53 protein-coding genes and 1 riboswitch (2 of these 54 only partly in view) are annotated in these 57,671 nt (G+C 30.9%); of the genes, 12 read left to right on the top strand and 41 right to left on the bottom strand.

Annotated elements, in window-relative coordinates:
* A protein-coding gene (locus KDK92_RS13265) for a spore coat protein (protein ID WP_250859790.1) crosses the window boundary here: on the top strand, positions 1-242 show its 3' end. 268 nt of this gene lie to the left of the window's left edge; 242 of the gene's 510 nt are visible here — the last part of the coding sequence; its start codon lies off the left edge, out of view; it ends in the stop codon at positions 240-242.
* A 266-nt stretch (positions 243-508) separates the two neighbouring features.
* Here KDK92_RS13265 and KDK92_RS13260 read toward each other — a convergent pair whose 3' ends face one another.
* Positions 509-712, bottom strand: a complete 204-nt coding sequence (locus tag KDK92_RS13260; protein WP_250859789.1) for a cold-shock protein — start codon at positions 710-712, stop codon at positions 509-511.
* Positions 713-1,183: 471 nt separating this feature from the next.
* On the opposite strand from KDK92_RS13260, the gene KDK92_RS13255 reads away from it, so the two are divergent.
* The 4 genes from KDK92_RS13255 (at position 1,184) to KDK92_RS13240 (ending at position 6,042) form a co-directional block, all read left to right on the top strand.
* Positions 1,184-2,557 carry a TldD/PmbA family protein gene (locus tag KDK92_RS13255; RefSeq protein ID WP_250859788.1) on the top strand — a complete coding sequence of 458 codons (1,374 nt, stop codon included), beginning with the start codon at positions 1,184-1,186 and terminating at the stop codon, positions 2,555-2,557.
* Positions 2,557-3,894: a TldD/PmbA family protein gene (locus KDK92_RS13250; RefSeq protein ID WP_250859787.1), complete on the top strand. Its 1,338-nt coding sequence runs from the start codon at positions 2,557-2,559 to the stop codon at positions 3,892-3,894. The genes KDK92_RS13255 and KDK92_RS13250 overlap by 1 nt, the downstream gene beginning before the upstream one ends.
* Before the next feature lie 180 nt (positions 3,895-4,074).
* Positions 4,075-4,638: a bifunctional phosphopantothenoylcysteine decarboxylase/phosphopantothenate--cysteine ligase CoaBC gene (gene coaBC, locus KDK92_RS13245; RefSeq protein WP_276575953.1), complete on the top strand. Its 564-nt coding sequence runs from the start codon at positions 4,075-4,077 to the stop codon at positions 4,636-4,638.
* A 159-nt stretch (positions 4,639-4,797) separates the two neighbouring features.
* The gene (locus KDK92_RS13240) at positions 4,798-6,042 is read left to right on the top strand and encodes a DUF401 family protein (RefSeq protein WP_250859785.1); all 1,245 of its coding nucleotides are present in this window, start codon (positions 4,798-4,800) and stop codon (positions 6,040-6,042) included.
* Between the two features lie 270 nt (positions 6,043-6,312).
* Here KDK92_RS13240 and KDK92_RS13235 read toward each other — a convergent pair whose 3' ends face one another.
* The 9 genes from KDK92_RS13235 to KDK92_RS13195 all read right to left on the bottom strand — a co-directional run bounded on the left by KDK92_RS13235 (position 6,313) and on the right by KDK92_RS13195 (position 14,871).
* The gene (locus tag KDK92_RS13235) at positions 6,313-7,605 is read right to left on the bottom strand and encodes a PTS ascorbate transporter subunit IIC (protein ID WP_250859784.1); all 1,293 of its coding nucleotides are present in this window, start codon (positions 7,603-7,605) and stop codon (positions 6,313-6,315) included.
* Between the two features lie 31 nt (positions 7,606-7,636).
* The gene (locus tag KDK92_RS13230; RefSeq protein ID WP_250859783.1) at positions 7,637-7,912 is read right to left on the bottom strand and encodes a PTS sugar transporter subunit IIB; all 276 of its coding nucleotides are present in this window, start codon (positions 7,910-7,912) and stop codon (positions 7,637-7,639) included.
* 155 nt (positions 7,913-8,067) lie between these two features.
* Complete coding sequence (locus KDK92_RS13225) at positions 8,068-8,886, bottom strand: GNAT family N-acetyltransferase (protein ID WP_250859782.1); 819 nt, start codon at positions 8,884-8,886, stop codon at positions 8,068-8,070.
* Positions 8,887-9,066: 180 nt separating this feature from the next.
* Entirely contained in the window at positions 9,067-10,587 is a 1,521-nt protein-coding gene (locus tag KDK92_RS13220; protein ID WP_250859781.1) for a polyamine aminopropyltransferase, read from the bottom strand.
* Positions 10,588-10,638: 51 nt separating this feature from the next.
* Complete coding sequence (locus tag KDK92_RS13215) at positions 10,639-10,839, bottom strand: DUF350 domain-containing protein (protein ID WP_250859780.1); 201 nt, start codon at positions 10,837-10,839, stop codon at positions 10,639-10,641.
* 20 nt (positions 10,840-10,859) lie between these two features.
* Positions 10,860-11,060 (bottom strand): DUF350 domain-containing protein, encoded by a 201-nt coding sequence (locus KDK92_RS13210; RefSeq protein ID WP_250859779.1) that lies wholly within the window; start codon positions 11,058-11,060, stop codon positions 10,860-10,862.
* Between the two features lie 19 nt (positions 11,061-11,079).
* On the bottom strand, positions 11,080-12,423 hold the full coding sequence (locus KDK92_RS13205) for a DUF4178 domain-containing protein (RefSeq protein WP_250859778.1): 1,344 nt from the start codon (positions 12,421-12,423) through the stop codon (positions 11,080-11,082).
* A gap of 52 nt (positions 12,424-12,475) precedes the next feature.
* Entirely contained in the window at positions 12,476-13,678 is a 1,203-nt protein-coding gene (locus KDK92_RS13200; RefSeq protein ID WP_250859777.1) for a transporter permease, read from the bottom strand.
* A complete protein-coding gene (locus KDK92_RS13195; protein WP_250859776.1) occupies positions 13,678-14,871 on the bottom strand; it encodes a hypothetical protein in 1,194 nt (397 codons plus the stop codon). The genes KDK92_RS13200 and KDK92_RS13195 overlap by 1 nt, the downstream gene beginning before the upstream one ends.
* A 226-nt stretch (positions 14,872-15,097) precedes the next feature.
* On the opposite strand from KDK92_RS13195, the gene KDK92_RS13190 reads away from it, so the two are divergent.
* Positions 15,098-16,549 carry a catalase gene (locus KDK92_RS13190; protein ID WP_250859775.1) on the top strand — a complete coding sequence of 484 codons (1,452 nt, stop codon included), beginning with the start codon at positions 15,098-15,100 and terminating at the stop codon, positions 16,547-16,549.
* A gap of 102 nt (positions 16,550-16,651) precedes the next feature.
* Here KDK92_RS13190 and KDK92_RS13185 read toward each other — a convergent pair whose 3' ends face one another.
* The 10 genes from KDK92_RS13185 to KDK92_RS13140 form a co-directional block, all read right to left on the bottom strand.
* Positions 16,652-17,800 (bottom strand): double-cubane-cluster-containing anaerobic reductase, encoded by a 1,149-nt coding sequence (locus KDK92_RS13185; protein ID WP_250859774.1) that lies wholly within the window; start codon positions 17,798-17,800, stop codon positions 16,652-16,654.
* A gap of 249 nt (positions 17,801-18,049) precedes the next feature.
* A complete protein-coding gene (locus KDK92_RS13180; protein ID WP_250859773.1) occupies positions 18,050-18,262 on the bottom strand; it encodes a hypothetical protein in 213 nt (70 codons plus the stop codon).
* Between the two features lie 10 nt (positions 18,263-18,272).
* On the bottom strand, positions 18,273-18,812 hold the full coding sequence (rbr, locus tag KDK92_RS13175) for a rubrerythrin (protein WP_250859772.1): 540 nt from the start codon (positions 18,810-18,812) through the stop codon (positions 18,273-18,275).
* A 155-nt stretch (positions 18,813-18,967) separates the two neighbouring features.
* Positions 18,968-19,843 carry a uroporphyrinogen decarboxylase family protein gene (locus KDK92_RS13170; RefSeq protein ID WP_250859771.1) on the bottom strand — a complete coding sequence of 292 codons (876 nt, stop codon included), beginning with the start codon at positions 19,841-19,843 and terminating at the stop codon, positions 18,968-18,970.
* Between the two features lies 1 nt (position 19,844).
* Positions 19,845-20,783 (bottom strand): CobW family GTP-binding protein, encoded by a 939-nt coding sequence (locus tag KDK92_RS13165; protein ID WP_250859770.1) that lies wholly within the window; start codon positions 20,781-20,783, stop codon positions 19,845-19,847.
* Between the two features lie 91 nt (positions 20,784-20,874).
* Positions 20,875-22,686, bottom strand: coding sequence for an ASKHA domain-containing protein (locus tag KDK92_RS13160; RefSeq protein ID WP_250859769.1), 1,812 nt, complete (start codon positions 22,684-22,686; stop codon positions 20,875-20,877).
* Between the two features lie 4 nt (positions 22,687-22,690).
* Entirely contained in the window at positions 22,691-23,731 is a 1,041-nt protein-coding gene (locus KDK92_RS13155) for a methylcobamide:CoM methyltransferase MtbA (protein WP_250859768.1), read from the bottom strand.
* Positions 23,732-23,754: 23 nt separating this feature from the next.
* Positions 23,755-24,417 (bottom strand): corrinoid protein, encoded by a 663-nt coding sequence (locus tag KDK92_RS13150; protein WP_250859767.1) that lies wholly within the window; start codon positions 24,415-24,417, stop codon positions 23,755-23,757.
* Between the two features lie 53 nt (positions 24,418-24,470).
* On the bottom strand, positions 24,471-25,547 hold the full coding sequence (locus KDK92_RS13145; protein ID WP_250859766.1) for a uroporphyrinogen decarboxylase family protein: 1,077 nt from the start codon (positions 25,545-25,547) through the stop codon (positions 24,471-24,473).
* A gap of 271 nt (positions 25,548-25,818) precedes the next feature.
* Positions 25,819-26,244, bottom strand: coding sequence for a putative ABC transporter permease (locus KDK92_RS13140; protein ID WP_250859765.1), 426 nt, complete (start codon positions 26,242-26,244; stop codon positions 25,819-25,821).
* Positions 26,245-26,558: 314 nt separating this feature from the next.
* Here KDK92_RS13140 and KDK92_RS13135 point away from each other — a divergent pair, with 314 nt between their 5' ends.
* Positions 26,559-27,425: a class I SAM-dependent methyltransferase gene (locus KDK92_RS13135; RefSeq protein ID WP_250859764.1), complete on the top strand. Its 867-nt coding sequence runs from the start codon at positions 26,559-26,561 to the stop codon at positions 27,423-27,425.
* Between the two features lie 102 nt (positions 27,426-27,527).
* Here KDK92_RS13135 and KDK92_RS13130 read toward each other — a convergent pair whose 3' ends face one another.
* From KDK92_RS13130 to KDK92_RS13120, 3 genes are all read right to left on the bottom strand, one after another.
* Positions 27,528-27,665, bottom strand: a complete 138-nt coding sequence (locus tag KDK92_RS13130; RefSeq protein ID WP_250859763.1) for a FeoB-associated Cys-rich membrane protein — start codon at positions 27,663-27,665, stop codon at positions 27,528-27,530.
* Positions 27,659-29,620, bottom strand: coding sequence for a ferrous iron transport protein B (feoB, locus tag KDK92_RS13125; RefSeq protein WP_250859762.1), 1,962 nt, complete (start codon positions 29,618-29,620; stop codon positions 27,659-27,661). Before feoB ends, KDK92_RS13130 begins: the two co-directional genes overlap by 7 nt.
* Positions 29,621-29,754: 134 nt before the next feature.
* A complete protein-coding gene (locus KDK92_RS13120) occupies positions 29,755-30,003 on the bottom strand; it encodes a FeoA family protein (protein ID WP_250859761.1) in 249 nt (82 codons plus the stop codon).
* A 255-nt stretch (positions 30,004-30,258) separates the two neighbouring features.
* Here KDK92_RS13120 and KDK92_RS13115 point away from each other — a divergent pair, with 255 nt between their 5' ends.
* Both KDK92_RS13115 and KDK92_RS13110 read left to right on the top strand, forming a co-directional pair.
* Positions 30,259-31,122, top strand: a complete 864-nt coding sequence (locus KDK92_RS13115) for a tRNA 2-thiocytidine biosynthesis TtcA family protein (RefSeq protein ID WP_250859760.1) — start codon at positions 30,259-30,261, stop codon at positions 31,120-31,122.
* 252 nt (positions 31,123-31,374) lie between these two features.
* Positions 31,375-32,109: an HAD-IB family hydrolase gene (locus KDK92_RS13110; protein WP_250859759.1), complete on the top strand. Its 735-nt coding sequence runs from the start codon at positions 31,375-31,377 to the stop codon at positions 32,107-32,109.
* Between the two features lie 51 nt (positions 32,110-32,160).
* Here KDK92_RS13110 and bioB read toward each other — a convergent pair whose 3' ends face one another.
* The 8 genes from bioB to KDK92_RS13070 form a co-directional block, all read right to left on the bottom strand.
* Positions 32,161-33,141 carry a biotin synthase BioB gene (bioB, locus tag KDK92_RS13105; RefSeq protein WP_250859758.1) on the bottom strand — a complete coding sequence of 327 codons (981 nt, stop codon included), beginning with the start codon at positions 33,139-33,141 and terminating at the stop codon, positions 32,161-32,163.
* 253 nt (positions 33,142-33,394) lie between these two features.
* Positions 33,395-35,773 (bottom strand): ATP-dependent Clp protease ATP-binding subunit, encoded by a 2,379-nt coding sequence (locus tag KDK92_RS13100; protein WP_250859757.1) that lies wholly within the window; start codon positions 35,771-35,773, stop codon positions 33,395-33,397.
* Between the two features lie 698 nt (positions 35,774-36,471).
* Positions 36,472-37,884, bottom strand: a complete 1,413-nt coding sequence (locus tag KDK92_RS13095) for a serine protease (protein ID WP_250859756.1) — start codon at positions 37,882-37,884, stop codon at positions 36,472-36,474.
* Positions 37,885-38,101: 217 nt separating this feature from the next.
* Positions 38,102-38,563 (bottom strand): 6,7-dimethyl-8-ribityllumazine synthase, encoded by a 462-nt coding sequence (gene ribH, locus KDK92_RS13090; RefSeq protein ID WP_250859755.1) that lies wholly within the window; start codon positions 38,561-38,563, stop codon positions 38,102-38,104.
* Between the two features lie 127 nt (positions 38,564-38,690).
* Positions 38,691-39,896, bottom strand: coding sequence for a bifunctional 3,4-dihydroxy-2-butanone-4-phosphate synthase/GTP cyclohydrolase II (locus tag KDK92_RS13085; protein ID WP_250859754.1), 1,206 nt, complete (start codon positions 39,894-39,896; stop codon positions 38,691-38,693).
* Positions 39,897-39,911: 15 nt separating this feature from the next.
* Complete coding sequence (locus tag KDK92_RS13080; protein ID WP_250859753.1) at positions 39,912-40,550, bottom strand: riboflavin synthase; 639 nt, start codon at positions 40,548-40,550, stop codon at positions 39,912-39,914.
* A 29-nt stretch (positions 40,551-40,579) separates the two neighbouring features.
* On the bottom strand, positions 40,580-41,686 hold the full coding sequence (gene ribD, locus KDK92_RS13075; protein WP_250859752.1) for a bifunctional diaminohydroxyphosphoribosylaminopyrimidine deaminase/5-amino-6-(5-phosphoribosylamino)uracil reductase RibD: 1,107 nt from the start codon (positions 41,684-41,686) through the stop codon (positions 40,580-40,582).
* A gap of 193 nt (positions 41,687-41,879) precedes the next feature.
* Positions 41,880-42,008: riboswitch (FMN riboswitch) on the bottom strand.
* Between the two features lie 130 nt (positions 42,009-42,138).
* Positions 42,139-42,840 carry an RDD family protein gene (locus tag KDK92_RS13070; protein ID WP_250859751.1) on the bottom strand — a complete coding sequence of 234 codons (702 nt, stop codon included), beginning with the start codon at positions 42,838-42,840 and terminating at the stop codon, positions 42,139-42,141.
* Positions 42,841-42,947: 107 nt separating this feature from the next.
* Between KDK92_RS13070 and KDK92_RS13065 the strand changes: the two genes are divergently transcribed.
* Complete coding sequence (locus tag KDK92_RS13065) at positions 42,948-43,916, top strand: stage II sporulation protein M (RefSeq protein WP_250859750.1); 969 nt, start codon at positions 42,948-42,950, stop codon at positions 43,914-43,916.
* 71 nt (positions 43,917-43,987) lie between these two features.
* Here KDK92_RS13065 and KDK92_RS13060 read toward each other — a convergent pair whose 3' ends face one another.
* From KDK92_RS13060 to KDK92_RS13015, 10 genes are all read right to left on the bottom strand, one after another.
* Positions 43,988-44,545 carry a hypothetical protein gene (locus tag KDK92_RS13060; RefSeq protein WP_250859749.1) on the bottom strand — a complete coding sequence of 186 codons (558 nt, stop codon included), beginning with the start codon at positions 44,543-44,545 and terminating at the stop codon, positions 43,988-43,990.
* A 145-nt stretch (positions 44,546-44,690) separates the two neighbouring features.
* Entirely contained in the window at positions 44,691-46,004 is a 1,314-nt protein-coding gene (locus KDK92_RS13055) for a DUF58 domain-containing protein (protein ID WP_250859748.1), read from the bottom strand.
* 14 nt (positions 46,005-46,018) lie between these two features.
* Positions 46,019-46,975: an AAA family ATPase gene (locus KDK92_RS13050; RefSeq protein WP_250859747.1), complete on the bottom strand. Its 957-nt coding sequence runs from the start codon at positions 46,973-46,975 to the stop codon at positions 46,019-46,021.
* Positions 46,963-48,036, bottom strand: coding sequence for a hypothetical protein (locus KDK92_RS13045; protein ID WP_250859746.1), 1,074 nt, complete (start codon positions 48,034-48,036; stop codon positions 46,963-46,965). The genes KDK92_RS13050 and KDK92_RS13045 overlap by 13 nt, the downstream gene beginning before the upstream one ends.
* Positions 48,017-48,691, bottom strand: a complete 675-nt coding sequence (locus KDK92_RS13040; protein WP_250859745.1) for a hypothetical protein — start codon at positions 48,689-48,691, stop codon at positions 48,017-48,019. The genes KDK92_RS13045 and KDK92_RS13040 overlap by 20 nt, the downstream gene beginning before the upstream one ends.
* A complete protein-coding gene (locus tag KDK92_RS13035; RefSeq protein WP_250859744.1) occupies positions 48,681-49,697 on the bottom strand; it encodes a hypothetical protein in 1,017 nt (338 codons plus the stop codon). Before KDK92_RS13035 ends, KDK92_RS13040 begins: the two co-directional genes overlap by 11 nt.
* Before the next feature lie 150 nt (positions 49,698-49,847).
* A complete protein-coding gene (locus tag KDK92_RS13030) occupies positions 49,848-50,693 on the bottom strand; it encodes a DegV family protein (RefSeq protein ID WP_250859743.1) in 846 nt (281 codons plus the stop codon).
* An 86-nt stretch (positions 50,694-50,779) separates the two neighbouring features.
* The gene (locus tag KDK92_RS13025) at positions 50,780-52,066 is read right to left on the bottom strand and encodes an MFS transporter (RefSeq protein WP_250859742.1); all 1,287 of its coding nucleotides are present in this window, start codon (positions 52,064-52,066) and stop codon (positions 50,780-50,782) included.
* Between the two features lie 227 nt (positions 52,067-52,293).
* A complete protein-coding gene (locus tag KDK92_RS13020; protein WP_250859741.1) occupies positions 52,294-52,797 on the bottom strand; it encodes a hypothetical protein in 504 nt (167 codons plus the stop codon).
* A 93-nt stretch (positions 52,798-52,890) separates the two neighbouring features.
* Positions 52,891-54,072 carry an Ig-like domain-containing protein gene (locus tag KDK92_RS13015; protein WP_250859740.1) on the bottom strand — a complete coding sequence of 394 codons (1,182 nt, stop codon included), beginning with the start codon at positions 54,070-54,072 and terminating at the stop codon, positions 52,891-52,893.
* 203 nt (positions 54,073-54,275) lie between these two features.
* Between KDK92_RS13015 and KDK92_RS13010 the strand changes: the two genes are divergently transcribed.
* Both KDK92_RS13010 and KDK92_RS13005 read left to right on the top strand, forming a co-directional pair.
* Positions 54,276-54,779, top strand: coding sequence for a DUF4883 family protein (locus KDK92_RS13010; protein ID WP_250859739.1), 504 nt, complete (start codon positions 54,276-54,278; stop codon positions 54,777-54,779).
* 158 nt (positions 54,780-54,937) lie between these two features.
* Positions 54,938-57,671, top strand: partial view of a nicotinate-nicotinamide nucleotide adenylyltransferase gene (locus KDK92_RS13005; RefSeq protein ID WP_250859738.1) — the 5' portion only. 2,105 nt of this gene lie beyond the right edge of the window; the window shows 2,734 of its 4,839 coding nt (coding positions 1-2,734); it begins with the start codon at positions 54,938-54,940; its stop codon lies beyond the right edge, outside the window.

Here is a 57,671-nt window from a genome sequence, read left to right as displayed (position 1 = left end):
CTGAATATACTTCAATTAAAAATAATTTTGAGGGAACTATGGAGAATGAAAACGAGAAAGTAATGTGTTTAGATTTATTTTCTACAGAAAAATATATATCAAGTACTTATGACAATGATATTTTTGAATGTGCTAATTCTGAAGTTAGAGAAGTTTTGCAGCATATTCAAAAAGAAGAACAAACACATGGTGAAGAAATTTTAAATTATATGAATAGTCATGGAATGTATAAAGTAAAATAAGATTTAATTTCATTCTATATATACAAAAAACTACTCTCATTTATTATTACTGAGAGTAGTTAATTTGCTTTTAGGAGTTTTCTTATCTACAAGAGGGTTCCTTATTTAAGGGGATTTATATACTTAACATGGGGGGGTGGAACGCCTCTTGTTCTTTCGTATATTTTGATTATACCCTTATGTACAAACTTTATACTTAGAGTTCAAAAAAAACATATTTTTTCAAAAAAATCTTAAGTGAGCTTATTACTGCTCACTTAAGATTTTTATATCTTCTGTACATTTATTGCTTGAGGTCCTTTTTCCTTCCAAACAATATCATACTTAACTTCTTCACCTTCATGAAGATCCTTATTATGAGTTTTCTCTTTCACTTGTAAATGATGAACATAGGCATCACTACCATTTGCTCCTGATATGAATCCATATCCTCTCTCATTATCAAACCATTTTACTACACCAGTTTCCATAAAGTCGCGCTTTGAAGCACTCCCACCTTTCTTTTGTAAGATAATATACAAAAGCCAGTGTGGCTTTTGTATATGAATAAGTATTAAAAATAGAACTCAATGCTTCTTTTCCATTTTAAATTCATATTCATATATAGTATTTGTACAAAGCATAAGAAAATTCGTTATTTACTCACATTGACTTTTCCTTTTTTTTCTTTACTATGAAGTACAGACATTCTTACTGGTGGTGATAAGCTTGAGCATAATAGGAAAAGTTCAGAAAAACAGAAATTACAGATATTTTGGTATTTCCATAGCCATACTGACAATGATATTTCTATAATATTTGGATAGTCTTACGAATTTATACATTGTTTAAGTTTTTATTTACTATTTGTGAATAGTTTTTACACCCACCATTTTTTACGGTAAAATATGGTATAATAATTTTGTGAATTTTCTGTTTATATAAAAAAGGAGGGGTAAATCATGAAGGATACGTTACTAAAATGCATTGAGAATTATAAATTTCAATGTGATTATTTGGACATAAGGCTAGAAGATTCTGCATCTACTAGTATCGCCATTACCAAAGGTAAGTTAGATTCTTTAAAGAAATCTAGTGAAATAGGTGGTATTGTAAGAGCACTATATAAAGGTGCCTGGGGGGTTGTTTCCTTTAATAATTTAGAGAATCTAGATTCATTTACAGAAGCGGCTATTAAACAAGCCAAATTGACAGGTAAAGAGGAGAGTACTCTAGCTCCTGTTGAAGTTGTTGAAGATTCTGTTCTTCTAGATCTTAAGAATGATCCAAGAAAAGTGTCTTTAGATGAAAAAATTAATTTATTAACAGAATACAATAAGCTAGCCTTAGATTTTCATGGAAAAATTTCTTCAGTAACCGTGGGTTATAACGAAAAATTTTCAAATCTAACTTTCACTAATTCCGAAGGTTCTTATGTATATCAAGAAAAAATGGATTTAGGAGGCGGTATACATATCACCTCAGTTGATGGAGATAATTCTCAATCAACATCAGTTGGATATGGTTCTACAGATGATTATAATTGCGTACTAGGATTGCATGATGAAATCAAAAAACAGAGTCAAATTGCTGTTGAATTACTTGATGCTCCAAAAGTGAAGTCAGGAACTTATACAATTATTACAGACTCTCACTTATCTGGTGTATTTGTTCACGAAGCTTTTGGACACCTAAGTGAAGGTGATAATGTTTATGAAAATAAAGAATTAGCGGATATAATGGAGCTTGGCAAAGAATTTGGAAGACCAATATTGAATATTTATGACTCTGGTCTTGATAAAGGAAAAAGAGGTTATCTAAAATACGATGACGAAGGAGTTAAGACTGAAAAAACATATCTTATAAAAGAAGGTAAGTTGGTAGGAAGACTTCACTCAAGAGGAACTGCTGGTAGGATGGGTGAAAAAGCTACTGGTAGTGGACGTGCCATTTGCTATAAACATGCTCCTATCCCAAGAATGAGAAATACTGTAATTGAACTAGGTGAATCATCCTTTGATGAAATGATCAAAGATGTTTCCTTAGGTATACTTGCAAATGGAACTAATGGTGGTCAAACTAATGGTGATAATTTCACCTTCTCTGCTTCATATGGTTATATGATTAGAGATGGTAAAGTTTGCGAACTTGTTAGAGATATAAACCTTGCTGGGAATGTATTCGAAACCCTCAAGAATATTGATATGATTGGTAATGAAAATACTTCTCACGACAGCGGCGGTGGTTGCGGAAAAGGAGAACAATTCCCTCTACCTGTCAGTGATGGTGGTCCTAGAATTAGAATTCAGAATGTAGTTGTTGGAGGTGAAGCATAATGAAAGATTTATTAAACAATGTAATTTCAGCTGGAGCTACAGATGGTGAAATATTCTATAAAAATTCTACAAGACGAAATATAGAGTTTGATAATAACAAACTTAAAGGTGCTTCTTTAACTCAATCTACCGGTGTAGGCCTTAGAATGATTAAAGATGGAAAACTTTCATTTTCAACTTCCACTGATTTAAGTAAATTTGATGTTCTTGTTAAAAACTGTGACGAGATAACTCCTTTTTCATCACCAGCAGAATTTGAATTTATAAATAAATCTAGCAATGAAGATATATCAATTCCTGAAAATAATATTATGGAATTAACTGATGAGCAACTCATAGAAGATGGTAATAAAATAGTTTCTGAGATAACTAAAGAATTCCCTGATGTGAAAGTTGGAGTTGAATTTGATATAAATAGTTCTTATGTTGAAATATGTAACACTAAAGGATTATCCAATAATTATAAGAAAGATTCAATTAATTTTTCAGTAGGAGGATCTTTCATAAAAGATAATAATTTCATCAATTGCTATGATGGCCAACTTTTATTAAACTCAAATTATGATGTAGATGCCATTACAGCCTCTGTATCAGACAAAATAAAATTATCTAGAAATATCGTTACTCTTAATTCTGGCTCTCGTCCTGTAATCTTTACTCCTAATTTCTTATATTCTTCATTAATCCCATTAATTCTTGGCGTAAATGGAAAGTCAGTTGAATTAGGTATGTCTCCTTTATCTAAAAAACTAGGAGAGCAGATATTTGATGAGAGATTCACAATAGTGGATGACGCTACTAGGCATGGTGCATTCAATACTCATCCATTTGATGATGAGGGTACTCCTAGTCAGAGAACTGAAATTATAAAAAACGGACATCTTCAAAGCTTTCTTCATTCATTAAAAACTGCAAAAAAACTCAACATGGAACCAACAGGTAACGGTTATAAATTGGGTAGTTTCTTCCCAAGACCTGATCTTTCTGCTGAACCATCTCCATATGTAACAAATCTACATGTAGAACCTGGAAAGGTTTCATTCGATGATATGGTTGCAGACTTAAAAGATGGTGTCATAATAGATTCTGTTATAGGTTTCTTCATGGGTAACCTCTTCAATGGAGAAATTACTGGTAGCATTGACACAGGTTATCACGTAAAAAATGGTAAAATTGTAGGAAAAATTGCTGGACAGTCAATAAACTTTAATATTTACGACATATTTAAGAATAACCTTCTTGATATAAGTAGTACTACGAAGAATACTCCATTCTTCTTTTTCCATGGTTATAATCCTGCACCTTATGCTATGTTCAAGGATATAAATATTGAATAAAATATAAATATTGCTTTTATATAAAATTAGGGAGATTTTTTATCTTCCTAATTTTTTTATACCTATAGGTCTATATCTATATTATTAAATCAAATAGTGACATATCTCTCTCATAAAAAATAGTTAAATGTTGAATTATTACCATTTTAGGATATATAATATATCTGTGAATTATTTAATATGAAAGGAGAGATTTCCTTGAAAGATAAAAATATAGTTGTATGTGTTACTGGTGGTATTGCAGCATATAAGGTGGTTAATCTGGTTAGCATGTTAAAAAAACAAGGTGCTGATGTAACAGTAATCTTAACAGAAAATGCTGCAAAGTTCGTAGCCCCAATAACATTTCAGTCTATCTCATCAAATTTAGTATATATGAATATCTTTGACGATAGATACAGCGCTGATATAAAACATATATCTCTAGCTCAAAATGCAGACTTAGTTGTGATAGCTCCTGCCACAGCCAATATTATAGGTAAGATTGCTAATGGTATCGCTGATGATATGATCTCCACAACAGTAATGGCAACTAATGCGCCTGTTATAATAGTTCCTGCTATGAATACCGCAATGTACGAGAATCCAATTGTTCAACATAACATCTCTAGATTAAAGGAATTTAATTATACCTTCATGATCCCTGGAGTTGGGTCGATGGCAATGCCAAGTGAAAAAGGCGGAATAGGACGACTACCTGAACCTGATAAAATATTTGATTACATAAATAACTTTGACTTTTAATATTCTTTTATTATGTCTTATCCCTTAATTCTATTCTATATGGTTAAGGGATTTATTTTGTTCAAATATTTCCACACTCTAAATACTTCTTATGCTATAATCAAATTGAATACGCTATGAATAAACTATGACTAACTTAAAAGAAAAGGATGTGAATCCATGGCATTTTTAAAACTCGGAGTTTCCCTAGCACTTATACTTATATTAGTAAACAAAAAAGTAAACCGCGGTCTTGCATTAGCACTAGGTGCTATTGTACTATCTTTACTCTTTGGAAAGGGAATTTTCCACGCCCCTGAGAGATTGTTATATACTTTCACTGAGAAGAGCAGCATTAACATAACACTTTCAGTTACATTGATATGTGTATTAGGCTATTATATGGGTGAGTTTGGAATACTTAATAAAATGATTGAATATTTAGAACTGATGCTTCAGAGTTCTAAGAAGAGCATTATGTTTGCTCCAGCATTTGTAGGTACACTTTTGGTTTCAGGTGGAGCTCTAATGTCATGCCCAATTGTTGAAACACTTGGTTGCAAACTGAATCTTCCAAAGGATAAACAAGCTGCCGTAAACATGGTTTTTAGACATGCTTTATATTTTATCTTCCCATTATCATCTACATTGATATTAGCAATTGAACTTGGTAATTTTCAAATGGGTCACTTTGTCCTTATGCAGTTACCAATGGCACTCTCTATGTGGATAGTTGGATATATCGCATATCTGAGAAATGTTAGAGAACAATCAGTTTCTTCAAATAATGATGGGAAATGGCTTAAGAGTTTTGGAATGTTACTTCTGTATTCATCCCCTATCTCAATATCATTGGTAAGCTACTCCTTAGGAGATCATCCACTCTTTATGAATATAGCTTTAGGCATTATAGTATCTCTACTTTTAGTAGTAATATTACCTGATATTAAAATGAACTTCTCAAAAGAGAGATTGATAGGCGGTTTCACAAAAGGTATTAAATTATCAATAGTACTATCCATAATTGGAATCATGTTCTTTAAGAATGTTGTTAATGATATTCCAGAAATATATGATAGCATTGAAGGTATAATAAATATCGGAATACCTCTTGAGATTATATTATTGATATGTTGTGCTGTTATATCATATCCTTTGGCATCAGTACAACCAGCAGTTGCAATCTTATTCCCAATGATTATACCATTGGCACCTGATTATATAACTGCATTAAGATATGGTATGTTCATATATACCTCTGCATTTATGTTCTACTATATATCCCCATTACACATGTGTCAGGTATTGACCTTGGAATATTTCGATCTTAAAATTAAAGACCTATATAGAAACTATAAAATTTTACTTCCTGCTACCTATGTTGTAATGGTGATTGTATATATATTAACTGGCTACCTCTTATAAAACATAACTGAAAGTTGAAAGTGGTGAGTTGAGAACGTAGGATGTTTCTGCTTTAGGGCAGAAACTATATCTTATTATTCTTTAGGACAAAACGCTTTTACTCATTTTATCTTTATATAAAATATTGTATTTAAAGTACAATGTTTCATATAAAATGAAACGAGTAAAACCCTATTGTTTTACTACAAATAAAATGTAGGTTCTGACCTTAGTCAGAACCATCCACCGTTCTCAACTCTACACTCTCCACTCTCAACTTCTTTTAAAGCTTTACATGCCAAAAATCTTGGTAATAAATCTAGTAACGATTGTCCAAATTGAAAAATCATTTCCTCCAAAAGCTTGAACAAAATCAGATACAGTATTCTGAAGCAGTGGTATGGAAATGGCTTCAAATACTATCAAAAACACTCCACAAATAATACTGGCTAGTATAGCTCCTCTTTTACCACCTGTTGCATTGCCAAACACCGCCGCCGGTCCAATATCAAAGAAACAAGCAACTGTCAGTGGTAACACAGCGAAAGAGAGTTTTCCACTAACTGCAAGTAATGATATTGTTATAACACTAGCTATCATACTAACTATAAACCCTATCAATACGGCATTAGGTGCGTATGGAAAAATTAGTGGACAATCAAGTGCTGGTACTGCATCTGGAATAAACCTATCTGCAATCCCTTTAAATGCTGGAACTATCTCCCCTAGCATCATCCTAACTCCAAGAAGTAAAATTGTTATTCCTGCTCCAAATGTGAACCCTTGAGTGAAAGAATATACTATATACTTTCCAATCTCACCATTAACTTCTCCAAATATCTCTATTCTTAAACTTGTCCCTGCTATAAACCCAACAACAACATAAAATATAAATATTACTAATCCTGTACTAATAGCAATCTCTCTCAAAAATTCAAATCCTTTAGGAATCTTTATATCCTCAGTTGACTTACTCTTATCTCCAAACCACTTACCAATATAAGCACCTATAAGACTCAAACCAACAGTTGTATGTCCAATGGTAAAATCATCACTACCTGTAACCTCTTTAACAAATGGTTTTATCAGTGCTGGTGTTATAACTATATATATAGTTAGCATAACTGTAGAAAATACTAATAGCCATATTCCACTCAAATTGCTCTCAACTCCAACGGCTACAAATATAAATGCCATCCAATACAAAATATGTCCTGTCAAGAAAACATTCTTAAACTTAGTATATCTTGCAATTATTATGTTCATTAAAAAGGCTAGTACCATTACTCCCCCAATAACAGAACCATACTCTATGGTGAACGTACCTATTCCTATAGGATTCAGTGTAGTCTCAGCACTTACTCCATAAAGCTTAGTAAAAATTAATGCAGCTGGATTTATGATACCAGCAATAATCTCAACTCCTTTGTTAAGAATCAATACCCCTAATACAGTTTTAAAGGTCCCTTTTAATACATCACTTATGCTTTTTCTCTGAATTATCAACCCAATAAAAGCAATTAGCCCTAAAAACAAATGAGGGCTCTTGAAAATATTCTCCACAATAAAATTTAATAAACTCATATAATCCACTCCAAACTAAAAATGTTTAATTCTAAATAATCTTAATTGATTTAAAACCTTCTTCAATTTCTTCCCCTTTAAGAAAATTATTCACTCTAAAAACTGGAACCTTAACCTTATTCCCTAGTTCTTCATAGAACTCCTTTGACGTGAATATAACATCACACTCCATACTTGAAGCCGTAGTTATGTCACAAGATTCAACATCCCCATCTATACCATGCTTCTTTAATACCTTCTCAACACTCATTCTTAAAATCATGCTGCTTCCTAGTCCAAATCCACATACAGTGATGACCTTCAACATATTACTCCTCCTTAATGTTTCTATATTAAACTTATTTATTTCTATCAATAATTATACATTAATACACATATATAGTCTCGACAAATAATACCATTTTACGCGCATAAAAGGTATGAAGTTTAATACTCCACACCTTTTATAGTTTCTTAATTACCTTAGAACTTTGCCCAGTATAACGGATACTTGAACGCAAGATCATAGCCTAATGATTTTGCTGTACTGTATGAACCAATATTATCATCGGTACAATCCCAATAAGGGGTCAAATCATTTTTCCTGCAGTGTTTCAGATATTCAATAAGCATCCTCTTAGCAAAACCTTTTTTTCTAAACTCTGGTAAAGTTTCAATATGAGCCTGAGCTTCTTTGTCGCTCAGATTACTCATCATACAAATACTCACTATGTGATTATTTTTTACGACACAGTACCCTTTACCAATCTCAAAAAATTTATCTTTACATCCCCAATATTGTAAGATGTCATTCTCGATAAATTCTAAGTTATTTAGTGTCTCTTTAAAAATAGCTTGTGTTACTTCCCTGATTTCAAACCCCTCTTCTATATCATAAGGAGCAAGCTTTTCTTCATCAAAACTATAAAGCTTGTATACCCTTTGATAGTCATTCTTCAAGTTTTTATATTCAAAAACTCTTTTTAAAGACTCTTCCCATCCAGGCTCAACAAAGCTATACTCAAAACTCTTCATACCTAGTTCCAATGCTCTTGGCTTTATGTTCTTCTCCAATAATTCTCCAAGGAATTCATTAAAATCATGGTTGTTACACTCCCCTATGAAATAGAACCCTTCTGCTCTTGACCATATCACAGCACTTTTAGGCTTTTTAGGATTATCCCCAAAAACCCATCCATAGTTATTTCCTTGAAGGATTGAAATAATCTCAAGATTGCATTTTTCTCCTACACATAAAGGTAATACATTTGAAAATTCTTCTCTCTTTAATTCATATATCATTTTTATCTTCTCCCTTATAATATATTGCTTAGCGGGGCAATAATTTATATAGGACGTCGATACCTTATTTTATCATATATTTGTGTTTTTCCCAACTAAGTATAAAATCCTTAAGAAGAATAAAGCATGCTCCGAATGCACTTAAAAGAAGTTTACAGTTAACAACTGTAAACTGTGTTTCTAATATTTACTCTCAGCTTCTTCATAATACGTTAGAAGTATTGGTCTGAATATTTTATTACTTTCAATACTCATCATATCTACAATCTCATCTTTTCCAAATACCATCATCTTTCCTATGCTACTATCAATTAGGTATTCTGTATGAACCTTTATGTCTATAGATTTAAGATTGAAATCCTCCTTTGATGCCAACTGGAATCCCCAATCACCAAATGAGGGTACCTCAAGATGATAAGGTATCACCTTAAATTCCTCTTCAGTTATAGTTTTATTTATACACCAGAATGCCTTAGTTGCATAATATGGACTTGTTGACTGAACAACAAATTTTCCTTGTGATGATAAATGATTACCAATAAGTCTATAAAACACATCGGTATATAATTTATTTAAACTCTCATTATTAGGATCTGGAAGATCCACTATAACTGCATCATACACCTCTTCAGATTTCTCTAAAAATTTGAATGCATCTTCATAATGCAAACTCACTCGTGCATCCTCTAGTGATCCTTTATTAATCTCTTTTATAAGCTCATTATCCCTACAAAATTCAACCATCTCTTGATCTATATCAACAAGATCTATCTTCTTTACCGATGGATACTTAAATATCTCCCTAAGAGCTAATCCATCTCCTCCCCCTAAGACAAGTACATTTCTTGGTTTTTCAAGGGAACTCATGATAGGATGCACTAGTGCTTCGTGATATCTATATTCATCTATAGAGCTAAATTGAATATTACCATCTAGGAATACTCTTATATCGTCCTTATGACGTGTCATAACTATCTTCTGATATTGAGTTTGAGTCTTAAAAATAATCTGATCCCTATATAGCTGTTTCTCTATGTTATCTGCAGTTATATCTCCAGTTACAAGCCCAAAAATAGTAACAACCATAAATACTCCAAATAATCCTTTAAAAAATTTCACCTTAGTGATAAATTCCTTGTATCGGAATAAGATCATTCCAGCCACTGCTATATTAAGGGCTCCCATCAAGAAACTAGTCCTTATCAAACCTAGGTGTGGATAAAGAATCATAGGAAATCCCACTGATCCTATTAACCCTCCAATATAATCGAAACTTAATACATTTGCTAGTGTTACTCTAAGATCCTTATTGTATTTTTCAATCATCCTTGTAAGAATGGGTATCTCAAGTCCAACAAAAATCCCTATAATAATGATTATAAGATACATCATGGGCACATAAAAATCCGTTTTCGCATAGGTTACGAAAAGGATCAGAGCACTCAACCCTCCAATGAACCCTATTGATAATTCTATTGTTATGAAAAAATCGAATAAATTCTTCTTTATATACTTTGAAAGATAAGACCCAACACCCATAGCACTCATGTATAGTCCTATAGTAATAGAGAACTGTTTTATACTATTCCCTAAAAGATAGGTGCTTGTCCCTGCAATTATCAACTCATAAACAATACTACATATACTTATGATAAATATTGATATTATAAGGGGTTTAATCTCAAGTTTTTTCTCGTTCATAATATCATCCTATTCTATATTAACTCCTATTTTCTACTTTTTTATTTGTTCCTACGGTAAGATAACTCCACCAATGATTATTGCTATACCTATGAACATACCTGCTATTGCGAATCCAGCTCCTAAATTATGATCATCAAGTTCCTTCTGTAGATCAAAAGGTGTTATTACATCAAACATTTTATATCCAACCAAACATAATAACATTCCTAAAGCAAAGTATACTACTATTGATAAAACATCCATTAACATTCTCTAATCATCTCCTTAATTTATCTTATAACAGCTGTTACAATAATCGCCACCGCTATGAATATTCCACCAATCATAGCTCCAACAGCCGCATTCTTTTCCTTTATTTCATCAGCAAATTTGAATGGTGTCACCATATCAAAAAACTTGTATCCAAACATCATCAATAATAAACCTATTAATCCATACATTGCTGTGTTCAAAATATTACCTAAATCCATTTAACTCACTCCCTATAAATTATTTACCAAAGCTAGTTCCGCCGCCTATGCTCTTTCTAGTAGTTGTGGAAGACTTTCTCACACTGCTTCCTCCACTACTAGAACTTCCGCTACTTGTACTCCCATTGTTATAACTACCACTGCTATCGCTTCCACTGGTTATACTTTTTGTGCCTGTACTTTTAGTGCTTGTGCTTCCACTGCTCTTACTTTTAGTGCTATCACTTCCACTAGTTGAGCTTTTAGTGCTATAGCTTCCACTGCTTGTGGTTTTAGTGCTTCTACCTTTATAGTCACTTCCAGATCCGTATGTTCCTGTATAATAGCTTGAACCACTTGAAGGCCTATAAGTAGAATAATAGTTATTACCTGAATATCTTCTACTATCCCTAGTTAAAGCTCTATAGAAGTAATAATCCCTGAAAAATGAGTTATTTCTACTATATCTACTTCTATATAAAGTATTTCTAGATCTGTATGCGTATTCTCTTGAAGATATTTGAACATAAGTCTTATCCTTTTCTCCTTCATAAACAAACACATAATAATCATCATAAAGAATAGATATATTCTCATTATTATTAAGCTCACTATATTCCTGTGGTCTTGTGTTATCAATTATCTTCTTAGCAGCACCTTTGATAGAAAGTGATGTCTCATATACATTTGCTTTTGAGGAACTTTTAAATTCTCCTGTAATAGATGTGGTATACTTGAAATTTGAATCTTTCTTAAGATAATCGCTAACATTATTTCCAAATACTTTAGGAGCAGATTTCATACCCATATTTATAAGAAATATAACTAATAAAACTCCAGCTATTATTCCCCACTTCATTCCTTTTCCTTTACTGTAACTTTTCTGCGATCCGTATTGATTATTTCCATAAGCTCCACTTGAATGACTTCCTTTATTGATAGACATATCTTCTGCTGAAACCTCATAGGCAATGCTGTTTTCAACTTCCCCATCCCAGTTTTCAATTGAGAAATATGTTCCACCATCCTGGCTCTCATATTCGAAATATTGTACCTCTTCATTGATATCAACGTCAACATCACCACTAGCAGATACTACCCTTGCTGTCCCTCTCTCCTGCATAATGAAAGTTGTACCATCAAAAGTAATTGTATCTTCACCATGGTATACTGTTGTCATAACCTCTCTGCTGATAGTTAGAAATGCTCCACCCTCTTCAGCTGAAAGCCATTCAATATCTCCATTATATTTTCTTACCTTGTACTCATTCCAAGTGGATCCCTTATCAGAAAATGTTGTAACTCCAATTACATCATATTGATAGCTTCCGATATAAAAACAATCCCCTGGCCGTAAATTCATAACATCATATGTATTTACCAATATATCCACTCCTTTCTTACACTATTATACAATAATTCACCAGTTTTTTGTGTTAATCCATGTAATTTCCTCGAAACAGCTCTACAAGGTCCTTAAAGTCCTCATCATGTTTAGCCATCTCAATCATAAGTTCTCTATAATCTCCTTTATAATATACATCCATTAATCCATTCTCTATCTCCTGTTTATGATCCCCCTTAGAATTCTTATATGCATTGAAAATACTTTCTAGAATCATCCAATCATACTGGTCAAATTTAGATATTATCTCATCTAACTTTATCTTTCCCCTATCTTTCTCTAGTTCTTCTAGTTTCTCAAAATCCAACTCACCCATCATCAAAAGTGGAAGTTCTAAGCTTGTATTCTGATCATAGTGAATTTGCTTGTAATCTTCATCCCTACTATTATCATATTCTTTTATCCATTTATAGAAAATTCCATTAAAGTCCTCCCCTTTAGCACTTGGATATAAATAAGCTTTTCTATCCTGCTCTTTGAAGAATTGCCTTGCCTCTCTTCGTGTTATATTTTTATCTTGAAGTAATATAGATACTTTCATCAAAAATCTATTACAAACAACTCTCAAAATTTCTCTATTAGGGTTCCTATCATTTTTAACCTCTAAAATTACCATTGGGGTAATACTTGAGTTATTACTACTTGCGGCTCCTCTTCCATTGATAACATTCTCCTGAATTTTATAGAAATAAAACCATTCTAAATATGCAATATCATTTAAGGCATCTTCATAATAGGAATCTTCATTTTCCATCCTTTCTGAGATTTTATTTATCTCATTAGCATAGTATTCTAAACTATCTCTCAAACTATTATTTCTATCTCTACTTAATTCAATATACCCATGAGCTACTATACCTAAAATTAATAAAACTATTATTACAAGCCAGTTTATAGTGTTATCTTTTTTAGTAATAATCCAGTATAACAGTGTTATTACTATTGAAATTCCCAAGGTTAAAAACACATGGAATCCATAGCAGTAATTACTTATTACTAATAAAACTATAACATTAATACATTTAGCAAAAATTATCTCTTTCTTATCTATCAGATTTTTATTTAATAAGTATATATCTATCCACATATAGCCCATCAAAAGCAGTATATTCATCAACCAACCTTCTGGAGAAGCCCCTAACCTTGAAAGTAAAAAAACAATGATGATCATAATTCCATAGTGCATTAATATCTCAATTAAACTTCTTACTTCATCTCTTATATTAAACTTCACTATTTTCTTCCCCTTTCAAACTTGTCCAGAAGTTCTTTAAACTCCTCATTATGATCTGCTATCTGATCCATTAACTCTTTACACTTTTCTTTTGAATATAAATGAATTAACCCTTTCTCTATCTCTTCCTTGTTCTCACCATAAGAATTTTTATATCCATTGTAAACGCACCACATTATATAACTGTCATAATTATTAAAGTTAACAATCTCCTCATATAAATCCAACTTTCCACGTATTTTTTCAACCTCTTCTAATTTTGTAAAATCTACTGAAGCTAGAGCAATTAACATTAGTTCTTTATATACCTCATAATAATCCTCTTTTGACCACTCATAGATTAAGTTATGCACACCAGGTTTAACATCTTTTGGATAGACCCAAGTATATTTATCTTGTTCTTTAAAAAAAGTCCTAACCTTTCTTGGCGTAAACTCTTCTTCATCATAAAATTTCCATATATTATTTTTATACCTACTACATATAATTTTCAAAAACTCTCTATTTTCCCATCCACTATTATAAGGATTATTATAATATAATCTACTCATTACAGTAGTGAGCATTGGATTTTTTTTGAATGGATAATTATTACCATCCAAGTAATACCTATCTATTCTATCTAAAACTTTAAAATCAATATTATTTAATGCTGATGTAATCTCGTCTAAATCAGCTTCATCTTTTAGCATTCTTTCTACCTTCTGTACTTCCATACCCAAGTTAAAGATTTCATCTTTAATATGATTATTGAAATCACACCTTAACCCAACATAACCATATAATACTACTCCTAAAAAGAAGGATAGTAACACTAATACCACATTCTTATTTTCTTCCTTTTTATTAATTCTCCAATACATGAGTATTAGTATAGCAGAACTGAATATAGCAAAGAGAATTCCTCTCCATTCTAATATAGATTTAAAAGAATGAAATTTTGTTGCAAAATATAAAACAAATAATAATATATTCATTACTTTTCCTAAAAAGATACCTATGATACCTATTAACTCATTCTTTAATAAAGTAATATCTGCCCACATATATCCTGCAAGTACAACTCCATTCATCACCCATCCATTTAAAGAAAAGTTTAAGCCTGAAAGTAAAAATACCATAAACATTATTAATCCGTAATAGCATAAAATTCTGAATCCATCTGATACTTTATCTTTAAAACTTAAGTTCAATATTTTTTCCCCCTTATAACTTAACTCTCATTAAAATTTTACCATTTATCCCACTTATTATCTACGCTTATGCTTTAATGTTATATTTCATAAGTTATTTTCCATCCTAAATGTCTGAAAAAAATATACACTATAATATTTCTTAATTTTTATAAAAAAGCTAGCATATATATTAATATAAAAAATTAATGAGAAATAAATTGTATCAATATAAAGGAGTTATATAATGAAAAATCAACATTTAACTACCAATCAAGGGGCTCCCATAACAGATAATCAGAACTCCCTCACAGTGGGAAGGGATGGTCCAACACTCCTACAAGATCACATATTCTTAGAGAAACTAGCTCATTTTGATAGGGAAAGAATACCAGAAAGAGTTGTACATGCTAAAGGAGCAGGCGCTCATGGTTTCTTCAAAGTCTACAAAGATATGTCTAAATACACCATGGCAAAATTTTTAAATAATCCAACTAAAGAAACCCCTGTATTTGTCCGTTTTTCAGTTGTAATAGGATCTAAAGGGGTTGCTGATACAGTTAGAGATGTTAGAGGATTTGCTGTTAAATTCTACACCGAAGATGGTAACTATGACATAGTTGGTAACAATCTTCCTATATTCTTCATAAGAGATGCCATTAAATTCCCTGATCTTATACACGCTCTTAAACCTGATCCTATCTCAAATATACCTGGAGATTCGGCTAAAAACAACCGTTTCTGGGATTACATCTCTTTAACACCTGAAGCTACCCATATGATTACATGGTTATTTTCTGACCTTGGAACAATTAAAAGCTATCGAACTATGAAAGGTGCTGGTGTGAACACATATAAATGGATAAATTTCGAAGGAGAAAGCAAGCTTATTAAATATCACTGGATACCTATGGCTGGTGAAAAAACTATAGATAGATTTGAAGCGGAAAAACTTGCAGGTATTGACCCAGATATTGCAAGTAGAGATCTATTTGATACCCTTGCAAAGGGTAAAACAGTGGACTATGAATTACGTGTTCAGATGATAGATGAGGATGAAGATGATTTAGATTTTGATCCTCTTGATGCCACAAAAACATGGCCTGAAAAGAAATTTCCATTAATGCCTGTTGGTATGATGACCCTTAACAGAAATCCACAGAACTTTTTTGCAGAAGTTGAACAGGTTGCATTCGCCCCTTCTGCAATAGTTCCTGGAATTGGATTTACAAATGATAAACTCCTTCAAGGAAGGTTATTCTCATATACTGATACACATATGCATAGGCTAGGAAAGAACTTCCTTCAGCTACCAATAAACCGTCCCATAGTTCCAATAAACAACAACATGCAAGATGGCCCCGCTCAGTATCTTCCTAATAAAGGAACAACTAACTATAATCCCAATTCTCTGAATAATGGTAATCCTCATCCTGTACCTTTCAGCGGAAAGCCAGAGAAAGTAAAAGCAGAAGGAACTATCAAAAGAAGAGAGATAGAAAAAACAAATGACTATGAACAGGCTGGCGAACGCTATCGCTCACTATCAAAAACTCAACGTGATCACCTCGTATCAAATATAGTAGATGCTCTTGGATATGCTAAAAAAGATATTCAATATAGAATGCTTAATAACTTCCTAAAAGCAGATCAAGACTTTGGACGTAGAGTTGCTAAAGGACTTGGTTTAAATCATTAGTATTACTCTCTCAAACTAATTAAAACCCTCACTTTTTATTTAGAAGTGAGAGTTTTAATCATAGGTAATTATTAGAAATTAAGACTTAAAACTCCTTATAACTTAAAACATTTCTATAAATGCTTCAATACGAGTTTTAATTTGGCCAATATCTGTTTGAGAATAATCAGTTTCAATACTCATATATGGTACTTTCTTTTCTTTAGATACATACTCTTTAATTCTATGAGTTTCCACATTAAATGTATGGCATGCTTGTAATATTACATCAATTACACCATCAATCTTATACTCTTCTATTAGCTCATCTAACATATTAACTCTATTATCATTTGGAGACATAACGGAACATCCTATATTTATATATTTATCCGTTAATGCATCATATGGGTCAATTGTCTCATCTACCAATCGACTCTTTTCTTTAACCCCTGAACAATTCTCATAACATACTATTACAGCTCCACTATCTTCCACTGTTTTAATAATTTTTTCAGTTACTCCCCCAAGAGGACACCCTGTTATTAATATTCTTGGAGCCTTTTCTGATACTTTTCTCTCACCATTTTCATAATCAGCTTTAATTTTATCAATCATTTCTCTGATTTTTTTATTTTGTTCCTCTTTATCAAGAGTATAAGATGTTCCTTCTAAAACCTTTTGCATTTCATATCCAGTTACTGCAGGTGGACATAATTTACCTAATGAATAAAACTCATGTAATAGTTTTCTTTCTTCATTTCTCTTTTTTATTGCTTCTTTCAGTTTTTCTTCAGTAATTTCAACATTAAATTGTTTTTCTAATTTATTTTTTAAAAACAGCATTTCATTTTTCCACACCATATATGCATGATCTCTTTCAGTATTTTGTGGAAGCTGCATAACATGTGTAGGCTTTATTTTTCCCAAATACTCAAACATTTTTTTCTTACCATCACATGTAGTTTCTCCCACAATTAAATCTGAAAAATATGTATAAGGACATTTATCTGTTAATGCAAAACCATAACTAGATTTTATAAGTGGACATAAATTCTTAGGAAGATGTGCTTCCCCATCTGGTATAGTTTCTTCACTAACGCCACATAATGAAACGGCAACAGCACCTGCAGAATATATAAGTTCTACCGGAGTAAATGTACAAAATATTCCTACTACATTTTTCCCCTCTTCTTTTAACTCTTTAACTTTTATAAAGCCATTTCTTCTAGCCTCACTAAACTCATCAAACATCTTTGGTAATTGCTTCATTTTTATTCACCTCTAAAATATTATTCTATACGATAATAGCAGAAGCCATATTAAACTGATTAATAGCTTCTGCTAAAATTTATTAACTAAGAAAAACTTGTAAAACAAATTAAAAATATAAATTTAAACTTATAAATAGTGTTTACATTTACATATTAACACAATATTTAACCAATGTATTATTTTGATTTTCTATACAATCACACCCTTCTATTAATAAATACAATAGCTGGTATACATGTAAAAGCTTCAAATGATTTCTTCAATAAATTCTTTATCTATATCATTCAATATTTTTCTATAATAACTACTGTCTACTTTATTTTTAGATATTAGATTTAATACATATTCCTCATCTAGTTCTTCTAATATTTCTCTATAACATTTGTCACACTCTTTACCTCTTGATTTCACATCTACTTCTAGTTTTTTTGATAAACACTCAGGATATCTTATTATCATCTCCTCACCCCTACTTATAATCCTCACATTTGATTTTAAAATAAGATTGTTGATACTTACATAGTGGACATTGTTTTGGAGCCTCCTTGCCTGTATGAATATATCCACAATTCATACACTGCCATTCTACTTCCTTATCTCTTTTAAACATCTTACCTTGCTCCAGATTTCTTAATATGTCCATATACCTTTGATTATGAGTTTCCTCTACTTCTTGGAGTTCCTTATAAAAATCAGCAATCTCATAAAAACATTCTCTCCTTGCTTCTTCTTCAAATTGTTTATATAATTTTGAACTTTCGAAAGCTTCTCCTTCTGCAGCATCTTTCAAATTATCCTCAGTACTACCAACTAGTTTTAAATATCTATTAAATACCTCTCTAGCATGCGCTTTTTCATTCTCACCAGTTTCTTCAAAAATAGACGCTATATATTCATATCCCTCATCTTTTGCTTTTTTTGCATAAAATGTGTACTTATTTCTAGCTCTTGATTCACCTGCAAATGTTTTTAAAAGATTTTTTTCAGTTTTACTACCTTTTAAGTGCATATTGCCTCCATATGTTTTAATTATTAATTACAATATAATATGTTCATAACATAAAAAATCCACCTATTATTTAAAAAAATAAAGGTGTAATCAATTTGTCATCATTAAAATAAAACCCAATCTTTTATGAAAACTTCATAAAAGATTGGGTTTTATTAGTTTAATTTTAAAGTCCACACAATTAGATTTTCAAATTTTAAAGGAGTTCTTTTAATACAGCTGTGACCAATGATTTTTATATCTTTGTTGTTTTTTACTAAATCACATATTGCCTCACCGTATGTAATATTTTCATCATATTCTATAGCTTCTGCCTTACTCAAACCAATTTGCTGAAAAGCCGTAGAAGTTTTTCCACAAAGATGAATTATACTATTATCTAAATGTTCTTCTAATCTTTTTAAAATATTATATGTACTTCTTCCACTTATCTCTTTATAAATCTTTGGTCCTACAATATCCAATGCACCTACTGGATCTCCATAGGATATTATCTTTGCCCCTCTTTTTATACCCTCTAATACATACTTAACAATACTATCTTCAATAACTTTAATAAACTTATCAACTATATCCCTATTTTTCCTTATAGCTTTATAAAAAAGTCTAGATTCAATCAGTGAAGATATTATTGTAAAGGGACCTTCCACATTTAAAGCTACTACCTCATTCTCATTACTTAGGTATTGAACTGAATTTAATACCTCTTTTACTCTTCCTTTACTTAAATCAATTTCCTCTAAGTTACTTAATTCTTCAATACTATTAAATGCATATTCACTAACTCTTGGACCATTTTTTTCATCTCCAAGCTTTATATTAGCTCCCATAGCCTCGGCTTCCACAGTTACACAGAAGGGAACTCTGCATATAGTATCATTTTTATACTTCTTTAATTCTTGAGCCAATCTACTCATATCCTCTTTATTTGTATGAGCTTTTGGGAACTTTAAATCAGAATTATCTATAATACATTGAGGTATTTGTTCTAGGTTATCACTAGTACATTTAAACTCTACTTTAATGTCCATGCTATTTCCACCTTTTAACTTTTCCAAGACGATTTTTAAATAGAAGCTTTATTCTACTTTTATCTAAGTCTTTGCCAATAATGCACATTCTACCATTACCCTCTATTTCACTATCTTCAATTACGTACTGACCATTCACATAATTAAATTCTAAATCCTGTTCAGCTCCTTTTAAAAAACCTTTTCCCCTTAACACCTTGCCATACAATGAATTCTTTAACTTAATCAATATTTTCTCTAATTCTTCCTCTGTGAATTCCCTTTCACTTTCTAGTGAAACATTATCTATTCCCTTCTTCAAATTATGCTGATTTTCTAAATGTAATATTTCATCTAAATCAAGCATTAAATCACCATTTAAGAACTCTTTAAAATCTTGATGTGATAAGTTATCCCAATTATCTTTGACAATAAAAGCTTTTTTATTTAACTCTCTTAAAGAACTAATACTATTTTTTATTTCATCATCATTTACAAATTGAGTTTTACTCAATATCAAAATGGATGCATTTGTTATCTGATCTTCAAAAAAATCTCCAAATCCATCGAGTTGCTCAAGATAATTAATACTGTCAATTACAGTTATAAGAGAATTTACAGAGCACTTCCCTTTTAGTTCTTGTTTATTTACTATATCAATTATTTCACTTAATAATCCTATTCCTGTTGGCTCTATAATTATACGCTCAGGTTTTAGCTGTTCAATAACAGTTGTGATTGTGTTAAAAAAGTCTATCTTCATACTGCAGCATATGCATCCAGTTGAAAGCTCAAGAACCTGAAATCCCTCTCTCTCAACAATTTCACCGTCTATTCCAATTTCACCAAATTCATTCTCTATTAATACAACCTTTTCATCTTCATGAGCTTTTAAAAGCTTCCTTATTAAAGTTGTCTTGCCTGCTCCCAGAAAGCCTGAAATAATATCTACTTTAGTCATATTTGCCACCACCACATTATTTATTTACCTTAGGTATATTCCAAAAATAAACTAATCATCTTACATGTACTTTTGTTCTTCTTTATATACCTTAATTAAAATTTAAACATTTAGTAAATAACTTGTCGTATCCTTCTTTAGTAGATAATTCAAAGTATTGTATTTTCTTAGCTACCTTCTCCATATCTTCTCGAACCTCTTTAGAGAGTAAACACATTAAGGCACCTGATTTAGATGAATTACCAATATATCTAATCTTCCCTCTTAAATCTGCTGGAATAATACCACTCCCAACTAAGCTATCCACACTTAGATGTTTTCCGAACTGCCCTGCAATAATTACTTCATTTAAATCCATCATATCTATTTCCAATAAATCTAATAATGCATAAAACCCTGATAATATAGCTCCTTTAGTTAACTGCACTTGACGAATATCTCCTTGAGTTATTGAAATTTCTTTTGTTTCTGATGAAATGCATATTTTTCTTTTTCTATCTTCTTCAATCAAATATTTACTTAAGTACTGTAATTGATCATTCTCTTCTATATCAGATTTCTTCTTTAAACGTCCTGTTTTTCCAACAAGCTTAGCTCTTACTATCTCTGATATACCTTCTAAAATTCCACTTCCACAAATTCCAACAGGCTCTTTATTTCCAATTACCTTTAGTCTTATTCCATCTTCATTAATTTTTATACCTTCAATAGCCCCTTCTGCAGCCCTCATACCACAGCTTATATTCATTCCTTCTAAAGCTGGTCCAGCAGCGCAAGAGCAAGATGATAATTCTCCACCCTTTGATAAAACAATTTCTCCATTTGTTCCTATATCAATAAATAGAACATTCTTATCAGTCTTATCTAGTTCAGAAACTACTGATCCCGCAACAATATCCGCACCAATATAACTAGATACTCCTGGCAAACAATATACTCTAGCAAAAAGTGATAATTTAATACCTATTGATGATGCTAAAAGTTTTTTCTGTCTTGAAAAAACAGTTGAATATGGTGACTTGCCTATTGAATTTGTATTAACACCTAAAAGTAAATGCATCATAGTGGCATTAGCAGCAATAGTCATTTCATAAATGTTATTAATATTTATACTGTTTTTGCTACATAATTCAGAAGTTAAGTTATTTAAACAATCAATAATTGAGTTTTGTAATAACTCTAATCCATTAGCTTTTGTTCTAGTAAAATCAATACGTGATAATACATCAAGACCATATTCTTTTTGAGGATTAATCTCACTTTCAGAAGATATTTCTTTTCCACTATTTAAATCAACTAAAGATGCTACAACAGTAGTGGTGCCAATATCAACAGCTATTCCATATAACTCACAACTGGTGTCCCCTGCTTCAACTCCAATAAACTTTTCCCCAGCATAGATAGCTGTAACTTCTTGATTTTCAAAAATCTCTGGTAAACTCCTTAATAACATATGATCATCTTCATATATTGCTATTTCAAGAGCTTCTTCTAAAAGCTCCTCATAAGAGAAATTCTTTTCCAAAGTAGGCTTAGTAAGTTTATGTACTCTCTTATTAATCACAGGATTGATATCAAACTCAGGCATATACCCCTCTGCTAATATTTTATGTTTAACATCCTTAGTATTTAATAATTCTACAGTTAAATCCCCTGTGGGTATTACTAAACAGCTTAAACGAATATCTCCTTCTAATTCTTCTTTATAAAGATGCTTAACCTCTTCCTCTGTTGGTTCATTTATTGACCCTTCAATAATTTTAATTTTACATTTTCCACATGTTCCGTTTCCTCCACATGGACTTTCCGCAAGAATACCATTATCTTGTAATATATTTAAAAGTGTATCTCCCACTTTAAATTCAATTTTTTTATCCTTAGAAATAATTTTTAAATAACTCATAACCTTATTTCCCCACATCTATACTTTGTGTATATTCTTTTGCTGCTTCAACTAAACTTTGAATATTTTCAAGTGAAGTTCTTGGTCCTATTCCACAAGCTGGAGATAAAATATTTATTCCATTATCTAAGCATGTTTTTGAAATATTTTTTAAGCTTTGAGCAGTATTGTTTTCTAGTGCTAGAGTACTTACATTACCCATTATAACTTTATTTGGTACATTCTCTACCACTTGTGAAGCACTAGTAATAGAATCAAAACTTATAGCATCACTCTCTAGCTCATTTAACTCTTTATAAATACTTTTTAGTCTTCCACAAATATGAATAATAATTCCAATTTCAGAATACTCTTTTAAAGAATTAATAATTTTGTTTAAATAAGGAACAGCAAACTCTCTAAACATTTTAGGTCCTAGAATTTCTCCTGTTCCACTAGGATCTGAAATAGTTAAAACATCTGCTCCTGCTTCTAATTGTGCTTTACCAAAAGCAATAAGATTTTCTGTAACAAAGTCCATAAATTCATGAGTTTCCTTTGGCTTTTTTCTTAACTCTTTATAATAATCCATAGGTTCCATTAATGAAGACGCCAAGCTCACAGGACCTGTTAAATTTGCTACTAAAGGAACATCTGAATTTCTTTCTTTTAATATTTTTATAGCATCTATAACTACTTTAGCTCTGCCTTCATTCACGTCTATATTTTTTAAATTTTTCCATTCTGAAACTGATTTCATAGGATACTCAGTAACTCTAGGTTCATTAACTTTAGTTCCCATAAACACTGACGCTCCCATAGACTCAGCTTCTACAGTCATACAAAATGGAACTCCAAAATTCTCAAATCCACCATTTTCATATATTCCTGCTGTTAAATCTACCATTAATTGTGCATCACTATGTGCTTCGGGCCATTTACTTTCTGTTATCTCCATTACATCCTCTACTATCATATTCATCATCCCTCCAGGGCATATACATGGCGGACGATCTACTTCTTTACCTTTTAATACTTTAAATAATCTTTCTTTTGGTGTAATCACAGTACCACCTCTTTTTTGAATAATTAGCATGCATGTAATTCTTTAGCTAACTCTTTAGCACGTTTAGCGGCTTTAGAAGCATCAGTAGTATACGCATCTGCTCCTATTCTTTCAGCAAAGCTGTTAGAAATAGGGCCTCCACCAACCATTACCTTGAATTTATCTCTTATATTTTCTTCTTCTAATATTTCAATAACCTCTTCCATACCATACATTGTTGTTGTCATAAGCGTAGATAAACATATAATATCAGCATCAATTTCTTTAGCCTTTTCTACAAAATCTTTAGGGGGAATATCTCTACCTAGATCAACTACTTCAAAGCCTTCTGTCTCCATCATAATTTTAACTAAATTTTTTCCTATATCGTGGGTATCTCCTTCAACAACACCTATAACTACCTTATGTTTTTTTTGACTTTTATCTGTCTTTAAATGTGGTTTAAGTATATCTAATCCAGAATACATAGCATCGGAACACATTAGAAGTTCTGGAATATAATATTCTTCCTCTTCATATAACTGTCCAGCTCTTTTCATTCCGTCAGCTAATCCCTTATCGATTCCTTCATATGCATCAAAATTATTTTTTATAAATTTATTTGCAATTTCTACTGTTTTGTCTTCATCCATATCAACAACAGCATCTGATAATTGTTGTAATAATTTTTCTTTTAAATCTTCCATTTTACTACCTTCCCATTTATATTTTGAGTAATTATTTTATTAAAATTATGAACTTATTTCAATTTATCGACATTTATAGGCCATCTACCGTATATTCTTGCCGCATCCATAAGCGCTATTATTTTATCTGGATCAGTTCCAATAGGCACATCACATCCAGTACTTAATACATATCCTTTAGGATTATCATGTGCTTTTCTTATACATTCCTTGGCTGCAGCATATATTTCTTCCCTTGACCCTCTCATTATTATTTCAACTGGATCTACATTTCCTATTAAACAAACTTTATCTCCAAATTGCTCTTTTAGCTCACCTATATCGTCAATATTATCTAAGCTTAAATTTCCTATACCTATATCCACCATATCAGCCCATATTTTCTTTGTTCTACCACAAATATGTAATGTAGTTCCGCTTCCTCTTCTTTGAATAATTCTATCCATACACTTTTTTAAATAAGGCTTAACGAATTCTCTAAATCTCTTAGCACTAATCATAGTACATGATGCAATAGGCTCTGCTATACTGACACTTAACCCCAAATCACATACAGCATCAATGTATCTTATAACACTCTCAGTTGAAATTTCAAGAAGACGATGTGCCATTTCTGGATTTTTACTCATATCCTTTAAGAAATTTTCTGTTCCTCTTAAAAATGCTGCAGTAGTAAAAGGACCTCCCATGGAACTTCCTACGTACACTTCATTTCCTATTCTTTCATTAGTTGTTTTAAGCCCTTCAAGAAAATAGGAAATCCTCCCATCCTTATATGGGTCTATTGGTCTTAACTTCTCAATCTCACTATAATCCTTGATAGCTATTTTACTAATAAATGGTGTATTGTTTTCTGGAAAACCAATTTCACATCCCATTGCCTCTGGTATACCTTGTAATCCAGGTCCTATACCAATACTATCAGGTCTGAACATTTGAAAGCTTCCAATAGCTGTATCTATTATTGCTTGTATTGAATGATTATGCGCTGCAATTGAATGACCAAAAATAGGAGCACAACTTTCTCCTAAAAATGGACTACAAGGAATTCTATCAATATCTTTTCCTTCAGCAAATGCATCCATCCTCTCTTTAGGAGTCATTTCATCTGGTTTTATTATTTCAAACATCACTTTTCCCGCCTCTTTGAGTATTAATTCAATTAATTAAAAATATTTAGTATTTACATTTCACCATGCTACATTTTATAATATAGACCTTCATATTACAAATTTTGTTTTTTAATGGATTACAGTTAACCTATAGATAATATCTATACAATAAATTAATTGTATAAATAACTATCAATAAGTGTTCTCATCATAATCACTTTTCTAAGCAAATATCAAATATATAAATTGAAAGATAAGGACAAAATAAAAAAGCCACAATTAGTAGCTTTTATGAGACTGTATCCTTCTTAAAATTAATAGACTTCAAAATATCATGAAGTTTTTCAAATAATAATCCACCGATAAACCAAACAGGTGCGAAATCCAGCCTTATTACCCCACAAACTGAAAGCGAACTACCTGCATAATCCCATGGACATGCTCCTAATATACCACTTAGAATTAATCCAGTGAGAAATTCTACTAAAAATACTAATACTGTGTATATACCTCCCCTAATGATTAAAGGGAATTTTCTTATTCTATTATGAATAGGCTCTAAAAAAATCATAAGTCCATAGATAGGGAACATCCACATAGATGTCCATCCTACCAATATTAGATTTCCTGCAATTAATGAACGAACACCATTCCATATAATCTCTGCACACCAACCTACTAAACCATATATTATAAATCTCGTATATTTATTCATGTATATATTTTTTACTTGTTTTCCTAAAATATTTATAAATTCTAAAAAAATTACTACTTAACCCGAACTCTTTTTCATAAGTATGCTACGATTCACTGTAACAATAGACTTAATACGTTAAAATTTATTAACTACATCAGATATTACCCATCAGATACCTACACCAAAATGTCAACTTAATTATGTTGGTTAGAAATTTAGATACTTATCCTAACTTTTAGAATTCAAATACAATAATTATCATGTCATCTGATTTTTTTTCATAATATGTATTGATATCTTGTATTAGTAAAATGAAAAAGGAGGAAGGATATTTGTTATTAAATGAACATTTAACAAAAACATGCCCTATATGTTCTTCAAAAAAATTAACTATCTTTAATAAATACAATAAATTCACATTATTAGAATGTGAAGAATGCAAATTAATTTTTCAAGATGATTTAAATAATATAAATGTTTCGAACTTACTTTCTGAAATTTATGATGATACTTGGATAGCTATGCGTGATCGTTGTTCACAAACTACATTTATTGAAAATGCAATTTTCTTTAATATGCTGGTTGAAATATTCACTGAGAAAAAAGGTGATTTGCTTGAAATAGGTGCAGGAACAGGCGAATTTCTCCATTTGGCAAAGGAAGCTGGTTGGAATGTAACAGGAATTGACCCAGTTGAAAATTCATGCAAATACGCACATGCTAAATTCAACTTAAATATTATTAATGATATTTGGAGGCCTGATTTATTTGAAAGCAACAAATTATTTGATGTAATTGTAATATGGCATGTATTAGAACATATACCTAACCCCATAGATTTCATAAGTCAAATTTCAAGATTACTAACACCAAAGGGCCTACTGTTTATTTGTATACCAAACAATAAATCATTTACAAATAAACTTGGTAAACATAATTCTCCACTTTATACCGAAAGTGACCATCTTTTTCATTACTCCAAAAATAATTTATCAACACTAATAGAAAAAGTTAATCTTGATGTAGTATCAATTTTTTCACGACAAGCCAAATATAGATTAGACTCTGACATGTTTTTAAATAGAGATTATCCTAAATATTTAAATCTTAATTTTGACCAATCAATGGCTTTAATTGCAAATCTTCAATCTTCATTTGAGGGCCATGAATTATATTGCATTGTGAAAAAGAGAATATAATTTATTAATGAAATTTTCAATTTCATTAATAATAAAAAAACCTTCATACTAATAATCTTAACCGATTATTAGTATGAAGGTTAAATTTACATGTGTTAATTATTATTTATGACACTTGCTCTTTTTAGAACAGCCACTGCAGCCACCACATTTATTATTTTTCATATCATTATGAGCTTTCTTAAAAGCAAATATTATGATGCCAGTGAAAATAACTCCTACAATTATATTTGCTAACATTCTACGTCAACTCCTAGGTTTTGACGTTTTGCATCTGCTTTCTTAATTGTAAAAACAAGATAAGTTACTACTGCTATAGTTATTATTATCGCTGGAACAAAACCTACTGCTGGAGTACCATATACTATTAATGAACCGATTTGAGTTATTAACATAGCAAGTACATATCCAACACCAAACTGGAAAGCAATCCCTTTAAAGAACCACTTTTTAGAACCCATTTCTGAGTTCATAGCTCCCATAGCTGCGAAGCAAGGTGGTGTAAATAAATTAAATGCTAGGAAAGCAAATGCTGTTACCGGATTAAAGAACTCTGTTAAAGTTCCCCCTGGTAAATGTAATGCTTCTTCTGATGTTACAGCTAAAAGTACTGCAAAAGTAGCAACAACATTTTCTTTAGCAATAAATCCTGTTATTGCTGCTGCTGCAAGTTGCCAACCTACAAATCCTAGTGGGATTAAAATAGGGGCAATAATTCTTCCTAATGAAGCAAGAATACTTAAACTTTGATCATCTACCGGTTGTAATCCCCAGCTATATGCTTGCGCAAACCAAACTAACGTATTACATACAAGTATGATTGTTGTTGCTTTATAAATAAACCCTTTTGCTTTATCAAACATTTGAACTAATGCATGTGATAAACTCGGTATTTTATACTCTGGAAGCTCCAAAATAAATGATGATGTGTTCTCCCAAACAAAAATTTTCTTTAATAAAAGCCCTCCAATTACAATCATTACGATTGCAATAATATACATACTAGGTCCAACCCATGTTGCATCAGGGAAGAATACTGCTGCAAATAAAGCAATTATTGGAAGTTTAGCTCCACAAGGTACAAATGGAGTAAGAATTGTAGTCATTCTCTTCTCATTTATATCTTCAATTGTTCTTGTTGCCATAACCCCTGGAATAGCACATCCAGAACCTACTATCATAGGTATAATAGACTTACCAGATAGTCCAATTTTCTTAAAGAACCTGTCCATTACCACAGCAACTCTCGCCATATATCCACAGTCTTCAAGAAGTGATAAACAGAAGAATAATACCATGATTAAAGGTAAGAAACCAATAACAGCTCCCACACCACCAATTGCACCATCTACAATAAGAGCTTGTAATAGCGGACTAACTCCTAATCCTTCAAAGAAACTATTTGCTGCATTTGGTACTATCTCCCCAAACAATACATCATTAAAATATCCAGATAAAAATCCACCAAGTCCTTCAATAGAGAATGAGAACACTGCCCACATTATAGCGAAGAATATTGGTAATCCCAACCATTTATGTGCTACAATTCTATCTACTTTATCAGAAAAAGTAACCTTACTTGCATCTTTTTTCTTAACTAGGCACTTATTAATAATACCATCAACGAATTTTTGTCTGGCTACATCCGAATCCTTAGAGTCAATTCCTTTAAAAATAGGTGCTATTTGCCCTTTCTTTTCTTTACCTGTTTTAACAACTTCATTAATCAACTGTGCTAAACCGGCTTCTGATGTTGCAGTAGTAGGAATAACCTTACAGTTCAACGCTTTACTCAATGCTTGCGTATCAAGAATATCTCCTCTTCTAGATACTACATCACTTTTGTTAAGAGCAATAACAACCGGAATACCTAATTCTAGAAGTTGAGTTGTGAAAAACAAACTTCTACTAATATTTGCACCATCAACAATATTTATTATTACATCTGGCTTTTCTTCTAAAACGAAGTCTCTAGTGATTGCTTCTTCCCCAGTGAATGGAGATATAGAGTACGCACCTGGAAGGTCAACTATTGTAATTTCTTCCCCTTTAACACTATACTTCTTTTTAAGATCTGCTACTTTTTTTTCTACAGTAACACCAGCCCAGTTTCCAACTTTCTCTGTCTTACCTGTTATCGCATTAAATAATGTGGTTTTTCCTGAATTAGGATTACCTGCTAATGCTATTTTCATTGTAAATCCCCCTGTTCATAATAAATATTTCAATGACATTGATAACCATTATCAGCGAATTGCTAAATATAATATGCTATGTGTAATAGCATATAAATAAAATAATATTTAATATATAATAAGATTATCTAAAACTATGCGTCTAGCACAATTGTTTTAGCCATATTTTCATCAATTGCATACCTACTATCTTTAATATTAATTACAAAGTTACCTGCTAGTTTCGAAATAAGAGTTACTTCTTCTCCTTCAAAGCATCCTAAAGTAAAAAGAAATTTCTTTGTCTTTTCTTTACCTTCAACACTTTTAATATTAAAAGTCTGTCCTATCTTCGCCTTCGATAATAACATAGAATTATTTCTTTTAGCTTTTGAAAATAACATAATATCACCCTATTTCAAATTTATTTAAGAACTATTATCATCTTCTATTGATAAATATTATCAGTCCTTATTGATAAAGATTATCATATTCAGAATAACTTGTCAATAGCTTTCCAGGAAATATATTAAAAAAACTCTATAAATGAATAATCTTAAATATTTTTTACTTCTACTATATATAATTTTTGAGGTTATTATTTCATGAAGACAAAAGAAAAAAATATTGTTATAATATAAACTTGGAGAGGTGATAATATGAGTAATTTAGCGGGGAGCGGATGTGAAGTACTGATCCCTTTTAGCGAAAGAAAACCATTGAAAGAGATTGAAAGAAGCCTGATTAAAAAATATAGAAAAGAAATATGGACAAAATTCATTAAAGCCATTAAAGATTATGACATGATTCAAGATGGAGATAAGATTGCTGTTACCGTATCAGGTGGTAAGGATAGTCTTCTTTTAGCAAAATGTTTTCAGGAATTAAGAAGACATGGGCAAGTTAATTTCGAACTTGAATTTATAGCTATGGATCCTGGCTTCAACGAAAGTAACAGAGAATTATTAATTAGCAACTGCGAATATTTAGATATTCCTGTAACTATATTCAAAGCTGATATTTTTAATATTGTTGATACTATAGCCAAAGATTACCCTTGCTATATGTGTGCTAGAATGAGAAGAGGCGCATTATATGCAAAAGCAGAAGAGCTTGGTTGTAACAAGATGGCTCTTGGGCATCATTTTAACGATGTTATTGAAACTACTATGTTAAATGTCCTTTATTCAGGAAACTTCAAAACAATGATGCCTAAATTAAAATCTACAAACTTTAATGATATGGAACTTATAAGACCACTTTATTATATTGAAGAAGATAATATCAAGCGATTTACTCAGAATAATGGTTTATTTACAATGAACTGTGGATGTATAGTAGCAGCTGAAAAGACTTCAAGTAAAAGAAAAGAAATGAAGGATCTTATAGCAGAACTGAAGAAAACATTCAATGACGTTGATAAATCAATATTTAAATCAGCAACTAATGTTAATCTTGATGCTGTTCTTGGATACAAGACAGGTGGAGAAAAAATATCATTCATGGATAACTATGATGACTAAAATATTTTAAAATATAAGCTTGAGAAAATAGTGCCGAAAATGTGCATTTTTCTCAAGCTTTTTACATACCTCTTTAATTTACTTCTTCACGTTTTAATTTCAATTAAATATTATGATAATATATAGCCATTGAAATATAACAAAATATATAGTAAAATATTTTATTAATACAGAGATTAATTTATGGAAACTCTATACTTAAGATTATTTAATCTCAATGGTTGATATTGATCATTAAAAGGAGATGATAACATGCAAAAGAAGATCGCGGCGTTTTTCGATATTGATGGTACGCTATATAGAGAAGGATTAATAACGGAATTATTTAAAAAACTAATAAGAAGTGAAATAATTGAATCTGAACGATGGTATAAAGAAGTACGCCCTCACTATACAAAATGGGAAAAGAGAATTGGAAACTACGATCATTATCTTATAAAGATGGCAGAAATTTATGCTGAAGCTATAATCGGTCTTCACAGATCCCAGATAGATCATATAGCAAAGCTAATAATAAAACAAAAAGGTGATAAAGTTTACACTTATACACGAGATAAGATAAAGTGGCACAAAGACCAAGGCCATGTTATCATAACTATCTCAGGTAGCCCGCAAGAACTTGTTAAAGAGATGGCAACGAAATATAACTTCGATGATTATATTGGGTCTAACTATATACTTAATGAACAAGATGTTTATACTGGTGATATAAAGCCTATGTGGGATAGTGTTAATAAACAAAATGCTATAGATTTCTTCGTACAGAAATATGATATTGATCTTTCCCAAAGTTACGCTTATGGTGATACCACAGGTGACTACACTATGTTTAAATCAGTTGGATATCCCGTTGCTATAAATCCTACAAAAGAATTACTTAATAAAATTATTGAAAACGAACGAATCAAAAATAAATTACAAGTCATAGTTGAGAGAAAAGACGTCGTATATAAATTAAAACCACAATGTATTGATTTCATTATATAAAAAAAGGCCAGCGGCCTTTTTTTATATAATCAATAATCAGGGATATTTCTTTTAAATCTCCAATCCTGAGCAAGTTATCATATCTTTATCATTATCTACATTGCTTCCTACTGTAGTAAGATAATTTCCAGTAAGAGCAGCGTTAACTCCTCCTAAAAATCCTTTATGTTGTTTATCACCCAGTGTCATTCTTCCACCAGCATATCTTATATATGAATCTGGAATTACAAATCTAAAAAGCGCCATGGTCTTTAGTATCTCATTAGGTGATAGTACTAGATTATCTCCTAATGGAGTACCTTTAATAGGATTGAGAATGTTAAGAGGTACTGATTTTACACCTAATTCTCTGATCTCAAATGCCATCTTAACTCTATCTTCCCTTTTCTCTCCAAGTCCAAGTATTCCCCCACAACATAGATCAAGTCCTGCTTCTTTTATAGAATTGATAGTGCTTACTCTATCCTCATATGTATGGGTTGTACATATCTCTCCATAGTATCTCTCACTTGTCTCAACATTATGATGATACATGGATATTCCAGCCTCTTTCAATCTCATTGCCTGATCATAGTCTATAATCCCGTGAGATGCGCATAACTTAAGATTAGTATCTCTCTTAAGTCCTGAGTATATTTTAACTAAAGACTCGAGTTCTTCATCACTTTCAATTCCTCTTCCACTAGTAACAAGTGAAAATCTATGTATTCCTTGTGCTTGAACCTCTTTAGCTCTTTCCAAAACATCTTCATAATTTATTAGTGCATATTCACAAACATTGGTATTATAGTGTGCTGATTGCGCACAGTATTTACAATCCTCTGAACATCTACCAGATTTACCATTCATTATTGAGCAAAGGTCCGCTTTGTTCCCAGCAAATTTTTTTCTAATATCATTTGAACATTGAAGTAAAACCTCAATTGTATCCTCATCATTCTCTTCAATATTTATAATTTTAAAAGCTTCCTCTTCATTTATAACATATCCATCTAAAATTTTATCTCTTAATTCCTTGATAAATTTCTTCATAGAAAGCGCCACCTCAACCTTTCATAATTATATACGAAACTTTTAATCTTAGATTACACGATTCCTCCATTATTGTCAACCTTTCTTTATTTATGAGTTTACAATGTTATTTCATTTTTTTATTTTTCATTATTTGGTTTCTTAGTTTAATTATAAATTTACCCTTATATCTCTCTTTTTTAAGAAATTGTTGAAACTCCATAATTCCCCTGAACTAAAAAACAGCGATCTTTTTAAGATCACTGCTTCAAATTTATTTAACTATCTTTACTTTTTCATCTTTCATTTCTAGCTTGATATTATCACCGCTCTTAACATTACCTTTTAAATATTCCTCAGCGATAGCGTCCTCAATATTTCTCTCGATACATCTTCTAAGAGGTCTAGCTCCATACTTCTCATCATATCCTTTTTCAAGTATGAAGTCTTTAACATCCTCTGTAACATCAATTCTTATATCATTATCTTTAGCTTCATCTTTAACTTCTTTAATCATAAGCTCTATGATATCTTTTAGTTCTTCTTTATTCAATGATGTAAATACAATTGTCTCATCGATTCTATTAAGGAACTCTGGTCTGAATATCTGTTTAAGAGCATTTTGTGCTTTACTCTCTAATTTATCATACTCGCTGTGAGAGAATCCAATGTTTGCTGTTTTCATATTACTTCCTGCATTAGATGTCATTACGATTATACAGTTTTCAAAGAAAGTAGTCCTTCCTTGATTATCTGTTAATCTTCCATCCTCAAGAATTTGAAGAAGCATATTGAAAACATCTGGGTGTGCTTTCTCAATCTCATCTAAAAGTATAACTGAATATGGCTTTCTTCTTACCTTCTCAGTTAAAAATCCACCTTGATCATACCCAACATATCCTGGAGGAGCACCAATCAACTTTGATGCTGTATGTTTCTCCATATACTCTGACATATCAAGTCTTATCATAGCATCATCCGATCCAAACAACTCAAATGCCAAAGATTTTACAACCTCTGTCTTACCAACTCCAGTTGGACCAACAAATATAAACGAAGATGGTTTCTTTTTCTTTCTAAAACCAGATCTATTTCTTCTAATTGATTTTGATATACTGCTTATTGCCTTATTCTGTCCCACAACTCTTTTATGAAGTCTATCTTCAAGACTCAATAGTTTTTGTGCTTCTTCCTCTGTAATTCTATTTACAGGTATCTTTGTCCAAGCCTCAATAACATATGCAATATCCTCAATTGTAATTTCAACATCATAACAAGTTTCAGCTAACTTCTTAATTTTTTCTTCTATTCTGCATATCTGCACCTTGTATTCAGCTGATTTTTCAAATTCCTTCTCTTCTTCTGACTTAGCTCTTTTCTCTTTTAACGTATCATACTCTTGTTTAAGAGCCTCAATCTCAACAAGCCCCTTATTCTTTAGGTTTGCTCTTGAACCAGCTTCATCAATTACATCGATGGCCTTATCTGGAAGCTTTCTATCAGTTATATATCTCTTTGATAGATCCACTGCACTCTTTATAACTTCATCTGAGATACTTACCTTATGATAATTCTCATAGTAATCTTTAATTCCTTTAAGAATCTCTATGCTCTCCTCAACAGAAGGTTCTTCCACAAGTACTGGTTGGAATCTTCTCTCAAGTGCTGAATCCTTCTCAATATGCTTTCTGTACTCCTCCGTAGTTGTAGCTCCTATTAGTTGTATTTCTCCTCTAGCTAAAGAAGGTTTTAATATGTTGGCTGCATTCATTGCGCCTCCTTGAACTTCTCCAGCTCCCATTATGTTATGAACCTCATCTATTACAAGAATAACATTTCCACAAGACTTAACCTCATCAATAATATTTTTCATCCTGCTTTCGAATTGTCCTCTGAATTGTGTTCCTGCTACAACAGCAGTCATATCTAATAAATATACTTCACTGTTTAAAAGTTTCTCTGGAACTTGCTTCTCTACAATTCTCACAGCTAATCCTTCTGCGATTGCTGTTTTACCTACTCCAGGTTCACCAATCAAAATTGGATTATTCTTACTTCTTCTGTTTAAGATTTGAACCACTCTATCGATTTCTCTGTTTCTTCCTATTATTCTGTCAACTTTTCCATCCATAGCTTTCATAGTAAGATTTATTCCGTATTTATCTAGATGTTTCTTTCTAGGACCAATCCATGATTTCTTCTTCTTTCCTTTTTTGTTTCCATCTTGTGATTTAACATCTTCAACACTACTTCTATCTTCTTCACTTAAATTTGCCATGTCCTCTAAATCATCTTCATTATCATCTTCATTAACTGACATATTAGGGAACATTCCACTTAAGAAATCTGCCGATATTTTACTATCTTTTAAACTATCTTTTAATTCATTCATATCAACATTCTTCATCATTGACTGCATTTGTTCATTAATCTCATTTACATCCATGTTTTCAAGCATATTTTTCATCTGATCATTAACCATAGAAAATTCTTCTTCTGTCATTCCAAGTTGCTTCATCATTTTATCCATAACAGGAAGTCCCATTGACTTTGCACAATCCATGCATACTCCCTTCATAACACTCTTTCCATTTTCAAATTTATTAATATAAACAACTGCTAAATTCTTATTACATATTGAACATAACTCCATATCATCATCATCTCCGAGTAAATATTATATTTAATTCATAACTAATAATAATTGTTATAAAGTAACTTCTCAATAATTAGTTATTCTAGTATAACATATCATATTAGCGCAATGTGTTAATTTTTTTTTAATAAAGTATTATATACTCCATATAATATTACGTAATTATTTAGTTAAGAAAGTTCTCCCCTTCCAAATAAATTTCAATAAAAAACAGACACTTCAACTATCTGCTATCAAAGAACATAGAGTAAATCAGGTTATTTTTATTCCTTATTTGTTCTTTATATATTATAATGCCCCTTCATAATTATATTATAATTAATGGTTTATTTTCAAACAATAATTATACCATAATATGAAAAGATGGCAAATTCTATGGAAAAATTGTCTCTTCATCAGTATACTATGTAGAATCTATTCTTGATTATACTTTTCAGAAAAAACTATAAGGAATTTTGTTTCCATTCACTAAAACTCCTTATACACCATTTATTACCATAAGATTCATATCAGCATTATAATCATTAAGTCAGAGTTCTACTTTCCAGAATAAAAGAAAGTGATGGAATGACTTGAAAGTCTTCTCCACCACCAATATTATTGATTGTTATACAACAATACTTGAAATTTTGTACCATCAGTTTTTATCCCCTTACCACTATAATATTTTTATATTGACAATGGCTTATTGTGTTCTATGTCTTTTTAAATATATTTCCAGCAAATTGGTTTACACATTGAGCTGGTACTGCCAAATTTATATTTTGCGCATCAAACCCAGATGTTGTTATTCCTACTAACTTACCATACATATCAAATAATGCACCTCCTGAACTTCCTGGAGAGATAGGTGCTGTGATTTGAACAGTTTTTACTCTATCAAATTCTCTAAAACCTGATACAATTCCATCTGAAATTGTATTAAACAATCCTAAAGGGCTACCAATTGCTATAACCTTCTGTCCCCTAACTAAATGTTTTTCATTCAATATAACGGGTTTTGTGGTATTATCAACTTTTATTAAAGCTAAATCATAGTCTGGATGATATTTAACAATATTGTATGTCATATACTCATTGTTGTCGTTTTCGAAAACCACACCAAAGAATAAACCTTTATTTACCACATGAAAATTAGTTATAATAAATCCATTGTCACTTATGACTACTCCAGATCCTCCCCCTATAAATTTTCTATTTTCACCATATACATTTATCATTACAACTGACTTTGCTAATGTAGCAAGTTCTTCATAACTTTTTTCACAATCTTTATGAAAATCTTTCTCTATTTCTTTAGTTTCTACTGTTTGACTTAGTGTTTTTTTTGAATGTATTAATGGTCTTTCTGAGTTTATGGCAACCCTAGGAAACTGTATTTCTACATCATGCATTTTCTTATACTTTATTACATTTGAATAATCTATTACTTCTGGAAATTGATACTCTATATCCTCTTTAGGATTTATATAGAGTATATCACACCCTAATTTAGACAAGAGCATTAGAAAATACAATTCATGTTTTTTAATGTCTCCGTAAAATAGTATTTTATGGATTGCATCCAAATGTGAATTATTCCCAAATAGTTGTTTTAGATATTTATTCATCCATAACAACATTTTCACGCCAAAATTTTTTCTTATGGTTTTGTTTGAATTCTTATTGTTTGCATCATATAATTTCAATATTTCTTTAAATGCTAGTTTTTTTGTCCATTCTAAGCACTCATTATTTATTTCATAACCAATATTTAATTTGAATAATGCAGATGGACTGACTTGCTTTTGATTTTCAAAGTTAATATAGTTATCCATAACCAACTTCATATTTTCTATTTCGTTAATATCAAAATCTTTTCCTAACCCATTTGTAAATTTTAAATAATTACCTTCAATTGATTCCAAATACTTGTCTATGTTTTTCAATTTATTAAGATAATCAATTTCAGTATCCTTCATACCTATATATCTGCAAAAAATAACTGATTTTTTCAAACTACTTTTGGAGGAAGGGTTTCTCTTTGTGTTAGAAACACATTTTATATCTTCCAAGGGGTTATTGGTTTCCATCAATATGGTTTTTAAAGGTTTCATATTTACAATCATTTTTTCACCCCATATTATTAATTTTTTCGAACGTCACAATAACTAATATATCATATACACCATAATTTATCAAAATTAGAAAATTAAAATCATAAGTTATAAATATCCCAAATTGATAAATGATTTTCCATTAAGAGAAATAACTTCTTCATTAATTAAACAAAAAATAAAACTGGGACCAAAGTCAGTACTTTTATCCCAGTTTCTAAAAATATTATTATATTTCTTTAATTAAATTAGTCATTTCTATTGCAGCCATAGCTACATCTGCACCTTTATTTCCTGCTTTTGTTCCTGCTCTTTCGATCGCTTGTTCAATATTTTCAGTTGTTAATACCCCAAACATAACAGGGATTCCACTGTCAAGTGATACTGTTGCTACCCCTTTAGATACCTCACTGCAAACATAATCATAATGTGTTGTAGCCCCTCTAATAACTGCTCCTAAACATATTACATTATCATATTTACCAGTAGCTGCAAGTTTCTTTGCTATTAATGGAATTTCATATGCTCCTGGAACCCAAACTAAGTCAATATCATCATCATTACAACCATGTCTTACAAGTGTATCATTTGCTCCCTCAATTAATTTACCTACTATGAACTCATTAAATCTTGATGCGACGATTGCAACCTTCATTCCTTCTGCTATTAACTTTCCACCTATTATTTTCATCCTAGAACACTCCTTAAAATATGTTTTATGTTTTTTTGTATTTCTATATATTCTGTTTTTTCAATCCACGACTGAAAGATATTCATAAGCATGAAGAATATCTTCAATATATGTTCTTTGTTCTCTGTTATTTGTTATTTATCTTATCTAACATATGCCCCATTTTTTCTTTCTTTGTTGATAGGTATCTAAAATTTTCACAGGTATGCTCAATCTCTATTGACACTCTTTCAGTAATTTCTAATCCAAATGCATTTAACCCACTTATCTTTTTAGGATTGTTTGTAAGAAGCTTTATTTTTCTTAATCCTAATTCACTCAATATTTGAGCCCCTATTCCATATTCTCTTAGATCCTCATCAAAACCTAAATTAATATTTGCTTCAACAGTATCCTGTCCTTGGTCTTGAAGCTCGTAAGCTTTAATTTTATTTATTAGTCCTATACCTCTTCCCTCTTGTCTTAAGTAAAGTAGAACACCTTTTCCTTCTCTATTAATCATATCTAAAGCATTATCCAATTGATCGCCACAATCACATCTCAATGATCCGAAGGCATCTCCTGTTAAACACTCTGAATGGACTCTCACAATAGTGCTCTCATTTTCATCAATTTCACCTTTTACTAAAGCAACATGGTGTTCACCGTTTATTTTGTTGATAAACCCTATCATTTTAAACTCCCCGTGTTTTGTTGGCATCTTTGCTTCTGCAACACGTTCAACTAGACATTCATTATTTCTTCTATATTTTATTAAATCTTCAATTGTAATTATTTTAATATCATGCTCTTTTCCAAATGAGATAAGATCATCTCTTCTTCTCATCTCTCCATCTTCACCTATTATTTCACAGATTACTCCTACTTCCTTTAAACCTGCTAGTCTACATAAATCTATTGAAGCCTCAGTGTGTCCAGCTCTCTTTAATACCCCACCTTTTTTTCCTATCAGTGGGAATATATGCCCTGGTCTAGTAAAAGATTGTTCATTCAATGATTCTTCACATAAATCCTTAATTGTCATACTTCTTTCAGAAGCTGATATACCTGTTGTAGCCTTTACACTATCTATTGAAACTGTAAAAGCAGTTTGCTTAGGGTCGCTATTATCATAAACCATAGGTTGAAGCTCTGCCTTTTCTGCAATTTCCTCGGTAATAGGTGTGCAAATTAATCCTCCACCTTGTTTAATCATAAAATTAATTTGTTCTGGTGTTACAAGTTCACCAGCCATAACTAGATCCCCTTCATTCTCTCTATCCTCATCATCAACAACTATAATCATTTTTCCATTTCTAATATCTTCGATAGCTTCTTCAATTCTGTTAAACATTATAATCTTCCTCCTCTACATAAATCCGTTTTTTTCAAGAAAAGACATATCTATATTGCTCTTCTTTTGATTGACTTCAATTCTCTGAACATATTTTCCGATTATATCAAATTCCAGATTTACCGCATCTCCACTATCTTTTTTAGATATTATTGTATCCTCACTAGTTGTTGGAATTATAGATATAGTGAATGTATTATTTTTTATTTCCATAATAGTTAAACTGATACCGTCCACCCCTATAGAACCTTTATTAACAACCCTATTCATGTATTCAATAGGAAATTCTATTTCGTACTTAACAGCGTTTCCATCTCGATATTTTCTCTGCACTTGACCAACACAATCTATATGTCCCGTTATTATGTGACCACCTAGTCTATCTCCCATACGCAACGCTCTCTCAAGGTTTACTGAGTCACCTTCTTTACACCATTTGAATGTTGAAGCCTTAACTGTTTCATTCATAACATCTGCAACAAAATGCTTATCTCCAAATGAATTAACTGTTAAACACACTCCGTTGACAGCTATACTGTCACCTTTACGAACTCCATTCAAAACTTCTTTACATTCCATAGTAAACGATCTTTTATCTCCGCCACTTGTTATATTTTTAATGGTACCAACTTCCTCAATTATTCCTGTAAACATCCTATCACCTGCCTTAAGCTACATACGCCTTATTTCTTTACATATCCATCGATTAAAAAATCGGTTCCTAATTTCACTATGCTCATATCTTCAATTTCTGTAGTTTCTAATAATTTTTCAAATCCATTCCCCTCAACAGAAGTTTTTGAGTTTGAACCTCCGATTATCTTAGGAGCAAAATACATCATTACTTTATTCACTATACCCTGTTCAAATGCAGAGAAGTGAATATTTCCTCCACCTTCTATAAGTAAGCTATCTATCCCCATCTCACCTAACCTTTTAATTAGAAACTTCAAATCAACTTTGCCTTTATACAATGGGGTTTTAATAACTGTGACTCCTATCTCTTTATATTTCTCAATTTTCTCTATTTCAATACTCTCTCCTACTCCTAAAATCACCTTATCTCCACTATTTTTTAGGAGCTTACAATCAAATGGTGTTCTCCCATTGGTATCTACTATCACCTTTATAGGATCATTTGGATTTTCTGATATATCTCTTACATTCAATGATGGGTCATCTTCAATAACAGTATTAACTCCCACCATAATTGCCATAACCCTATTTCTAATTGAATGAGCATGACGCCTCGATTCTTCAGAAGTAATCCACTTTGATTCGCCAGTACATGTGCTTATTTTACCGTCAAGAGAAGATCCGCTCTTCATTATCACAAAGACTTCTCTCTCCTTTATGTATCTTAAAAATATTTCATTTGATTTTCTTATCTCATCTTCCAACATACCTACATGGACCTTAACTCCATTTTTTCTTAGTATCTCCACACCATTTCCACTTACTTTTTCATTTGGATCTACACATCCCACATAAACCTCACTTATACCATTTTGTATAATAGCATCAGTACACGGGGGAGTCTTCCCATAATGACAACATGGCTCTAAAGTAACATACATAGTTGTACCTTTTAGAGATTCACCATTTAAATTTCCCTTAGCATTTTTTATAGCATTTCTTTCAGCATGGTTCTCTCCATACTTCTCATGGTATCCTTCTCCAACAATCTTTCCATCTTTCACAATAACGCTTCCTACTATAGGGTTAGGGTTAACATGTCCATATCCTTTTTTGCTTAGTTCTATTGCTCTTTTCATAAATTGGGTATTCATATTGCCCTCCTGTAAAAGAATATATTTTTCAGGACGGAATAAGAGAATTGTACAGCCTCTAGCTGTAACATTGAAGTGTATTTAAACTTAATCTATACATTAGTTTAAACATAAAAAACCCTGGAGTAAAAACACCAGGGTTGTATATACACAAAAATATATTATCAGAATAGTAATAAACATTATTCTAATATACTTCCTTCTCTCATCCAGACTATACTGTCGGCTCTGGAATTACACCAGATCAGCTGTTGCCAGCTCGCGGGCTTAGTCACATGACTTTACCGCCGGTAGGGAATTACACCCTGCCCTGAAGGTACTATTTAATTTTAATTGAATTCTATCATAGGACTAGTTAAGTGTCAAGCTTAATTATTACATATTCAAAAAACTACTTAGTCAGTACACTAATCTTTTTGTTACATCTTTGACTTTCTATTTTTTTCCTATGCCTATAGTAATTTTTTTAATGCTTCTTCAAAAGAATAATTTTCTTCTGGAAATTGATAATGCTTCTTGAAATAAGTCATTAAATCATTTAGTACCTTATCACTATTTTCTCCCAAAGATTCTTTTCTATTAAAATAATCTCTAATTATTTCTTTTTCCTCTTCAGTAATAAATATATTATTCTCTAGAGATAGATTTTCACCTAAATTTTTATTATAGACTAAGATTTCTTCCCCTTCCCCCACTACAACAGTTGAGGATATTATATCTCCTAATCTCTTCTTATCTTTTCTAAAGAACATCATTATAACACCTACAAAATAATTATCAATAATAACTCTAAAAAGATTTCTTACCAGTGAATGTTTAAGAGTTATTGGCATACCATTGTTTCTTATTGTTCTTAACTTCAAAACTCTTTTACCTGGTGTAGATCCATTCATTATCCCTTCAAGTATGATAAAATATAAATAGTTAATTCCCCAAAAAACCACTAGAAATATCCCTATTGCCCACCCGAAATTTTCTTCTAAATTTGATGTATCAGCCTTAAATACAAAGAAAAATACACTTAATAAAAGTATAAGTTGCACTGTCCACTGAATCAAATAATCTATCATAACCGCTGCTGCTCTAGATCCAAGCCCAGCTCTTGAATATTCAATTTCTATATTTTCTGGTGATACCACTTCGAATTTATCCATTTTAACACTCCTAACTAATGAATTATTTGTTTAATCAACCATATTTTGTTACAATGTTTATTGATAAAGATTTAAAAATATAACATTCATAAAAGAGGTGACCCTATATGAAAAAAGAAAATTTCATCAATATACATAGGCCTGATTGGGATAAACTATCAATACTTACTGAAAAAATTCAGAAAAAAGGATTTAAATCTCTTGATTCTCAAGAAGTTAAAGACTTTCTTCATCTTTTTCAATTGACAAGCCATAACCTTTCATATTCTAAAACACATTATGGCTCTTGTGAATTAACCAATTACTTAAATTCACTTATTGGTCGATCCCATAATTATATTTACTCAGTAAAAAGAAGTTCTTTAAAGGAGTTACTTCAATATTTTACAAGAAAATTTCCAGCTCTACTAAAAGAACATAGAAAAATGATTTTAATATCTACCTTTGTTTTCTTTTTAGGCTTTATAATAAGTTTCTTGATGGTTTATTCCGATAAATCTTCAGCATCTTACTTCCTTCCAGCTGAATATGTAGATGCTATGTCACAAGATCTAGGTAGCGGAGCTGATTGGAACGCCCCTATGATGTCCAGTTTTATTATGCTAAATAACATAACAGTATCTTTCAAAGCATTTGTTTTCGGTATAACCCTTGGTATAGGTACAATTTATGTGTTATTCATGAACGGAACTCTACTAGGTTCCCTAGCAGCACTTGTATTTTTGCAAAATAACAACCTAAATTTCTGGTCCTTAATACTTCCTCATGGAATCATAGAATTAACTGCCATCTTTATAGCTGGTGGTGCAGGGTTACTCATTGGAAAATCAATAATTAATCCAGGAGAACTTAAAAGAAAAGATTCCATTATAAAAGGTTGCATACAGGGTGCCTCTCTACTCGGTGGCGTTTGCTTCTTATTGGTCATCGCAGGAATTATTGAAGGATTCTTCACTCCTCTTCGTATTTCCCCAGAGACTAAACTTCTCTTTGCATTAATGACTGCTGTGATTTTAGGTTTGTACTTTTTACTACCACACCTAAAAAAACAAAAGAAGTTGAGAGTTGAAAATTGATAGTGGTGAACGATGGATGCTTCTGCTTTATGGCAGAAGCTTTATTTTATTGTTCTTTAAATTAAATAGTTTTACTCATTAAAGGGTGGCTCATGTATGTATTTTGAAAATGTATCCACATATCTGCTTCCAAAAGTTATATTTGTTATTTGAGAATATGGAATCTTTATGGGACTATCATCCCATTCACCGTCGGCGTCAAAATTCCATACGTAAGCAAAATTTTTATAAATCTTTTCAATTCTTCCTATAACAAATTCATCATTCTCACCGTCAATAGTTTGCTTTTCAACAATTATGTTTCTATTCATATTCTTTAAGCTTTCAAAAACAGATTTCCAACCAGAAATATCAATATTCGGAACAATAATGTTAGATGTTAATCCCTCACTTTTTAAAATTTTATCGCACATATCATTCTTTATCTTTATTTTTATCAAGTCTTTAAACCTATATATACTATATCCATCAAAAATGAAATCATATTCATTAATTACAAGAAATAGTTTATCATTCAAACTCAATGGAATAAAATTACAATAGTTTGAATCAAAGCGAAAATCAACATTAATAACATTATTATTTTCTGCGGCACTTTTAACTAATTCCTTAATCTCACTTTTTTTCATGTTCTCACCTCATAAAATATTGTATTCAAATTACAATGTTTCATCCTAGTGAAACGAGTAGCCATTTATTGTCTAAGGAATAACAAAATTAAAATTTTTCGAAGAGAAATGTCCATCATTCTACATTATCCATTCTCCATTTCTTCTAAAGAGCTCCTCTATTCTTTATCATAATATATCTATTAATAACGTCCATATTCAAGGAATCAACGTCGCATTCCATGCATATTATCCCTCTTGAATTCAGTTTTTTGATTATTGCTTCTCTCTCCTTAAGGAACTCTAATGCTGTCCCTTTAGTGAATATATCTTTATTGCTCTTAGCCTTCATATCCTTAAAACTGTGTAATTTCTCGTCCTTCATAGTTATCACCATAACTATATTTCTTTTTGCAAGAATGGATAGCCTTTTAAGCATGTATTCCCCTTCTTGTAATGTATTAAAATCCGTATAGATAACTATTAAACTTCTTCTCTTCTCTTTATTCTTCATGAATAAAAAGGCCTCTTCATAATTTGATGTATCTCTAGTTGCCTCAATATGATATAAAGTGTCCATTATCTTGTTTCTATGAGAACTTCCTTTTCCAGCTTGAACAAAACTCTCAACAGATTTGTTAAAAGTTAAGACTCCTGTTTTATCCTCTTTTGAGTTGGCTATATCTACCAATAATAGTCCCGAACTTAATGCTAGTTCCAGTTTATTATATCCTCCTATGGTATAACTCATAGGTCTTCCACAATCAATCATTATATAGACATTTTGATTTTTTTCTATGTCATACTGATTCATTATTGGTTTGTTTTCTCTAGCAGTAGCTTTCCAATTTATCTTTCTATATTCATCTCCAGAGACATATTCTCTTAAACTATCAAATTCTCTTCCCTGACCAATTATTCTCAGTGGTCGCTTTCCACCTTTAAAGTTTTTATTATTCATGGCCATTATTCTATATCTTCTCATATCCTTCAGGTTAGGATAGACCTTATACTCTCTTTCCATCTCAATATTATATTGCTTTTTACAAAGTCCAAGCTTTCCTGTAATTCTAATTGATAGATTTGAAAACTTATATGCCCCTCTTTTCTGTGGTACTACAACATACTGAAACGTACGTCTTTCCCTTCCTTTTAATTGTCCTGACATATATGAATTTTCACAGATAAAATAGGGTTTCAACTTTTCACCTTTTATCTCAACAAAAAGATTAGTTTTTATTTTGTTCTCTACAGATAATTCAATTTTCTCTTCCTCATATATGGAAAGCTTATCTCTTCCTACCCTCTCAACACTTAAATCTGCAATAGTATTTGATATAGTATAATCAATAACATAAGCAATAATAAGAATTATATTTAATAGTAAAAATATACTTACCACATCTACAATAAATGATAGCAAAAATAATGTAACAGCTATCATCCCTTCAAAAAACACAAATCTTTTAGTAACAATCATAAAATCCCCACTCTCTACCTTGGAACTTTAACAGAAGAAAGAATATTTTCTATCACAGCTTCTGAAGTCATACCTTCCATCTCATATTCAGCTTTAACAATAATTCTATGTCTCAATACAGGATATGCAACATATTTAATATCCTCAGGAATAACAAAGTCTCTGTTTTGAATAAGTGCATAAGCTTTACTTGCCTGAAGCATTGCAATAGCTCCTCTTGGACTACTTCCCATTTCTATATAGCCATTTTCTCTTGTAGCACTAATAATCTTTACGATGTACTCAAATAAGCCCTCTTCCACCTTAATATTTTCAACACTCTTTTGAAGTTCTAAGACCTCTTCCCTTGTACAAATCTGTTCAAGACCGGCTTTATCAAGATCAACACTCTTGAACCCTTTATGATATCTTCTAAGTATTTCAATTTCACCATTCTCTGATAAATACTCCACTTTAATCTTGAATAAGAATCTATCTAATAAGGCTTCTGGAAGTGGATATGTACCTTCATATTCAATAGGATTTTGAGTTGCAAAAACAATAAAAGGTTTTTGCAGAATCTCTGTTTTTCCTTCTATAGTTACTGCCCCTTCTTCCATTGCTTCTAGTAATCCTGACTGAGTTTTAGGCGGTGTTCTATTTATCTCATCTCCTAAAAGAAGATTTGTAAACACAGGCCCTTTAACCATTTCAAACTCTTTTTTACTCACATTATATATATTTGTACCAGTAACATCAGATGGCATTAAATCAGGAGTAAACTGAATTCGTTTAAAATCTAATCCCATAGTCTTTCCAAGTGCTTTTATTGTTAATGTTTTAGCTAATCCGGGAACACCTTCTAATAGAACATGCCCATTACATAATAATGCAGTAAGAACTAGCTCAACCACTTTTTCCTGCTCAACTATAGCTTTTGATAGTTCCTTTTTTATATTATCTATCATCTCATTGTTTGTTATCTTTTCCACGCTTCTTCTCTCCTTCTATCAATGATGAAGTTCAATTTTTCTAATATGTTTATTGCTTCAAAATATTTCTTTTTATTCTTCTTAATATCTTTATTTGACATACCTTTAATCTCATTATTTATATTAATTAATTTCTTTAATTTATCTTCTCCTTCAATCTCTTTTAACTGCCATATATCATAGATTATATCAAGATCTCCTTCTCGCCCTTTTCCAAAATATCCAAGTGCATTTTGAAGGAAGTTCCTAAAATATCCCTCATACACAATATCCCAATTCTTATTCTTTTGGAAAATACCTGCACAAGAAATCACGTATTCATTCTCTACTCTTTCCAATTCTTCAACGTAAGGAACACCTTTTCCAAACCTTCTACCCTTTAGTATCATATAGGCAATTAGAACAAATAAAATTTGAATACATATTATCTTCACATTAGCAGGCAAATCGGTCCATAGATTTCTTTCATCACTATTCCCCATTAATCCCTTTTCATTAAATGTGATACTTCTTTTATTCTTTCTAAAAATATCATACAGCCAATATGCACCCTCTTTATTCTCCAATAAAAACAGATTTAAAAGTGCTCTAGATTCAATAAAAATTATTTCCCCTTCATCTTTCATGAACCTATATGCCTTTGTATTATCATTTATTTCAAATACTTCTTCTTCATCCCAATCTGTATTATATTCACTCTCAAATTTATCAACATATATCTCTATGTCTTCAGCAGCAAGTGTGAAAACTGCTTTTTTTTCTAAGAGCATATCATAAAATGCTTCATCATAAATAGGATAGTATTGTTTTTTGTGCACATCATAAAATATAATCTGATTAGTTGAAATATTAGTTTCAATATCTTCTACAGTAAAAAGCACTTCCTTATCTAACGCTTTTAAAGTCTTGAAGAATACACTACTTCCACTCCTACCTCTATTGAATACTGAGTATCTTACCCCGCCTTCTCCACTTACCTTTCCGAAAAAAAATACTAAAATCAGAAATGCTGGTATGAGTATAATTAAAGACCAATACTCTTTACGCTTTATCCTTTTCATATAACTCTACCTCATTCTCGATTTTTTCTCCAAGCTCTTTCCATTTTGTAAATTTATCTTTATTTATTTTATAACCATACCAAACTTCATTGAACACATTAGAAAGTTCTCTAAATTCATCTATAAAATCTACATTGCTTTTCTTTAAATTTTCATATATTTCCTTATTGGTTTTACACTCTTCCAATGTAAGCATACCTTCTTCATGCATTCTAAATATTATGGCTATAAACATAATTCGTACAGCTTGTCTAAACTCTCCTAGTTTTTCATATTCGTTCATTTTTTCTTTGAGAATATCATATGTGGTATTTTCATCTATTTCTTCCCCAAGAATTGAGTGTATATCTATATTTCCTTTCACTCTCTTTTTCATCTTATATATAACTATACACATAAGACAGATCACTATGATAACAGCAATACTGATTAGAGCTACTGATAATCCTTTTGCACTCTCTGAACTCTTAATCCCAAGGGTGCCTCTTTTTAATATGAAATTCATAATCTTTTCAATTATGCTATTGAGAAGATCCTTAATCCAATTCATAGGATTAAATCTTAACCCCCTATGTTCATAGCTATTGATTACTTTATCCATAGCTTCATTGAAAATCTCTTTATCGCTTAAATTCATAATTACTTTACTGAACATTTTCAATACTTCCTTTTTCCTTATCCATGAAGAAAAGATTTACCTCAAAATCATATCCTTCTTTTTCAAATTTAATATTATAATAAAGAACTAATGTGAATATAGCCGTTATTGGTGTAATACAACTTGCTAGTAATATTTGTACTGGATATCTTAATAGATTTCCCATAACAAGGGCAAAACTTAGTACACTTTCAGATGTCATTGAATTTCTCAATAAGAACATTGCCACAGCCCCTATTATTCCTAATATGCTTATTAGAGATGTACTCACTCCTTGAACAACTAATCCAACAAGTAATTTTCTTCCCATAACTCCCCAAAAACGCTCCTTAACTAACATTCGGCTTCTTTTCATTGCTTTAAACATACCAATATCTTCGTAAAGCACCACCGGAATAGCAAGTGCGTACAATGTGATAAACACTACTATTATAAGTGCACTAATAATTATAAGAATAATCATAGCCGCTATAATAAGCTTTGGTTGATTAAATGTATCAATTTTATCGTGTATTAGATATTTATTTTGTAAAAAACTATTTCTACCAATAATATATCCTAAAATTAATACTGGAGATAACCATGCCCCTAATGTAATTGTCTCTGCAAAAGATACACCGAATATTTTTCCAAACTTACTAAATGCAAAACTTATAGCCTTACCAAATTTTGTTTTATTACCAAAATAACCATCAGATCCAATTTTAATAAGGCCCGCTGAAAGTAGATTTTGGCTCATAAATGAAAATATAATTATTAGTATAATCATTAATATAAACATAATAACTATTAACCCACTTATACCTTCAATGCCATCATAAATAAACCCCATTGACATAATTGGTACTAGCAATATCATCATGCAAAAAAACATGACAATTCCCATTATAATCTGCATTAAAATTATATATGGCAATGAGCAACCAATTGTCTTTCTATGAATATCAAAGATTTTATCAAACATTTCCCTTAAAGATAAAATCCTCACTCTCTTTTTTTCCATGTAAAACTCCTCTCAAGTCAAAAATATTGTAAATCCCTATTGAAATTATATAATATTAGTACCAATATTACAATATTTTGATAAACATTACCAAACATATGAATATATAAAATCTTTTCATTAAAAAAGGCACGCATTGCGTGCCAAACATTACTTCCCAACAAAGCATAATGTTATAGTGCCTTCACCTGTATGACTTCCTATAACAGCTCCGATTTCTCCTACTATTATATTATCTATTCCAAAATGTTCTTTAATTGCTTCTTTCAAAGCGTTAACAAGTTTCATATTATTAGCATGTCCTATTGCAAATCTGTAATTAGGGTTATATCCGTTATCTTCTAAGAATTTAATATAAAATTTAATAAGTGCTTTTTCTCCTCTAATTTTGGAGAACATTTTTATATAACCTTTATCGAAATGACAAATAGGTTTAATACTCAAAATAGTTCCTATGGCTGCTTTTGTAGAAGATATTCTACCACCTCTTTTTAACATTTCCAATGAACCTGGACAAAAAAGGTATTCCATTTTATTCTTCATAAATGTAATTTCATCAATAATCTCTTCTACTGTATTATTATTATCTCTCATCTCTACAGCTTTTCTAAGCAACAAGCCAGCTCCAACAGATGCCCCTATTGTATCAATAACATGTAAATCTTCATACTCAGTCATCTCTTTTGCAACTTCTGCTGAATTATAACTACTACTTATTCCACTTGATATTGATAAAAAGATAATCTTCTTCTGGTTTTCCATATCTTCTTTAAATTCCTCTATAAATCGCTGCGGATTAATCATTGTCGTCTTTGGAACAACTCCATCCTCTTTTAGCATTTCATAGAATTCACTTGGCTGTAACTCAACTCTATCAAAGTAGTCTTTTCCCTTAACAGTAGTTATTAAAGGGATCAATTTAATATTAAAATCCTTATATTCCTGAACAGTCAAATCACAACTACTATCGCAGTAAATTACAATTTCATTATTCATATGTTTATACCTCCTTTCTTGGATATATCATAACATATTTTAGCAATTCTTACAAAACCCCTTAATTCTACTTTTTTAGTCACTTTTTACTTTTTGCTCATATTTTTATTTCTTATAAAAAAGCTCATACTTCCTAAGAGTCTGAACCCTCCACATATAAATAACGCTATATATATGCTAAATCTATGATAAAAAAAGTTTCCAACATGAGGTGCTATAGCCAGTGTAATACTTGTCAATGTGGCATGTATTCCAATATATATAAGTCTATTTTCTTCTGGTGCCGCTTCGAGCATGGTACTTAAAATAACAGTCACAGTTCCGGAAGTAAATAGTCCAGTAACAATGTTAGCTCCTGCTAGAACATATAGATTTGGAGATAATGCATACAGTATTGGTGTTGCTGCCATACCACATGTTGCAATTGCGATAATTCTGTTATTACCATGGACATGTATCTGTTTATTCCAGAACTTATATCCAAAGAACATAACAACGCTTGATATTACACCAAATATAATAAGCCACCTCTCTGTTGCTCCCAAGAATTTCAACTGATATATCTCAAACAAAGGCCATCCCATCTGCCATCCAAAGTGAAATATAAGAGAACATCCTGCAAAGATATAAAACTCTCTATTCTTCTTATTAACCGTAAAAAAAGTCTTAATAAAATTCATAATATATGTGGTCTTATCATTATCTATTTCTTTATTATTCTTTAGTACTTCATTATTATCCAATTCTTTAAGCTTACTAAATGATATTATCTCAAAGATTGCTATGCCAAAAGAGATACAGAATAGTACCTGATACAGCAATATCATCGTTTTACTATCATCGGGTAATATACTTAAGAGAATAAACATTGCCAAGGAAACTAATAGTTGAGCAATTACAGAATATCTATTTTTTGATGATATAGCAGTAGCCCTATCCTTGCTACTAAACACATCTCCCGTGAAACTCTGAACAGCAGTATTCCCTATAGATTCCGGTAAATACCTAAGAGTAATTATTAAAACAAGAGAAATAGGTTGTACCTCTTTAGGTAGAAAAGGTATTGCAGCCATAAGAAATACCATAAACCTACTTGCAAATATAAACCCCATCATCATTTTTTTCTTATTTTTGGATTTGTTTATCAAAAACAACCCTGGAAGTGTGGTTATAACTGCTATTATGCCTGGTAAAGACTTATATAAGGTAATATGATTATCTGTTCCACCTAGCCTATATAAAAATTTACCTATGAATGGATTAAAGAGATTCATGGATATTGTAAGGAAAATACCATATAGAACAAAATTTCTTAGATTCTTTTCTCTTATGATTTTAGGATTTTTGATATCCTTAATACTTAAATCACTCATTATAACCTCTCCCTTCAAGTTTATTTCGATTTTCGAAATACACAAATATTTTATCATACTTTTTTATGCTAATCTATACTAAAGCTTAAACTCTTCATAATTAAAAAAGCACGCAATGCGTGCACTTAAAAACCTTTTAAAAAAAGTTGAGAGTTGAGAATGTAGCTTTTGCCTTAAAGCAAAAGCCTCTATCGTCGTCCATTGTCCACTCTCAACTTTTTTTATTTTTATTTATCGGGCATATTATTAAGTATTTTATTTATAAAATCATTTAGATCGCTAGAAGGATTGATATTATTAAGAAGCTTCTTTCTCTGATCTTCTTTCTTTTCATCAGTCTTCTCTTTATTTTCAGTTTTTAAAACTTCTTCCTTTTTTTCAACCTTTTCTTCTTTAATCTCTTTAGGTTCGGATTTTTCAAGAAGTGATTTATCTTCCTCTTTCATCTTTATCTCTTTTATTATTGGTATCTCTTGGACTTTAGAAGGTTTTTCCTCTGCATCATTCATCTTTTCTTTTACTTCTTCTTTTTTAACTTTTTTTTTCCCACTAAGCTCTTCTTTTAAGTAATCTGTGATTGTTTCACTGAAAACTTCAACCATACTACCTAATGAATTAAGCAAACTGTCTTCGCTTTTTGAACACTCACACTTATGTTCATGTTCTTCATGGATTTGTTCATCACTGAGAATTATTTCAATATCTTTAATAACTATTTTGCTAATTTTCATGAGATTCCTCCATTTTGAATTCTCTTATCATTATATTAAAGATTCAATAAATGGTTACTCATTTTTTCTTCAAATAAACTCTCAATACCTCTCTTATTTTCTTATAATGAAATAATCCTGTGAATTAATATTAATATGCGTTATGAAAGGTTCCTTTGGATAATAATTACCACTTCTAGCATCATAATAAACATTACTCACTTCAAAGTAAAACATAACATCTTGCTCATCTAAGGTTAAAATCACCTTACCTTCAGCTGTGTATTCTAAGAAATTATTTTTAACATAATTATTAACTCTTGCAATCCACTGTTTTATTACATCGAACTCTTGATTATTATCATCCATAGCCCTCAGAATCTCTTTAGAGTTCTTCTTATCAAATGTAATATAAGTGTTTATTTTTTTTCCTTCTCTATCCCTGTCTAAATAGATTTTTTCTGCATTGAGAGTATTCTTTCCAACCTTTTGGCTAGAATAATATTTTTCTACTCTCTCTTGTACCGTTGTAATGTCTCCTTCTTTAAAAAGTTTTGCTTTAACCGACCCTACTGTTAAGGAATTTTTTTCTATCAAATTGTCATATATAATATCATCATTTTTTAAATTCAATTTTTCCATCAACCAGTTTATATGAGCAGAATTTTTACTCTGTATACTTTGAAATCCCTTCTCATTATATCTAAATGTGAATAACTTATATTGGTTATTCCAATTAATAATGTTATCTACTCTCTCTAAATCACCATTTTTAAAATCAATTTCTAGTTTTGATGTATTCTGCATTAAATCAATCTTTCCTATAATTTTATCATCTATCATATATCCATTACTGACCTTAATAAGATTATCATCATAATCATATTGAATAAGATCTACAATTACTGCATCATAGTTCTCTCCTGGAATGTCTGCTTCTTCCTTAACATTAAAATGCATAGAGTACTTGTCCCCTAAACTTTTACCACCTCGTGATTTTACACCTGCTTCTATATGTAATATATATTTTTCTCCTGATTTGTATCCATTTTCAGGTGGAAGAAATAAAACTTCATTACTCTTTTCTCCAACTGCACCATCTAAATGTGTCTTTTTTCCACTCTCATCAACAACGTAAACTTTACCTTCTACAGTGCTTACATCTACTTCATTTGAAAATTTTACTTTCCAAATTTTATTCTTATCAATAAGTTTATCTCCAGCAGCATATACTGAAATATTTAAACTCAAACTCAATACAACTCCAAATAAAATACCCTTTAATGCTTTTTTCATAACGTTCCTCCATACCTATAGTTTGTCCTTATATTCTATATACGTATTAAAACCAAAAAAACCTTTAATTAAAATGTAAATTTACTGTGTAATTATTGTTACGTATAGTAATATTTTATCAGCTTTTATAATATGTTTAAAGTAATTAGGTAAGTTAAAATAAATAACTAGTCAAAGAAGCGACTTATAAAGGAGGCACTACCTTGAAGGCCAGATCTATCTTACTATTACCAATAATATTACTTTGCTTTTTATCACTATTATATTTTAAAGTCTACCATCATTATGAAAAACCATCAAAGAATTATTACATAAATCGCTTATGTTATGAATTAGACCTTGAAAATGAAACTCTCAATAATACTGAAATTAGTCTCTTGATCACTAATTACTACAAATATATAAGTCTACCAGATGAACATAAGAAATCTGTTATTTCATCTATTAAAACCTTTGAGAATCATACTTTTGAAGGAGACTATGAGCTTTCCAATAAAAAACCATTATTCAAATATATTATAAAAATTGATGATGAAAAATATGTTATTGATGTTTATGATGATGATTTTCTTACTGTGTACTTATGGGACGGAAAATATCCTAAGGATATGATAACTATGAAAAATAGCTATCCATATGAGAATCTTTTTCAAATTAGCGAGTACATATATGGTTTTCAAGATTTTCTTGTAGACTCTGATGACTAATAATTTTTCATAAATTTGCTTGATAAAAAATTCATAATTCAACGCCTGACTCTTATACATTGATTGTATAAGAGTATTTTTTTTCAATATGTTTGATTAGTTTAGGATAAATTATATAATATAAGTATATATTATATAATTTAGTTAGGAGGTTTACTTTGGGTAATCAATATGATGTAATTTACAAAAAAATAAAGCGCTCTTTATTGAGTTCTAAATGGCTTAAGAATAATAGTGCTGATATGTATAAGATTGAAACTAGATTAAAAAGCATAACTTTTAAATCTAACCTTAATACCATAATCAAAAACAAACGTTATTCATGCAAAAATATACTTTCTTTGTGCGAAAGTATAATGAATGATATTTCACCTATTACACCTCCTGAAAACTGGCTTGAGTATCTATTTAACTATGCTCTACATAAATCCTTTCCCTCTGCAGTTCAAATGGAATTATCTGCTGAGTACGATATATGCTGTGAACTTTATCTGAAATTATTGAGAATACTCTCAGATGAAGAACGTCATTCAAATTGTGATAGTTTTAAATGTAACTATCCATTAACCTTCTTAACAGTTGATGAGATTAATTCTTTAGAATATAAAGAGGAATATAAGAAATTAATTACTGCATTTAAGAATGATTATATATATGAAATGATGAAATTGAGCCAAGAATATCAAGGATACAACACCCTTGATCATATTTGCGGTGTCCATTATGTAGCTATGTTTATAAGTCATCAACTTAAGCATAAGGATTTTCCTATTGACCTTGGAAGGGTTTCTGGTGCCGCAGCTGGTCATGATATAGGTAAATATGGTTGTAAAGGACTGGAGATTAAAAGAGTTCCCCATTTACATTATTACTATACAGATGTGTGGTTTAAGAAGTTCAATATAAATTTCATTAGAAACATTGCTGTAAATCATTCCACCTGGGATCTTGAGCTTGAGAACCTTTCTCTTGAATCATTAATTCTAATTTATTCTGATTTTAGAGTGAAAAACAAAGATAGAAAAATGCATATATATTCCTTGGAAGATTCTTTTAATGTTATACTGGAAAAACTCGAAAATCTTGATGAAGCTAAAGAAAAAAGATATCGAAAAGTCTACGCAAAATTAAAAGATTTTGAAGATTTTCTATGTTCTATTGGCATTGAAACGAACGTAGATTGCGCCCCAATATATTCTTCAAAAGTTACTACTCCAAATTACGCATTACTTCATGGTAATAATATAATTCAAGGACTAAAATTTAATGCAATAAACCATAATATAAACCTTATGCATCTTTTAAGAGATAACCACTCTCTTGATTTAGTTCTTGAACGTGCAAGAAGCGAAAAGGATTGGAAAAATTTACGTGAGTATCTGAGAGCTATAAAGGAATACTCCACATATCTTACACAGAAACAGAAAAAACAAACTCTTGAATTTCTCTTTCGTCAACTTACGCATTCTGAGGATGATATAAGAAGAAAATGTGCTTCTATAATGGGTATGCTTATTGCTTATTATGATCAAGACTATAGAAAAGAGATCCCAGCAGATTCAGTAATTCTTAATGAAAGTAAAAGTGTAGATCTTTTAAAATACTATATCAATATGATGGTTCATCCTAGACGTCAATCTATTCCCCTTCATAAAAAGTGGATTGGATACAGTACTAGAATAACCATTAATTCATTGTTTAAGAATTCACAGGAAAATATGGTTAATAAATACCGTGATGTTATAGCTCAATATTATGTTATTAATAACACAATTAACATGGAGAGTCAATTATATCTTCTTGAGGCTGCTAAGTATATACCTATGAACGACGAAGATGAAAGTGTTAAAGTCATACTTTCTTATGTTCTTCATATGCTTAAAAAAAGAAATTCTACTTTACGGATTGCTGCACTTGAAACCACGAAAACATTGATTGATAAAATATCAAGTAATTTCTTCATTGATGGTCTTTTAGACTATATCCATAGTCTTCCTAAAACAATGAAATCACCTGCTGAGAATATGTTACTAAGATATATATGTTTTAAGCTTGATATTATTGATCATGCAGATAGATATAACGAATACTGCACTCTTGACAAAGAAAATATTGGTGATATTTTTCTTAGTAACCTTAAAAGTGCTACAAATTGGATTGTTAAAAAAAATCAGATTGATCTTTTAGTTGAATATGTTCTTGATAACTCAAGTGAATCCCTGCAGACTGCAATGCATTTTTGTAATATTCTCAAAGTAAGCGAAGTTGAGAGTGTACGAACAAGAGCTGGAATGGCACTTTTAAAAATCATGCCCGCCCTCTCTCTTTCAAAACGAAATGAAATTGCAGTTGAACTCCTGAGAGCTCTTGAAATAGAAGGACAACACTTTACAGAATATATTCCTTTATACCTTGGTCAAATTATTTTATACCTTCCACCAAAGGAACTTAATGAAATTATCGAGGATCAGGTTTTTAAAATCAAGAAATCGAATAATAATCTTAAGACTCTAATATTGAAAACTATAGGTGTATCATTATCATATTATCCCCAATACTATTTAAGGTTCAAGGATTTATCCAAAAACCATACCAAACGTCTTAATGACATGTTAGGAATATTATTAAATGGCCTTGGTGATTATAGTACAAAAGTTAATCAAGCTGCAATTGGTGTTATAGGTAGGGATATTTTCTCATCCTCTCATCTGACTCTTGAGGAAAAAGAAACAGCCTTCACTCTAATAGGGAAAAAAACACTTACTCTTATTACACAAACAAATGAGGATCGTTTACTATTCCTCTCAAATTCTGCAGCCTTGAATCATATATATAGGTTTATTTCGGATTTCACTCATTTAAAAGGGAATTTACACATAGAAATTCCTAAAA

The sequence above is a fragment of the Oceanirhabdus seepicola genome, from assembly GCF_023684385.1.
Classification (GTDB): Bacteria; Bacillota; Clostridia; order Clostridiales; family Clostridiaceae; genus Oceanirhabdus; species Oceanirhabdus seepicola.
This window is presented reverse-complemented; position numbering and strand designations above follow the sequence as displayed.

Bases quoted from the DNA above. Each gene is read 5' to 3' on its own strand.
- KDK92_RS13260 (WP_250859789.1), bottom strand. From the start codon at position 712: ATGGAAACTGGTGTAGTAAAATGGTTTGATAATGAGAGAGGATATGGA.
- KDK92_RS13255 (WP_250859788.1), top strand. From the start codon at position 1,184: ATGAAGGATACGTTACTAAAATGCATTGAGAATTATAAATTTCAATGT.
- KDK92_RS13250 (WP_250859787.1), top strand. From the start codon at position 2,557: ATGAAAGATTTATTAAACAATGTAATTTCAGCTGGAGCTACAGATGGT.
- coaBC (WP_276575953.1), top strand. From the start codon at position 4,075: ATGAAAGGAGAGATTTCCTTGAAAGATAAAAATATAGTTGTATGTGTT.
- KDK92_RS13240 (WP_250859785.1), top strand. From the start codon at position 4,798: ATGGCATTTTTAAAACTCGGAGTTTCCCTAGCACTTATACTTATATTA.
- KDK92_RS13235 (WP_250859784.1), bottom strand. From the start codon at position 7,605: ATGAGTTTATTAAATTTTATTGTGGAGAATATTTTCAAGAGCCCTCAT.
- KDK92_RS13230 (WP_250859783.1), bottom strand. From the start codon at position 7,912: ATGTTGAAGGTCATCACTGTATGTGGATTTGGACTAGGAAGCAGCATG.
- KDK92_RS13225 (WP_250859782.1), bottom strand. From the start codon at position 8,886: ATGATATATGAATTAAAGAGAGAAGAATTTTCAAATGTATTACCTTTA.
- KDK92_RS13220 (WP_250859781.1), bottom strand. From the start codon at position 10,587: ATGAACGAGAAAAAACTTGAGATTAAACCCCTTATAATATCAATATTT.
- KDK92_RS13215 (WP_250859780.1), bottom strand. From the start codon at position 10,839: ATGTTAATGGATGTTTTATCAATAGTAGTATACTTTGCTTTAGGAATG.
- KDK92_RS13210 (WP_250859779.1), bottom strand. From the start codon at position 11,060: ATGGATTTAGGTAATATTTTGAACACAGCAATGTATGGATTAATAGGT.
- KDK92_RS13190 (WP_250859775.1), top strand. From the start codon at position 15,098: ATGAAAAATCAACATTTAACTACCAATCAAGGGGCTCCCATAACAGAT.
- KDK92_RS13185 (WP_250859774.1), bottom strand. From the start codon at position 17,800: ATGAAGCAATTACCAAAGATGTTTGATGAGTTTAGTGAGGCTAGAAGA.
- KDK92_RS13180 (WP_250859773.1), bottom strand. From the start codon at position 18,262: ATGATAATAAGATATCCTGAGTGTTTATCAAAAAAACTAGAAGTAGAT.
- rbr (WP_250859772.1), bottom strand. From the start codon at position 18,812: ATGCACTTAAAAGGTAGTAAAACTGAAAAAAATCTTTTAAAAACATTT.
- KDK92_RS13170 (WP_250859771.1), bottom strand. From the start codon at position 19,843: ATGGACATTAAAGTAGAGTTTAAATGTACTAGTGATAACCTAGAACAA.
- KDK92_RS13165 (WP_250859770.1), bottom strand. From the start codon at position 20,783: ATGACTAAAGTAGATATTATTTCAGGCTTTCTGGGAGCAGGCAAGACA.
- KDK92_RS13160 (WP_250859769.1), bottom strand. From the start codon at position 22,686: ATGAGTTATTTAAAAATTATTTCTAAGGATAAAAAAATTGAATTTAAA.
- KDK92_RS13150 (WP_250859767.1), bottom strand. From the start codon at position 24,417: ATGGAAGATTTAAAAGAAAAATTATTACAACAATTATCAGATGCTGTT.
- KDK92_RS13145 (WP_250859766.1), bottom strand. From the start codon at position 25,547: ATGTTTGAAATAATAAAACCAGATGAAATGACTCCTAAAGAGAGGATG.
- KDK92_RS13140 (WP_250859765.1), bottom strand. From the start codon at position 26,244: ATGAATAAATATACGAGATTTATAATATATGGTTTAGTAGGTTGGTGT.
- KDK92_RS13130 (WP_250859763.1), bottom strand. From the start codon at position 27,665: ATGTTAGCAAATATAATTGTAGGAGTTATTTTCACTGGCATCATAATA.
- feoB (WP_250859762.1), bottom strand. From the start codon at position 29,620: ATGAAAATAGCATTAGCAGGTAATCCTAATTCAGGAAAAACCACATTA.
- KDK92_RS13120 (WP_250859761.1), bottom strand. From the start codon at position 30,003: ATGTTATTTTCAAAAGCTAAAAGAAATAATTCTATGTTATTATCGAAG.
- KDK92_RS13115 (WP_250859760.1), top strand. From the start codon at position 30,259: ATGAGTAATTTAGCGGGGAGCGGATGTGAAGTACTGATCCCTTTTAGC.
- KDK92_RS13110 (WP_250859759.1), top strand. From the start codon at position 31,375: ATGCAAAAGAAGATCGCGGCGTTTTTCGATATTGATGGTACGCTATAT.
- bioB (WP_250859758.1), bottom strand. From the start codon at position 33,141: ATGAAGAAATTTATCAAGGAATTAAGAGATAAAATTTTAGATGGATAT.
- KDK92_RS13100 (WP_250859757.1), bottom strand. From the start codon at position 35,773: ATGGAGTTATGTTCAATATGTAATAAGAATTTAGCAGTTGTTTATATT.
- KDK92_RS13095 (WP_250859756.1), bottom strand. From the start codon at position 37,884: ATGATTGTAAATATGAAACCTTTAAAAACCATATTGATGGAAACCAAT.
- ribH (WP_250859755.1), bottom strand. From the start codon at position 38,563: ATGAAAATAATAGGTGGAAAGTTAATAGCAGAAGGAATGAAGGTTGCA.
- KDK92_RS13085 (WP_250859754.1), bottom strand. From the start codon at position 39,896: ATGTTTAACAGAATTGAAGAAGCTATCGAAGATATTAGAAATGGAAAA.
- KDK92_RS13080 (WP_250859753.1), bottom strand. From the start codon at position 40,550: ATGTTTACAGGAATAATTGAGGAAGTTGGTACCATTAAAAATATAACA.
- ribD (WP_250859752.1), bottom strand. From the start codon at position 41,686: ATGAATACCCAATTTATGAAAAGAGCAATAGAACTAAGCAAAAAAGGA.
- KDK92_RS13070 (WP_250859751.1), bottom strand. From the start codon at position 42,840: ATGGATAAATTCGAAGTGGTATCACCAGAAAATATAGAAATTGAATAT.
- KDK92_RS13065 (WP_250859750.1), top strand. From the start codon at position 42,948: ATGAAAAAAGAAAATTTCATCAATATACATAGGCCTGATTGGGATAAA.
- KDK92_RS13060 (WP_250859749.1), bottom strand. From the start codon at position 44,545: ATGAAAAAAAGTGAGATTAAGGAATTAGTTAAAAGTGCCGCAGAAAAT.
- KDK92_RS13055 (WP_250859748.1), bottom strand. From the start codon at position 46,004: ATGATTGTTACTAAAAGATTTGTGTTTTTTGAAGGGATGATAGCTGTT.
- KDK92_RS13045 (WP_250859746.1), bottom strand. From the start codon at position 48,036: ATGAAAAGGATAAAGCGTAAAGAGTATTGGTCTTTAATTATACTCATA.
- KDK92_RS13040 (WP_250859745.1), bottom strand. From the start codon at position 48,691: ATGTTCAGTAAAGTAATTATGAATTTAAGCGATAAAGAGATTTTCAAT.
- KDK92_RS13035 (WP_250859744.1), bottom strand. From the start codon at position 49,697: ATGGAAAAAAAGAGAGTGAGGATTTTATCTTTAAGGGAAATGTTTGAT.
- KDK92_RS13030 (WP_250859743.1), bottom strand. From the start codon at position 50,693: ATGAATAATGAAATTGTAATTTACTGCGATAGTAGTTGTGATTTGACT.
- KDK92_RS13025 (WP_250859742.1), bottom strand. From the start codon at position 52,066: ATGAGTGATTTAAGTATTAAGGATATCAAAAATCCTAAAATCATAAGA.
- KDK92_RS13020 (WP_250859741.1), bottom strand. From the start codon at position 52,797: ATGAAAATTAGCAAAATAGTTATTAAAGATATTGAAATAATTCTCAGT.
- KDK92_RS13015 (WP_250859740.1), bottom strand. From the start codon at position 54,072: ATGAAAAAAGCATTAAAGGGTATTTTATTTGGAGTTGTATTGAGTTTG.